Origin of the sequence: Nocardioides rubriscoriae (assembly GCF_008087085.1) — a bacterium.
Classification (GTDB): Bacteria; Actinomycetota; Actinomycetes; order Propionibacteriales; family Nocardioidaceae; genus Nocardioides; species Nocardioides rubriscoriae.
Map to the genome: position 1 here is coordinate 1 of NZ_VIYJ01000001.1, position 56827 is coordinate 56827.

Below are 56827 nucleotides of genomic sequence, written 5' to 3' on the forward strand. Positions count from 1 at the left end.
CACCTGCGCGCGCACCGGCGGCTGGTCGGCCCACATCCTGGAGCAAAAGCGCACCGGCCGCCTGATCCGCCCCTCCGCGGTCTACACCGGCCCCGCCTCCCGCAGCGCCGACGAGGTCGACGGCTGGAAGGCCGAGTGGGCCGGCTGACCCGCTGACCTGATCCACACGACCACGCCGGGTCGGCGCACCTGTGCGCCGACCCGGCGCCGTCGTGAGCGGTGCTCACCGCCGGCCCGAGGGCCGTTCGTACCAGGACGTGCGACCGCGGGCGGCCTTGCGGGTCAGCGAGACGTGCACGTGGTCGCGGTGCCGCAGGGTCGTGGAGCACCGCCGCCGGGTGCGGCACGACGAGCTGAGGTAGGGCTCGGGGCGGAACTCGCGCCAGGCGGCGTACATGTGGTCGTTCCAGATGACGTACATGACGCCCATCCGGCGGGCCTTGGCTGCCGGGTTGCCGTCGGCGTCGGAGGCGAACAGGGTGTCGAGGACGCGGCGCGCGGCCTTGCGTCCGCGGGGTGTCCGGGCGTCGGCGAACCAGTCGATGGCCCGGCCCTCCTGGTGCTCCGAGGTCACCGCGCTCCCCCGCCGGCAGCTGCGCGAGACGCTGGTGTGGCTGCCGAAGCGCTTGACCAGCCAGCGCGCCAGCTCGCGCGTGCCCGGCTTCGCGGCCGGCGCGCAGCGCGTGGCCGGCTGGTAGGCGGCGTACGGCTCGAGCGGCGGGGCCGCCGTCGCCGGCACGGCCAGCACCGCTGCCAGCAGCGACGTGAGCAGCGACGTCAGCAGGAGCTCGCACAGCAGGGTTCGAGGCATTCGGCGATGCTAGACGCCCTACGACGCTCGGTCCCGCCTTCGCCGTGTTCTCACACCGACGTCGTCGTGGCCAGACCCCCGCGTGGACCACGGCGCAGGTCCTTGCCGAAGCAGCGGCTGAGCGGCGCGTCCTTGTAGAAGCCGAATCCCGGCACCCGTCGGTAGCCGGAGGACTCGTAGAGCGCGATCGCCTCGGGCTGCTTGGTGCCGGTCTCCAGCACCAGCGCCTCGGCCCCCGCCTCGCGCGCGGTCGCCTCGAGGTGGGCCAGCACGACTCGGGCCAGACCGCGGCCGCGCGCCGCCGGGACGACGTACATGCGCTTGACCTCGGCGGTGCGCGACGTGCCGAACACCGTGACCTGCGAGCGCCGCCACGCCCCGGTCGCCACCGGGGCGCCGTCCTCGTCGTAGCCCACGTAGAAGCTGCCCGCCGGCGGCTCGAACATCAGCGGGTCGAGCGGGGTCTCATCGGGCCCGCCGTAGCGCTCGACGTACTCGGCCTGGACCTCGTCGACCAGGCGCAACGCGTCCGGGTCGCCGTAGGGGACGCGCTCCAAGCGCATCTGGACTCCTCGCTGGTCGGGGTGCGGGCCGCTGACACACTAGGACGCGTGACGATCGAGATCCCCGCCGACCTGCTGCCCCGCGACGGACGCTTCGGGGCCGGACCGTCGAAGATCGACCCGGCGCATCTCGACGCCCTGGCCGCCACCGGGCGCTCGTTGATGGGCACCTCCCACCGCCAGGCCCCGGTGCGCGACCTGGTCGGTCGCGTCCGCGCCGGTCTGGCCGACTTCTTCTCGATGCCCGACGGCTACGAGGTCGTGCTCGGCAACGGCGGCGCGACGGCGTTCTGGGACGTCGCCACCTACGGGCTGATCGATCGCCGCAGCCAGCACCTGACGTTCGGCGAGTTCACCGCCAAGTTCGCCCAGGCCGCGACGGCCGCTCCCTGGCTCGAGGACCCGTCGGTGATCGCCGCGGCCCCCGGCACGCTGCCGGCCCCGGTCGCCGAGGACGGCGTCGACACCTACGCGTGGGCCCACAACGAGACCTCGACCGCGGTGATGGCACCGGTGGTCCGGCCAGCGGGCACCACCGCCGACGACGCCCTGGTGCTCGTCGACGCCACCTCGGGCGCCGGCGGCCTGCCGGTCGACCTGGCCGAGACCGACGTCTACTACTTCGCACCGCAGAAGTCCTTCGCCTCCGACGGCGGGTTGTGGATCGCGATCATGTCGCCGGCCGCCCTCGAGCGCGCCGCGCGGATCGCGGCGAGCGGGCGCCACGTCCCGGCGTTCTTCGACCTCCCCACGGCGATCGACAACTCGCTGAAGAACCAGACCTACAACACCCCCGCCGTCGCCACGTTCTTCCTGATGGCCGAGCAGCTCGACTGGATGAACGCCCACGGGCGCCTGCCCGGCATGGTCGAGCGCACCACCGCCTCCTCCGACGCGCTCTACGGCTGGGCCGAGCGGTCGTCGTACGCCTATCCCTACGTGCCCGAGCCGGCCCACCGGTCGCTGGTCATCGGCACGATCAACTTCGACGAGTCCGTCGACGCCGCCGAGGTCGCCCGGGTGCTGCGCGCCCACGGCGTCGTCGACACCGAGCCCTACCGCAAGCTCGGTCAGAACCAGCTGCGGATCGCGATGTACCCCGCCATCGACCCGTCCGACGTCGAGGCCCTCACCCGCTGCATCGACTTCGTCGTCGAGCGTTTCTGAGCCTGCCGTCGGGATAGTCCCTGACGAAAATCAACGATCCGGTCGCGAAATCCTTGATTTTCGTCAGGGACTATCCCCTCAGCCGACCTGCTTGATCAGCCGGAGGGTCGCGCGCTCCAGGGCGGCCTGCCGCTCGTCGGGGTTGTCGAAGGTACGTCGGGTGGTGCGCTGGATGGTGATCCCGCGCTCGTAGGCCTCGATCACCCTCGGGTCGACGTACGACGACCGCGCCAGGGTCGGGGTGTTGCCCAAGAAGTCCGAGACCTCCTTCATCGCGCCCGAGACCGCCCGCTTGCGCGAGGCCTTGGTCTCGCCGTGCTCGGCGGTCTCGGCGAGCGCCGCCGCGGCGAGCACGGTCGCGTGCCAGGTGCGGAAGTCCTTGGCCGTGGCCTCGAGCCCGGTGGTCTGGCGGACGTAGCCGTTGACCAGGTCGGGGATGACCGAGCGCCACGAGCGACCCTCCTGGTAGGCCATCAGCCGCGGGTCGTCCCTGGCCCGTCGCCGGCGCATGATCTCGACGGCCTCGATGACCGTCGCGTCGTCGATCTCGATGCGGTGGTCGACGCCGGACTTGCCGGTGAACGTGAAGACCAGCCGGTCCTGGTGGCGCTTGACGTGGCGTCGCTCGATCGTGGTGAGCCCGAAGGAGCCGTTGGTGTCGGCGTAGACGTCGTTGCCGATGCGGAAGTAGCCCAGGTCGAGCAGGCGCACGGCGGCCGCGCACGCGCGCTCGAGCGGCATCCCCTCGCGCCCGAGGTCGGCCAGCACCAGCTCGCGCGCCTTGACCAGGCCCTTGCCGAACAGCAGCATCCGCTCGAACTTCTCCGCGTCGCGGCGCACCCGCCACTCGGGGTGGTAGAGGTACTGGCGGCGCCCGGCGTCGTCGGTGCCGACGGCCTGCAGGTGCCCGTTGGCGTACGGCGTCACCCACACGTCGCGCCAGGCCGGCGGGATCACCAGCGCCTTGACCCGGGCGGCGTCCTCGGGCGGCAGCCGGTCGCCGTCACCGTCGAGGTAGACGAACCCCGAGCCCGCCCGCCGCCGGGTCCAGCCCGGCTGGTCCGGCGACGTACGACGCAGTCTCACCACCCGACGACCCTAGGGACGGCCCCGGGCCGGTGACCTCACCCACGAGGACGGAGCGACCTCACCAGCAGCACCAGCATCACCAGGGCGAAGCCGGCGCCGATGACGTAGGACCGGCCCGAGCGCCCGCCGACCACGTCGGGGGCGTCCACGCCGTCGACCGGTCGGGCGGCGACCCCGCTGTCGGTCGAGGGAGAGGCCGTGACCGACGGCGGCGGGGCCACCGGGGCCACCGGCGCCACCGCGGCGGCGGCCCGGCGCGGCAGCCGCACCCGCAGCACGTCGGTGCGCACGCCCTCGGTGCTGATGAGCACGACGCCGTCCTCGTCGACGGTGATGCCCTCGCCCTGCGGCTGGTCGGGCAGGTCGAAGCGGGCGACCAGGCCGAGCGAGGGCCAGGCGTAGACGCTCGCGGAGGAGTAGCCGCGGACCACGAGGTGGCGGCCGTCGGGCCAGAACGCCCCGTCGGTGGCGATCGCGCGGGCGGTGCCCACGGCGCGCATCCGGTTGGGCCGGCCGGGATCCAGACGGGCGGGCGCGCGCAGCACCTCGGCACCGAAGACGCCCTTGGTGACGACCACGAGACGGCCGTCGGGGTCGACGAGCAGGGTCTCGGCGTCACGTGCCCCGCCGGGGTAGACCAGCTCGTAGGTCGTGACGTCGCCGCGCACGTCGTGGTCGCCGCGACCCACCGGGACCCGCGTGACCGACACCGAGTCGCGGGCCTCGGCGTTGTCGCCGATGTCGGCGACCCAGACGTGGCCGGCACCGGCCGGGGCGAGGGCCTCGACGTCCTCGGGGTCGTCGGACCAGGTCGTGACCCCGACGGTGTCGCCGGTGCGCCGGTCGACGGCGAAGACCCGACCGGTGTCGCCCGAGTCGTTGACCGTGACGACCAGGCCGTCACGCGCCACCAGCCCGCTGGACTCGACGATCGCGGGGTCGGTGAAGGTGAGCTCTACCCTGCCGGACGGCGCCGCGCCGGCCGAGGCGAGGTCGACCAGGCCGACGACGAACGGCACCGCGACGGCCAGGGCCACCGCCCGTGCTGCGGTCCTGGTGGTCCTCATGACCCGCTGACGCCGAGCAGCCCGGCCAGTGCCGGCCGCAGGTGCCACTCGCCGACCAGCGCGTCGTAGTCGTCGCGCACGCCGTCGGGCACCACCCCGGTGCGCACGGCGCGCAGCATCGTGTTGCGGGGCGTGTGCTTGCTCTCGACGAACTGCACGACGTCGACGCGATAGCCCTGCAGCCGCATCAGCGAGCTGCGCAGCCCGTCGGTGAGCGTGTCGGCGAGCCGCTCGCGCAGGATGCCGTGCCGGACCAGCTCGGCGTACGCCGCCGGCGTGGGCCCGCGGCGCAGCTGCGTGGCGACGTCGTGGTGGCAGCAGGGCGCGGCCAGCACGACCGGCGACCGCCACGCGACCGCGCGGGCCAGGGCGTCGTCGGTGGCGGTGTCGCACGCGTGCAGGGCCAGCACGACCTCGGGCGCGGGCTCGACGACGGCCTCGGCGATCGTGCCGGCCACGAAGCTCGCGTCGAGGCCGAGCCCCGCGGCGACGTCGGCGTTGCGCTGGCGCGACTGCTCGCGCACGTCGACGCCGGTCACCGTCACCGGCAGCCCACGGACCTCGACGAGGAAGCGCTGCGCCGCGATGGTGAGGTAGGCATTGCCGCAGCCCAGGTCGACGACGCGCAGCGGGTCGTCGACGGTCGGGTGGCGCAGGTGCCCGGCGGCCTGGGCCTCGGTGACCACCGTGTCGAGCAGTCGCAGGAACTCCTCGACCTGGCGGTACTTGGCCTGGCGGCTCGGCTTGACGCGCCCGTGGGCGTCGGCCAGGCCCAGCGCCTGCCACACGGGGTCGTCGTCGGCCAGGCGGCGGTCCTTGGTGCGGTCGTGGCGGTGCTCGACCTCGACGGGCTCGGCACGCGCCTTGCTGGAGACGAAGGCCTCGTCGCGCTTGGAGACCCGGACCTGGTGGGTGTGCGTCGCGGTCTCGACGTGCCAGCTGCCGAACGGCTCGGCGAGTAGCGCGTCGACCGCCCGGGCCGCCTCGGGCCCGATCGCGTGGTTGCCGGTGTGGGCCTGCGTGGCGTCGTACGACGTCAGCTGGAGGTGGCGGCCGGCCTTGAGGTCGACCCAGCGGGCCTCCACCCGCCGCCACGACGGGGCCGCAGCCCTGCGACGCCCCGAGGCGACGGCCCGGACGAGGCCGTCGGCGTCGAGCAGCGCGTCGCGCACCAGCGCGAGCGCCCGGTCGAGGGAGTCGCTCACTTCAGCGCCGCCGCGACGACCACGACGAGCAGCAGCCCCACGAGCGCCAGCGAGATCACGAGGCGGCGGTGGCGGGGGTTCACTCCCCCAGCCTAGGAGGCCACCGGGCACCGGCCACGGGGCGTCCTGCGTCAGCGCGGCCTGGCGTACGCCGCGACCCCGGTGTCGTAGAGCACGCACGCCTCGTCGCCGTCGACCCAGGCGTCGTGCCCCGGCTCGATCAGCACGACGTCGCCGGCGCAGATCTGCCTCTCGGTGCCGTCGTCCATGAGCACCGTCATCCGGCCCGCGACGCAGACCCCGGTGTGGCGGACCTGGCAGGTGTCGGTCCCGGCGATCGGCCTGACGTCGGTCGACCAGCGCCACCCGGGCTCGAAGGTGCCCATGCCGAGCGTGAAGTCGCCCAGGGTGACGACGTCCATGCGTCCGTGTGCCGCGAAGGGCCGGGTCTCGTGCGGGTCGGCGATGTTGCGCACGGCGATCGACGCCCCGAGCCGGCGGTCCTCGTCGGTGTCGTTGTCGGTGGCGTCGTCGGTGGCGTCGTCGATGCAGAGGATGTTGCCCTCGCTGTCCCTGAACCACGCGGCGTGCCCGGCGTCGCCCAGCCCCGCGACGTCGCCGTCCCAGGCCAGCCCGGGCAGGTCGTAGTGCTCGAACGTGACGCCCTGCGCCCGGAGGTCAGAGACGACGGGGCCCACGTCGGGCACCTTGAACTGGGCGATCGTGTGCTCGGACTTCCCGGCGTGCTCGGTCTCGTAGACGTGGAACGTCGTGCCCCGGGTCGTGTGGTAGAGCAGGCCGCCGGGGTCCTCCTCGGCGGGGCGCAGGCCGAGCTTGTCGGCGTAGAAGCGGCGGGCCCGCTCGATGTCGCGGGCCGGGATGTTGGCAGTGACCTGACTGTCTTGCAGCAGCATGACGATCGCCTCCTCAGGCGCTCTCGAAACGGGGGTGGTGCAGGTCGTGGGACTCGAGCGGACCGTCCATCAGCGCGTCGAGGCGCCGGGCCCGCTCGTCGAGCAGTGCGTGGGCCTCGTCCTGTCGTCTGCAGGGTCCCTGGATGAGTTGGACACACATGATCCCTCCCTGGTCGTCCGTGACGAGACCGGTCGAGGCAGGGAGGGCCGCGGCCGGACCCACCTTCACCGTACGCCGCTGGGCGGGCCCGGGAAGGGCCCGAACGATCCTCATGGCGGGACCAAGGACCCTGCCGCGCGGAGCTGGACTCGCTGGACTCCCGTCCCCGTGGGGGCGTGAGGCGGGTACGGCTACCCGGCGGGCTCGTCGGCCGGGGCCGGCTCGTCGTCGTCCCACCCGGCCGGCTCGGGAGCCAGCACGTCCTCGGGCGAGTGCCGGAACGACACGTCGTCGACGGTGAAGGTCACGTTGCCGGTCTCCGCCCACCGCCGCGCCGCCTCGGCGGCGTCCTCCTCGGACTCGCAGAGCTCACGGGCCAACAGCTCGCCCTCGCGGTAGACGCAGAGCTCGATGGTCGGAGAGCTGTCGCCCTCGTGCACGGACTGCGTCATGGTGCCCTCCCGGCTGCTCCTCGCGCCGCACCACCCGGCACGGCCGTCCCCAGCATGGGCGTGAGGCGGCCGCGAGCAGGAGGGCACAAGGTCACCACGCCGGACACTCCGGTGCTCGAGGTGCGAGGAGCGCCAGCGACGAGCCCTCCGAGGCTCGCTGCGCTGACACCTCAGCAACCACCGCGAAGCCCCCACAGCCGACGTCAGAAGCCGCCGTCGAACAACCACACCACCCACACCACCGAGAGCGCCCCGGCGAACGCCGCTGCCAGGTGGTAGGCGTCGCGACGGGCGGTGAAGCCGAGCGCTGCTGCCGCCAGGGTGAGGACGCCGGCCGCAGCCGCCAGCACGAACTGGGCCGCGTAGCGCCAGTCGCCCTCGTAGTTGTCGGGACAGCCGTCGTCGCACTGCAGGACCGAGAGGACGAACGCGAACAGCACCGCACACGCCACCACGGCGATGACGACCAGCGACACGGCCGCGCGGGCGGCGAGCCGCCACGGCGAGCGCCGTCCCGGGCCGGCGACGGCCTCGTTCACGATGAGGTCGCTCGAGTCGTCACCACAGCTCCATGGAGCTGCGGAAGACCCCCGCCAGGTCGTCGCCGGTGACGGTCTTGGGGGCGGTCGCGAGCAGCCGCTGCTGCTTCAGGGCCCCGTCGACCAGGGCGTCGACGTCGGCGTCGCCGTAGCCGACCTCGGCCAGCCCGTTGGGGATGCCGATGTCACGCATCAGGGTCGAGAGGACCCCCGGCAGCACGTCGGGGCCGTGGGCCGACGACGACAGCGTCGGGTCGAGCAGGCGCGCGGCGGCCAGGTGGCGCTCGGGCGAGGCGTCGTAGGTGAAACGGAAGGCCTCGGGGGCCGTCAGCGAGACGGCCATGCCGTGGGGCACGATCGCCTCGGCGGGCGGGTAGCCGTCGGGGCGGTAGTCGCGCACCCGGCCAGCGATCGGGTAGGCGTTGGCGTGCGGCACGTGCACGCCGGCGTTGCCGAACCCGAGGCCGGCGAAGGTCGCGGCGAGCGACATCTGCTCGCGCGCGGTCACGTCGGACCCGTCGGCGACCGCGGCGCGGAACGACCCGGCCAGCAGCGCCATCGCCTTCTCCGACCACAGGTCGGCGATCGGGTTGGCGCCGCAGTAGGGCACGCGCTGCTCGGGCTGCTTGGCCTCGAAGTCGCCGAACCACCGCGCGGTGTAGCTCTCCAGGGCGTGGCACAGGATGTCCATCCCGGCGGCCGCGGTGACCATCGCGGGCTGGGTGATCGTCAGCGACGGGTCGACGACCGCCATGGTGGGCCGCAGCTTGGGGTGGCTGATGCCGGTCTTGACGTGCAGCGACAGCACGTCGAGCACGCAGATGGTGGTGCTCTCGCTGCCGGTGCCGGTCGTGGTCGGTACGGCGACCAGCGGCAGCAGCGGCTGGGTGGGCGCCTGCGCCTTGCCGACGGGGGCGTTGAGGTAGTCCATCAGGTCGCCGGGGTTGGTGGTGAGCAGGTTGACCGCCTTGGCGGTGTCGATCGCCGACCCGCCGCCGACCGCGACGATCGCGTCGAAGGGACCGGCGTCGCGGGCGAACTCGATCGCGTGGCGCATCGACTCGTCGGTCGGCTCGACCCGCGCGGCGTCGTACGTCGTCACCTCGAGGCCGCGCGCCGCGACCTGCTCGGCGATGCGTGCCGGGTGCCCGGTCGCGGCCACGCCGGGGTCGGTCACGAGCAGCACCCGGCGTGCCCCGAGGGCCGCGAGGTCGTGCCCGATCTCCGAGGAGGCTCCCGCACCGAACTTGAGGGCCGGGGCTGCGTAGGTGAAGACGGTCTCGCTCACCCGTCCACCCTAGGACCCCTCCCGTGACTCCTGTCACGCCGCACGCGACTGTGACGTGAAGGCAACAAAACCTGTTACCGGACGCTGGTTGAACCGTGTGCCGTACCCATGGGTTACTTCACGGGAGTCAGGACCGAGGGCCGCCTTTCCCGGGCGGGCGACCTCGGTCCACCAGGGGGGATTTCACTCATGTCGGTCCACAGCACTTCGTCGCGTCAGGCGGGCACGTCCGTCGCGGCCGCGGTGACGGGTCTCGTGGTGACCCTCGTGGCCTTCGTCGTGGTGTTCTCGGCCTTCCTCCTGGCTCCGCTGGCGCTGTTCGGCGTCGCCCTGGCCTGCTACCTCGTGCTGCGCCCGCGCTCCGCGCGGTCCGCCGGCGCCACGACGTCCGACACCCCCTCCGGCACGGCAAGCGACGACGGCGCCGGCGCGCTCGGACACGGCTTCGGGTCGGGCGTCCGGTGAGCGCTGCGCCCACGCGCTCGCTGCCCCGGCTCACGGGTGGCGTCGAGCCCTGCCTCGAGCACGCTCTGCCCGAGGGCATCTGTCGCACGTTCCGCGTGATGCCCTACGGCCTGCACCAGGGCCGGGTCCTCGTGGCGGCCACCGACGCCGACGACACGATCACCGAGCACGTCGTCACCGAGCGTCTCGACCGACCGGTCACCCTGGTGCGCCACACGGCCGCCGAGATCATCGAGGCCGTCGACGAGGCCTATCCGCCGGTCGAGGCCGAGGTCGAGTCGCCCCAGGCGCGTCGTGCCCGCATGCAGATGACCCAGATGCTCACGCGCAGCGGCCTGGTCACCGCAGCCGAGCTGCAGCGCGCGATGCTCGAGTACGCCCGCACCGGTGACCCGCTGGGCGACATCCTGGTGTCCCACGGCTCCCTGTCCGAGGACGTCCTGGTCGCGGCGCTCTCCGAGATGCACCAGCTGCAGCGGGTCGGCCTCGCGGGCTTCGAGCCCGACTACGAGATCGCCCGGCGGTTGCCGGAGCGGGTCGCCCGCACCCTGCAGGCCCTGCCCGTGGCCGAGCACGAGGGCGAGGTCCTGATCGCCGTGGCCCGGCCGCTCTCGCCCGAGGACGCCCGCACGGTCGACGAGGCGCTCGAGCAGCCGTGGCGCCAGCTGCTCGCCAACCGCAGCGACCTCGACCAGCTCGTCCAGCGCATCCACAGCCACCACTACACCGAGGTCGCGACCGGGTTCCTGGCCCGCACCGCGCCCGCGAGCTCGGCCCACGTCGTCGCGACCCCCGCCCAGCGGTCCGTGCTGCTGGCCCTGGTCGTGGCCGCCGTGGTGTGCGCGGTCTTCCGGCCGGCCGGCACCGCGACCGCGGTGGTCGCCGTCGCCAGCGTCCTGTACCTCCTGGTGTCGGTGCACCGCATCCGGCTGAGCCTGCAGGCCCTCGGCAGCCGCCTCGAGACCGACGTCTCGGTCGCGGAGGTCGCCGCCCTCGACGAGCGCACCCTCCCGGTCTACACGATCCTCGTGCCGCTGTACCGCGAGGCCGACATCGTGCCCCGCCTGCTGCGCGACCTGGACGCGCTCGACTACCCGCGCTCGCGCCTCGACATCAAGCTGCTGTGCGAGGCCGACGACCTCGAGACCATCGACCAGGTGGTCGCGCTGGCGCTCCCGCCGCACATCCACCTGGTGGTGGTCCCCGACAGCCAGCCCAAGACCAAGCCCAAGGCCTGCAACTACGGTCTCCAGCTGGCCACCGGCACGTTCTGCGTCATCTACGACGCGGAGGACCGGCCCGACCCCGACCAGCTCAAGAAGGCGCTCATCGCCTTCGACCGCGCCACCGACGACGTGGTGTGCATCCAGGCCAAGCTCAACTACTACAACCAGGACCAGAACCTGCTGACGTCCTGGTTCGCCAACGAGTACTCCATGCAGTTCGACCTGGTCCTGCCCGCCCTGGGCGCGTCGGGGTCGCCGATCCCGTTGGGCGGCTCGTCCAACCACTTCAAGACCGCGGTCCTGCGCGAGCTCGGGGGCTGGGACCCCTTCAACGTCACCGAGGACGCCGACCTCGGCATCCGGCTGCACCGCGAGGGCTACCGCACCGCGATGGTCGACTCGACCACGCTCGAGGAGGCCAACTCCCACGTCGGCAACTGGGTCCGTCAGCGCTCGCGCTGGAGCAAGGGCCACCTGCAGACCTGGCTGGTGCACATGCGTCACCCGGCCCAGCTGCTGCGCCAGGTCGGGCCCCGGGGCTTCGTGTCCTTCAACCTGACCATGGCCACCACGCTCGTGCTGCTCATGAACCCGCTCTTCTGGACCCTCACCACCGCCTACCTGCTCACCCGGTGGTCGGTCATCCAGGACGCGTTCCCCACCCCGGTCCTGTGCATCGCGAGCGTGATGCTCGTCGTCGGCAACTTTACCTTCGTCTACCTCAACGTCGCCGGCAGCCTGCAGCGCGGTGACTTCGGGCTCACCCGGATCGCCCTGCTGTCACCGATCTACTGGGGCCTGATGAGCTACGCCGCCTGGCGCGGCCTCCTGCAGCTGTTCACCAACCCCTTCTACTGGGAGAAGACCGAGCACGGGCTCGACGAGCCCGAGGTCCGCCCCGCGCTCGACGGCCGCGGGTCGCACGAATCGGCCCCCGTCCACCAGACCTACGAGGCCCACGAGACGCTGGGCGCCTACGCCTCGCGGGTCTCGGCATGACGGCCACACCCCCCACGCGGGTCGTGGCCGACCTCGAGCCCGCCTCGGGCGTCGTCCAGGCGGTCGGCCGGCGTCCCGCCGACGTCTCGCGCCGCCGGGGCGAGAGCCTGACGATCTTCGTCGCCTTCGCGGTCCTCTACTCCGTGATCGGCCACTGGCTCGTGGTCGACCTCCACGTCGTCGCGACCGAGACCCTCGACCGCTTCAACCGTGCTCTCATGGTGACCGCCGACGACCCCTCGACCCTGGCCGCGGTGGGTGTCGACTACCCGCCGCTGGCGGTGCTGCTACTGGTGCCCTTCGCGGCGGTCCCGTCGCTCACGGCGTCGCTGGCGGTCGTCCCGGTGGTCTCGGCACTGTTCGCTGCGTTCACCCTGGTCACCGTCAACACGATGATGCGTCGCGCGCTGGTGGTGCTCCCGGTGCGGCTCGCCGTGCTCGCCGGGCTCGGGCTCAACCCCCTCGTCGTGATGTACGCCGCCCTCGGCAGCCGTGACTTCCTGTGGCTGGCGTTCGTCGTCGCGGCCCTGGGCGCCCTGCTCGCCTGGTACGTCACCGCCGACATCCGCTTCGTGATGGTCGCCGCGGTCGCCTTCGCCGTCGGTACCCTCGCCGGCTACGGCAGCCTCGTGTGGTTCGCCGTGGGCCTGGTGATGGTCGCCGCGGTGCTCGCCCGGCTCGGCGCCGACGGCACCGAGATAGAGGGCACCACGGTGGGTCTGGCCGCCCCGACCGTCTTCGCCGTCGCGGTCTGGTCGGCGTTCAACCTCGTCGTCCACGCCGAGCCGTGGCGCTGGGTGAGCGACAACCGCGACGTCGCGGCCACGGGCCTGGCCGACCAGTCGCCGGTCGACCTGGCCCGCGGCACCGCCGACCTGGTGGTCCACGGCGCCCCGATCGCCCTCGTGGTGCTGCCGGCGCTGCTCGTCGCCGGGCTGGCGCGCCGCAACGGCTTCGCCCTGTGGCTCGGGGTCATGCTGCTGGTCTCGATCCTGGTCCCGGCACTGGCCACGGCGACGGGTCTGACCGACTCGCCGATGCAGCTCGAGGGCGCACTGCCGATCCTGCTCGTCTCCGTCGTGGGCGGCGTCTGGTTGGCCCGCTCGGCGGTGCAGGACAACACCCTCGTCGCCACCGGTCTCGCCCTGGCCCTGTTCGCCAGCATCCCCTGGACGTTCTCGGCCATGCAGACCTTCCGCCACCAGGGCCTCGAGCGGGCGTTCCACGACGCGGTCACCTCCGGCGAGAGCCAGGAGGGCGCGCGGGCCGTCGACGGCTCCCTGGTCGGCTACGACGCCGAGCAGCAGATGGCCGACTACATCTCCGACCACGTCGACGCGACCGGGTCGATCCTCACCGACGACGCCTCGACGTACGCCGTGATCCTGCTGACCGGTGCCCCGGACCTGTTCCTCGACCGGGTCGACCGGTCCGACGAGGCGTGGACCGCGGCCGCGCAGGCACCCGCCGACCCCGTGCACTACCTCCTGCTCAGCACCGACACCGCCCGCGACGAGCTCAGCCGGCGCTACCCCGCCGCCGTCACCGGTGACGACCCCGACCTGCGTCCGGTCTTCACCAACCAGCGCTACGTCCTGGTCTCGGTGCCCGACGACGACCGCGCCGGCGAGCAGCCACCCAGTCCCCTCACGTCGCCGGGGCCACCCGCCGACACCACCGACGACCCGTCAGGAGCCACGCCGAGATGACGAAGAAGCTGTCCACGATCGCCAAGGCACCGTCGGTCGCCGACATCACCTCCTCGACCACCCGGGTGGGCAAGGTCGACTTCGGGACCAGCCTCAGCGGACGCTTCCGTGAGGACGGGCGCGACCGCGGGCCGCGCGAGGTCGACCCGACCCCGCCCCGCGCCGTACCCGACGCCGTCGCGCCCCCAGCACCCACCGCAGCAGCACCCACCGCAGCCCCCGCCGCAGCCCCCGCCGCAGCCGAGCCGCCCGCACCCACGCCGCCCACGCCCGACCGGGTCCCGGCGCTGCCCACCGTCGAGGCCCTCGACGAGGAGACGCTCAAGGCCGCGCAGAGCACCGGCGAGATGCTCGAGGTCCTGATGGAGCTGATGGTCAAGGACACCGGTGAGCACCCCACGGTCGTCCCCGCCGTCGACGCGATCGGCGAGGCCGGCGAGGTCGACGGGGTCGCGGCCCAGCCCTCCGCGGCCCTGTTCGACGACAGCGTCAGCCGGTCGGTCGCCGAGGTCGCCGCGTCGGTGATCGCCGCGATGCGCCGGGTCAACGAGGCGCACGAGCGCCACGTCGTGGCCCTCGAGCTCGAGACGGCGCGCCGCTGCGAGCTCCTCACGTCGCAGGCCGACCTCGACGCCGAGCTGATCCGGCTGCACGCCCGACGTGAGGCCCACGCCCTGGTGTTCGCCGCCCGCGCACGCACCGGTCAGGCCGGCCCCGACCTGCAGCAGCAGGGCGACGAGCTCCACGAGATCGGCGAGACCCTCTCCCGCTTCGCCGAGGCGGTCGAGACCGCCGACGCGTTCGACCTCGACGACACCCCCGACCTGCCGCACCGCGACATCCCCCGCCGGGTCTGAGCCCTACCGCGACGTCCTGGCCGACGTCCTAGCCGACGCCCAGCACCTCGCGGACCGACGCCACGACCGGCACCTGGCCCGACTCGATGTCGGCGACCCGCACCCACTCGACGGCGTCGGTGGTGCCGTCGGTCTCGACCGTGAAGGTCGCGTCGGGAGCCACCGTCGCGGCGTACACGAGGCCGATGGTCTGCACCTCCTCGTCGCGACCGCTGGGGGCTGTGCCGCGCACGGTCTCGGTGGTGGTGGTGACCAGGTCGCCGACGACGCAGACCGCCCCGGTCTCCTCGCGCACCTCGCGGGCCACTGCGCTCACGGGGTCCTCGCCGAAGTCGACGCCCCCTCCGGGCAGCGACCACAGCCCGGTGTGGAAGCCCCGCGGCGAGGTGCGCGTCAGCAGCACCGAGTCGTCGGGCTCGGCGCGCCGGACCAGCGCGTAGGCCGCGACCCGCTGCCAGCGGTGGGGGCGGTAGAGGCCGAGGGCCTCCTTGACCATCGCCACCGTCGGTACGGTGCCGTCGAGCACGGCGCTGACCGGCCGCCACGCGGCCTCGATGGTGGAGCCGTCGACCTCGACCACCCGGGGCTCGGGCGAGTCGAGCGGCACCCACCCGTCGTAGACGATGCGCAGCGAGTGCGCGTCGACGCGCCGACCGCGGCGCCACGTGTCGGGCAGGTGCAGGGAGTAGGTGCGGGCGCTCTCGCCGACCGTGACCGACAGCCCGGTCTCCTCGTGCACCTCGCGCACGACGGCGTCACGGGGGTCCTCGCCGTGGTCGAGACCGCCGCCCGGCAGCGTCCAGAGCTCGGCGCGCGAGACGCGCGGGGCGAGCCTGCTGAGCAGGATCTGACCGTCGCGCACGATCACGGCGTACGCCGCGACGCGCTGCACCCGGTTGCCTGACATCCCCCAACCCTATGCAGGTGCCGGCGACCACGTCGGGTGGACCGCCGAACGGGGCATGCCGTCCAGCGCGTACGACGCCTCGCGCTCGAGCGCGTGGCCGCCGAGGTGCGCGGGGTGCCAGGGCGCCCACTCCCCCGGGCGGGGCTGGTGCTCCGGCAACCGCTGGAGGTGGTCGAGGGTGGCCTGGAGCGTGGCGCCGAGGCGGCGGGTGGTCTCGACGAGGTCGGCGTGCGGCGGCACGTGCCACGGCTCGCCGATGCGCACGTCGACGGTGCGCCCGCGGGCGAGCTCGGGACGCGGGAAGGGCGCGTCGAGCGCACGCTTCTGCCCCCAGAGCCGCTGGCCGCCCCAGACCGTCACCGGCAGCAGCGGCGCGCCGGTCTCGCGCGCGAGGGCGACGGCGCCCGGCATCATCGCCCGCACGGCGTAGGCCGCCGAGATCCCGGCCTCGGGGAACACGCAGACCACCTCGCCCTCGCGCAGCAGTCGGCGGGCGCGCAGGTAGGCGGCGGCCGGCGCCTGCCGGTCGACGGGCACGTGCCGCATCGTCTCCATGAGTGGGCCGGCCGGGGTGTCCCAGATGTCGCCGCGGCACAGGAAGCGCACCAGTCGCCTGGTGCCGAGCAGCGCCTGACCGACGTAGACGAAGTCGGGGAACGAGACGTGGTTGCAGGCCAGGACCACCGGGCCGTCGGCGGGCAGGTGCCCGGCGCCCTCGGAGCGCACCCGCAGGTCCAGCCCGCGCAGCACGGCCTTGCCGGCCGCGATCACGCCGCGGTAGAGCCGATCTGCCATACCGGTGGTTCGGAGCCGACTACGAGAACGGTGGGCGGTGGTCCTGCGCCAGGGAGCGGCGACCGGCCCAGCGCCACACGCGGGCGGCGCGGTCGCGGTCCTCGTCGGTGACCAGGTTGCCCATCCAGCGCAGGGCCAGGGTCATCAGCCAGTCCGAGCGCATCCCGACCGGGCCGAAGGTCGGCAGCAGCCGCGGCACGGTCACCAGCCCGGCCAGGCGCCGGGCGATCGAGAACGACTCGCCGTAGTGGTCGCGCAGCAGCGCCGGCCAGGCCAGGTCGAGCTCGTCGCGCTCCTGCATCACCTCGACGAGCAGGCGCCCGGTCTCGAGGCCGTAGTCGATGCCCTCGCCGTTGAGCGGGTTGACGCAGCCGGCGGCGTCGCCGACGAGGGCCCAGTTGCGACCGGCGACGTTGCTCACCGCGCCGCCCATCGGCAGCAGGGCCGAGGTGCGGTCGCGCAGCGACCCCTCCAGGCCGAACTCCGCGCGGCGCTCCTCGGCGTAGAAGTCCATGAGCGGCTTGATGGCGATGTCGGCGGGTCGCTTGGCGGTCGCGAGCGTGCCGACGCCGAGGTTGACCTCCCCGTTGCCCAACGGGAAGATCCAGCCGTAGCCGGACAGGATCTTGCCGTCCTTGCCGCGCAGCTCGAGGTGGCTGCTGATCCACGGGTCGTCGGAGGCGGTGCTGGCGACGTAGGAGCGCCCGGCGACGCCGTAGACGGTGTCTCGGTGCCACTCACGGCCCAGCGCCTTGCCGAGCGGGGAGCGGACCCCGTCGGCCACGACGAGCCGGCGGCAGCCGATCTCGAAGGTCTGGTCGCCCTGCTTGAACACCACGGCGGACACGCGGGCCCCGTCGCGGCGTACGTCGACCGCGCGGGCGCCGTCGACCGCGGTCGCGCCGCTCTTGATCGCGGTGGTGCGCAGGTGGTCGTCGAGCTCGGTGCGCGGCACCGCGCTGCCCCAGTCGGGCAGGGTGCCTCCCGGCCACGGCAGCAGCAGCGTCTGCCCGAACCCGTGGGCGCGCAGACCGCGGTTGGTCGTGCGGGCGCGCAACCAGTCCTCGAGGCCGAGCCGGGACAGCTCGTCGACCGCGCGCGGCGTCAGGCCGTCACCACAGGTCTTGTCGCGGGGGAAGACGGCCATGTCGGTCAGGACCGTGTCGAGCCCGGCCCGGGCGGCCCACGCCGCCGCGGCCGACCCGGCGGGACCCGCACCGACCACCAGGACGTCGGTCTGCGTCGGCATCGTCGGCATCGTGCTCACTCCCCCAGTCTCTCAGGCCCCGCCACACCCCGCCGAGTCGGCGGTTCAGCGCGGGGCGCGGAAGGGGCCGTGGCTGATCAGGTGCACGCGGGAGCGCGCGCAACCGGTGGTCGGGTGGGCGACGTACTGCGAGACGCGCGAGTCGGGCACGTAGACGCGGAACCCGTCGACCGGGGTCGGACGGCACGCACGTCGCGGGTAGTTGCCCGCGACGACCTCGTCGACCCGGCTCACGACGCTCTGCCCCGGGTCGAGCACGACCGTGCGCACCCGACCGGGGTCGCGGTCGGCGGCCGCACCGACCTGGGTGCCGTCGCCATGCCCGACGTAGGACAGGCCGCCGTAGCCGCGCACGGTGCAGGTCGTGTCGGCGACGTTGGTCAGCCGGATCACGCCGTAGCGGTGACCGGCACCGGCGTCGCGTGCGTGGTACGACGCGTGCAGGTCGCTGTTGCCGCACTCGCCCGGCTGCGCGTGCGCGGCGCCCGAGGTGGCGACGACCGTGCCGCAGGCGAGCACGACGGCGGCGGCGGGGATGGCGAGCCTGGTGGCGATGTTCATCGGGGTTCCCTCCTGGTCGGCCCCGGGCGGGGCGTTCGAGGGTGAGACCAGCCGCGGACCTCCCGAGTTGTCGCCCACGCCTGAGAATCCGCCCAGAAAGCAGGTGGCCCGCCGCGCAGAGCGCGACGGGCCACCTGGTGACTCGGATCAGTTCTGGTAGGAACCGAAGTCGAAGTCGTCGAGCGCCACAGCCTGACCGGAGCCGGCGGTGCCGAACTCGTAGTCGTAGGAGTCGTAACCGGTCACGGAGTACGCCGCGGCGCGGGCCTCCTCGGTCGGCTCGACCCGGATGTTGCGGTAGCGCTCCAGACCGGTACCGGCCGGGATGAGCTTGCCGATGATCACGTTCTCCTTCAGGCCGCGCAGGCTGTCGGAACGACCGTGGATCGCGGCGTCGGTGAGCACCCGGGTGGTCTCCTGGAAGGAGGCCGCCGAGAGCCACGACTCCGTGGCGAGCGACGCCTTGGTGATGCCCATGAGGACCGGACGGCCCGAGGCCGGCTTGCCGCCCTCGGAGACCACGCGGCGGTTCTCCTCCTCGAACTTCACCCGGTCGGTGAGGTCGGAGGGCAGCAGGTTGGTCTCGCCCGACTCGATGACCGTCACGCGACGCAGCATCTGCCGCACGATGATCTCGATGTGCTTGTCGTGGATGGCCACACCCTGCGAGCGGTAGACCTTCTGGACCTCGTCGACCAGGTGCTCCTGGGCCTTGCGGACACCGAGGATGCGCAGGACGTCCTGCGGGTCCTCCGTGCCGACGATCAGGCGGCGGCCGACCTCGATGTGCTCGCCGTCGGCGACCAGCAGGCGCGAGCGCTTGCTGACGGGATACTCCTGCACCTCGGAGCCGTCGTCGGGCGTGACGAGGATCTTGCGCGCCTTGTCGGTCTCGTCGATCTCGACCCGGCCGGAGGCCTCGGAGATCGGCGCACGACCCTTGGGCGAGCGGGCCTCGAAGAGCTCGACCACGCGGGGCAGACCCTGCGTGATGTCGTCGGCCGAGGCCGAGCCACCGGTGTGGAAGGTACGCATGGTCAGCTGCGTGCCGGGCTCACCGATCGACTGGGCGGCGATGATGCCGACCGCCTCGCCGATGTCGACGAGCTTGCCGGTGGCCAGCGAGCGGCCGTAGCACTTGGCGCACGTGCCGGTCTTGGCGTCGCACGTCAGGACCGAGCGGACCTTGACGCTGGCGATGCCGGCAGCGATCAGCTCGCCGATCTTGACGTCGCCCAGGTCGCCGCCCGCCTCGACCAGCACCTCGCCGGTCTCGGGGTGGGTGACCTCGGTGGCCGCGGACCGGGCGTAGGCCGCGGTCTCGGCGTTCTCGTCCTTGCGGACCACACCGTCCTCGCCGACGACACCGATCACCTTGGGCAGACCGCGCTCGGTGCCGCAGTCGTCCTCACGGATGATGACGTCCTGCGAGACGTCGACCAGACGACGGGTCAGGTAGCCCGAGTCGGCCGTACGCAGCGCGGTGTCGGCCAGACCCTTGCGGGCACCGTGGGTGGCGATGAAGTACTCGAGGACGGTCAGGCCCTCACGGAAGTTGGACTTGATCGGCCGCGGGATGATCTCGCCCTTGGGGTTGGCCACGAGGCCACGCATGGCCGCGACCTGGCGGATCTGGTTCATGTTGCCCGAGGCACCGGAGTTGACCATCACGAAGATCGGGTTGGTCCGGTTGTGGTCCTCGAAGTTGGTCTCCATGGCCTTGCCGACCATGTTGGAGGCCTCGGTCCAGATCTCGATGAGCTCCTGACGACGCTCCTCGTCGGTGACCAGACCGCGCTCGAACTGCTTCTGGATCTTGGCGGCCTTCTCCTCGAACTCGGCCAGGATCTCGACCTTGTTGTCGGGGGTGACCACGTCGTCGATCGACACCGTGACGCCGGAGTGGGTGGCCCAGTAGAAGCCGGCCTCCTTCAGGGCGTCGAGCGAGGCCGCGACCTCGACCTTGGTGTAGCGCTCGGCGAGGTCGTTGACGATCGCGCCGAGGGCCTTCTTGCCCACCTCGTAGTTCACGAAGGGGTAGTCGGCCGGCAGGGTCTCGTTGAAGAGGGCCCGGCCCAGCGTGGTCTCCAGCGTCAGCGTCTTGAGCGTGCCGTCGAACTCCGGGTGCTCCATCGGCGGGACGATGTCGGTCATCCGGATCTTGACCACGCTCTGCAGCGTGATCTCGTGCCGGTCGAAGGCCATGATCGCCTCGGCGACCGACGAGAACCCACGACCCTCGCCGCCGCCACCGGGGCGGTCGGAGGTCATGAAGAACAGCCCGATGATCATGTCCTGGGTCGGCATGGTGACCGGGCGGCCGTCGGACGGCTTGAGGATGTTGTTGGTCGACAGCATCAGGATCCGGGCCTCGGCCTGGGCCTCGGCCGACAGCGGCAGGTGCACGGCCATCTGGTCACCGTCGAAGTCGGCGTTGAACGCCGTGCAGACGAGCGGGTGGATCTGGATGGCCTTGCCCTCGATCAGCTGGGGCTCGAAGGCCTGGATGCCGAGGCGGTGCAGCGTGGGTGCCCGGTTGAGCAGCACCGGGTGCTCGGTGATGACCTCCTCGAGCACGTCCCAGACCTCGGGGCGCACCGCACGCTCGACCATCCGCTTGGCGGACTTGATGTTCTGCGCGTGGGACAGGTCGACCAGCCGCTTCATGACGAACGGCTTGAACAGCTCGATGGCCATGTTCTTGGGCAGGCCGCACTGGTGCAGCTTGAGCTGCGGGCCCGAGACGATGACCGAGCGGCCGGAGTAGTCGACGCGCTTGCCGAGCAGGTTCTGGCGGAAGCGCCCCTGCTTGCCCTTGAGCATGTCGGACAGCGACTTCAGCGGCCGGTTGCCCGGGCCGGTGACGGGACGACCACGGCGGCCGTTGTCGAACAGCGAGTCGACGGCCTCCTGGAGCATCCGCTTCTCGTTGTTGACGATGATCTCGGGCGCACCGAGGTCGAGCAGCCGCTTGAGGCGGTTGTTGCGGTTGATGACGCGCCGGTAGAGGTCGTTGAGGTCGGAGGTGGCGAAGCGGCCACCGTCGAGCTGGACCATCGGGCGCAGGTCCGGCGGGATGACCGGGACGGCGTCGAGGACCATGCCCCGCGGCTCGTTGCCGGTCTTGCGGAACGCGTCGACGACCTTGAGGCGCTTGAGGGCGCGGACCTTCTTCTGGCCCTTGCCGTTGGCGATCGTGTCGCGCAGCGACTCGACCTCGGCCTCGGTGTCGAAGTTCTCGAGGCGCTTTTGGATCGCCGTGGCGCCCATGTGGCCCTCGAAGTACTTGCCGAACCAGTTCTTCATCTCGCGGTAGAGCAGCTCGTCGCCCATGAGGTCCTGGATCTTGAGCGTCTTGAACGTGCTCCAGACCTCCTCGAGACGGTCGAGCTCGCGCTGCGCACGGTCACGCAGCTGCTTCATCTCGCGCTCGGCGCCGTCGCGCACCTTGCGGCGCTGGTCGGCCTTGGCACCCTCGGCCTCGAGGGCGGCCAGGTCGTCCTCGAGCTTCTTGGTGCGGTCCTCCAGCGAGCTGTCGCGGCGCTTCTCGAGCATCTCGCGCTGCTGCTGCACCTTGGCCTCGAGCGAGGTCAGGTCGCGGTGACGCGCCTCCTCGTCGACGGCGGTGATCATGTAGGCCGCGAAGTAGATGACCTTCTCGAGGTCCTTGGGGGCCAGGTCGAGCAGGTAGCCCAGCCGCGACGGGACGCCCTTGAAGTACCAGATGTGGGTCACCGGGGCGGCGAGCTCGATGTGGCCCATCCGCTCGCGGCGGACCTTGGAACGGGTCACCTCGACGCCGCAGCGCTCGCAGATGATGCCCTTGAAGCGCACGCGCTTGTACTTGCCGCAGTAGCACTCCCAGTCCCGGGTGGGACCGAAGATCTTCTCGCAGAAAAGACCGTCACGCTCCGGCTTGAGCGTGCGGTAGTTGATCGTCTCCGGCTTCTTGACCTCGCCGTGGCTCCACGTCCGGATGTCGTCCGCGGTGGCCAGGCCGATCTTGAGCTGGTCGAAGAAGTTCACGTCGAGCACGATGGCTGCAACCCTTCGTAGTACTTAAGAGAAATTGAAGTAGAGGGGGGCGGAAGGGGTCTCGAGCCTCGACCACTTTCTGGTCGAGGAGGTCGCGCTAGCGACCGTCTCGAGACCACACCTCACACCTCTTCGACCGAGCTGGGCTCGCGGCGCGACAGGTCGATGCCGAGCTCCTCGGCGGCACGGAAGACGTCTTCCTCCGCGTCGCGCAGCTCGATCTGCGAACCGTCCTGGCTGAGCACCTCGACGTTGAGACACAGCGACTGCATCTCCTTGACGAGCACCTTGAACGACTCGGGGATGCCGGAGTCGGGGATGTTCTCGCCCTTGACGATCGCCTCGTAGACCTTGACGCGACCGGGCACGTCGTCGGACTTGATCGTCAGCAGCTCCTGCAGGGCGTAGGCGGCGCCGTAGGCCTCCATCGCCCAGACCTCCATCTCGCCGAACCGCTGGCCGCCGAACTGGGCCTTACCGCCCAGGGGCTGCTGCGTGATCATCGAGTAGGGGCCCGTCGAGCGAGCGTGGATCTTGTCGTCGACGAGGTGGTGGAGCTTGAGGATGTACATGTAGCCCACCGACACCGGGTCGTTGAACGGCTCGCCGGAGCGACCGTCGAAGAGCCGGGCCTTGCCGGTGCCGTCGATCATCCGCACGCCGTCGCGGTTGGGGATCGTCGAGCCGAGCAGCCCGGTGATCTCGTCCTCGCGGGCACCGTCGAAGACCGGGGTCGCGACCTTGGTGCCGGGCGCGGCCTTGTCGGCGTGGATGTCGATCAGGCGCTGCTTCCAGTCGGCTTGGCCGGGCTGGTCGCTCAGGTCGAGGTCCCAGCCCTGCTTGGCCAGCCAGCCGAGGTGGAGCTCGAGGATCTGGCCGATGTTCATGCGTCGCGGCACACCGAGCGGGTTGAGCACGACGTCGACCGGGGTGCCGTCCTCCATGAAGGGCATGTCCTCGATCGGGAGGATCTTGGCGATGACACCCTTGTTGCCGTGGCGGCCGGCAAGCTTGTCACCCACCGAGATCTTGCGCTTCTGGGCGACGTAGACGCGGACGAGCTGGTTGACGCCGGGCGGCAGCTCGTCGCCGTCCTCGCGGTCGAAGACCCGGACGCCGATGACGGTGCCGGACTCGCCGTGCGGGACCTTCATCGAGGTGTCGCGCACCTCGCGGGCCTTCTCGCCGAAGATCGCGCGGAGCAGGCGCTCCTCGGGGGTCAACTCGGTCTCGCCCTTGGGCGTGACCTTGCCGACCAGGATGTCACCGGTCGTGACCTCGGCGCCGATGCGGATGATGCCGCGCTCGTCGAGGTCGGCGAGCATCTCCTCGGACACGTTGGGGATGTCGCGGGTGATCTCCTCGGGGCCGAGCTTGGTGTCGCGCGCGTCGACCTCGTGCTCCTCGATGTGGATCGAGGTCAGGACGTCCTCCTGGACCAGGCGCTGGCTGAGGATGATCGCGTCCTCGTAGTTGTGGCCCTGCCACGGCATGAACGCGACCAGCAGGTTGGTGCCCAACGCCATCTCGGCCTTGTCGGTGCACGGCCCGTCGGCGATCGGCGAGCCGACCTCGACCCGGTCGCCCTCGGCGACCAGGGGGCGCTGGTTGATGCAGGTGCCCTGGTTGGAGCGACGGAACTTGGCCAGCTTGTAGGTGGTGTAGGTGCCGTCGTCGTTCATCGTCTCGACGAGGTCGGCCGACACCTCCTTGATGACACCGGCGTGCTCGGCGACGACGACGTCACCGGCGTCGACCGCGGCGCGGTACTCGATGCCGGTGCCGACCAGGGGGCTGTCGCTGGTGATCAGCGGGACGGCCTGACGCTGCATGTTGGCGCCCATGAGCGCGCGGTTGGCGTCGTCGTGCTCGAGGAACGGGATCAGGGCGGTCGCGACCGACACCATCTGGCGCGGCGAGACGTCCATGTAGTCGACCTCGGCGGCGAGGATCTCGGAGACCTCACCGTCGCGCTGGCGCACCAGCACCCGCTCCTCGACGAACTTGCCGTCGGCGTCGAGCACCTGGTTGGCCTGCGCGATGACCTGCTTGTCCTCGTCGTCGGCGGTGAGGTAGTCGATCTGGTCGGTGACCCGGCCGTTCTCGACCTTGCGGTAGGGCGTCTCGACGAAGCCGAAGGGGTTGATGCGGCCGTAGGAGGCCAGCGAGCCGATCAGACCGATGTTGGGACCCTCAGGGGTCTCGATCGGGCACATGCGGCCGTAGTGCGACGGGTGGACGTCACGGACCTCCATGCCGGCGCGGTCGCGCGACAGACCACCGGGGCCGAGCGCCGAGAGGCGACGCTTGTGCGTCAGGCCGGCGATCGGGTTGGTCTGGTCCATGAACTGCGACAGCTGGGAGGTCCCGAAGAACTCCTTGAGCGCCGCGACGACCGGACGGATGTTGATCAGCGACTGCGGCGTGATGGCCTCGACGTCCTGGGTCGTCATCCGCTCGCGGACCACGCGCTCCATGCGGGCCAGGCCCGTGCGCAGCTGGTTCTGGATGAGCTCGCCGACCGTGCGCATGCGACGGTTGCCGAAGTGGTCGATGTCGTCGGGGCCGACGTCGATCGTGCCGGCGGGAGCCTCGACCTGCTCCTTGCCGTCGTGCAGCGCGACGATGTACTTGATCGCGTTGACGACGTCGGAGATGGTCAGCGTCTGCTGGTCGAAGGCCTCGACCAGGCCGAGCTTCTTGTTGATCTTGTAACGACCGACCTTGGCCAGGTCGTAGCGCTTGGGGTTGAAGTAGTAGTTCTTCAGCAGCGTCAGCGCGGCCTCGCGGGTGGGCGGCTCGCCCGGGCGCAGCTTGCGATAGATGTCGAGCAGCGCGTCGTCGGGACCCTGGGTGTGGTCCTTCTCCTCGGTGAGCTGGATCGACTCGTACTGGCGCAGCTCCTCCATCACGGCCTCGTAGTCGTAGGCCTCGCCGGTGTCCTCTGCGACGGCCTGCAGGGCCTTGAGCAGCACCGTGATGTTCTGCTTGCGCTTGCGGTCCAGACGCACGCCGACCAGGTCGCGCTTGTCGATCTCGAACTCGAGCCAGGCGCCGCGCGAGGGGATCAGGCGCGCGGTGTAGATGTCCTTGTCGGACGTCTTGTCGGCAGTGCGCTCGAAGTAGACGCCGGGGCTGCGGACCAGCTGGGAGACCACGACGCGCTCGGTGCCGTTGATGACGAAGGTGCCCTTGGGGGTCATCAGGGGGAAGTCGCCCATGAAGACGGTCTGGCCCTTGATCTCACCGGTGTCGTTGTTGGTGAACTCGGCCGAGACGTAGAGCGGCGCGGAGTAGGTGAAGTCCTTCTCCTTGCACTCGTCGACGGAGTACTTGGGGTCGTAGAAGACCGGGTTCTCGAACGAGAGCGACATCGTCTCGGAGAAGTCCTCGATCGGCGAGATCTCCTCGAAGATCTCGGTGAGGCCGGACTTGCGGGAGGTGTCCTCCCCGGCCGCCAGGCGCCGCTCGACCACGGCGTCCCAGTTGGCGTTGCCGACGAGCCAGTCGAAGGCGTCGGTCTGGAGCGAGAGAAGCTTCGGAATCTCGAGCGGTTCGTCGATCTTCGCGAAAGAGATGCGGCGGTAGTTGCCGGTGTTGTTGCTGGTGGAGCTGGAAGCAGAGGAGCTGCGCGCGGCCAAGAGAGATCCTTCGACGTCAGTCGCGATGAGGAGCGTCAGACCACCACAACATCGCCACCGGGCAGGCAGATGCGTATCTGAGGGCAGACGCAAAGCGCCACGATACACAGATCACGGGCGCGCGACAAGTAGAGCATGCGCCTGGGAGACGAGCGTGCCACGATGATGACCCCCACGGGCCCCTCGGTCAAGCACCCCGCCGCCACCGGGTGGGGTCAGCAGGTGCCGCCGGGCGAGGTGATGAGGCAGTCGACGAGCCACGAGCCGTCGACGTCGAGCATCCGCACGGTGACCTGGTCGCGCGAGACCTTGTCGCCCGAGGCGTTGCGCGTGGGGCGGTTGACGAAGACGAGGACGTCGACGCGGTCCTTGCCCGTGCGCACGATCCCGGACTTCACGACCTGCGCCGTGACGATCGTCTTCGTGGTCGGGGCGTTGTCCTGGATGAACCCGGCGAAGTTCTGCTCGTAGACCTCGGCGTAGCGCGGGGTCATGAACGACGTCGCCGCCTCCCGGCTCTTGTCGAGGTTGCGGTAGTCGAAGGACAGCACCGGACCGATGGCGGTCTCGGCGGCCTTGCGCGCGGCCTGGATCTCGCGGGAGTCGGGCAGGCCGGCCGAGCCGGCGGAGCCCGCCGTGGTCGAGCCGCCCCCGGCGACCAGCGACACCACGGTGGCCACGGCCAGGACCAGGGCCAGCACGGCCAGACCCACGGTGACCAGGAGCTGGGGACGCGATCCGGACGTCGTGTCGGACGCCGGCCGGACGGGGCGCGCGGTGGACTTGTCGAGGCTGACGGCAGCAGCGGCGCTCGTCGCGGCAACGTCCTCGCCGTCCGTGTCGTCGTCCGCGTCGTCGATGGCGTCCTGTGCCGCCAGGTCGGCGTCGTGGGCGGCGCGGCGCTCGGGGTCGAGCAGCACCTCCGCGGCCCGGTTGCGCTGCTTGAAGCGGCGGTCGGTGGGGTCGAGCCCCGCGACCGACTCCTGCCACGCCGCGCGGATCTCGTCGGTCGTGGCGTCGTCGTCGACGCCCAGGACGTCGTACCAGCTGGGGATCACGAGATCGACTCCCATCCGCTGAGACCGGTGACCAGGTTGTCGACCGCGGACACGAGCGCCTTGCGCTGGGCAGCGCACCGTGAGGTGGTGCCGCTGACGCACGACGGGTCGAGGATCGCCGAGGCGGCGAGCACCGAGTCGGCGGCGTCCTGCGTGGCGCGGACCAGGTCGCTGATGGCGGCGGGCGGGGTGCCGACGAAGACCCGGGAGTCGGGGTTGGCCGCACCGGCGAGGCTGTTGTTCAGGGTGCGTACGGCGGAGGCGAGCGCGTCGGGGGCCCCCGCGCACGTGGCGTCACCGGCGTCGGCGGCCGCCGGGAAGCCGCAGGTGTCGAGCGTGGTGACGGCGTCACTGATGCTGACCGCACGCTTGGCCACGATCTGGCCGTAGCGCTGGACGACGTCCGACCCAGCGCCCGACTGGGCACCCGAGGACGGGTCGACGGTCGCCGGGTCGGTCGGGACGTCGCTCGGCACCGCGTCGGTGGGTTCTCCGGCGACCTCGCCCTTGACCGGGGAGAAGTCGTCGACGAGCCAGGTGCCGTCGGTCTTGACCAGCCGGACCTCATAGCGGAACACGAGCGGTTCGTACTCGATGCGGCCGTCCTTGACGGGGTCGGGGTAGGACTGGCTGATCGCGCCGGTGACCAGGACCGTCGCGATGTCGGTGTCGAGGGACTCCAGGCCGCTGGCGTAGAGCTGGATGGAGCGAGCCAGGCCGGCCTGGGCGACGCTCTGCTCGGCCAGGGTGACCTGCTTCTCGAAGTCGACGTCGAGCTTGGGGGTGATGACCTCGCGGACACGCTGCACGTAGCCGGGCATCTTGTCCTGCTTGTCGAGGTCGGAGGGCCCGTAGGTGTTGATGCGGATCATGAACTGGTTGGCCTGGCTCAGCACCAGCTCACGGGTCCGCGGGTCGTCCTGGGTCGAACCGCCCTGCGCGCCGGAGTCGCCGCCGAGGACCTCACCGACCCGGTCCCCGAAGGAGCCGGAGGCGTCGGCGTAGCGCATCCCGAGGACGAGCAGGCAGGCCACGATCACCACGGCGAACACCGCCGAGAGGACCGGGAGGAGTGCGGAGCCGGAGCGGGAGGTGCGACCTACTGACCCGTCATGGGTTCGAGGTACAGCCACTTCCACGACTCCTTTCCGAGCGATCGTGGGGCAACCGTACCGGCGGCGTCCCAGGGCGCGGCCGGGTCGGGGTCGGAAGCGTCCGGGTAGGTGATCGTGCCGGTGTCGGGGTCGTAAAACGCGTCGGGCCGAGCGAAGGAGGTGCCGACGCGCGGCGGGACGTTCTGTGAGCCGCGCGGGTTGGACTTCGAGGCCGGGTCGGCGCAGCGGGCGTTGACGTTCATGCCCGGGTCGGTGAACCGCTCCTGCGGGGTACGACGGTGGGTCGACTGATAGCCGTTGGTGCACGGCACCGTGTCGGTGATGATGGCGCCGAAGTGGGCGTCGAACTTGCCCGTGCCCGGACTCTTCGACACCACGGTGAACCCGCCCTCGACCACGTAGGGGTAGACCACCAGGACCTGCTGGATGCCGTCGAGGTGCTTGACGACCGTCTCGCCGTTGGTCCGCAGGTTGTTGAGCAACGAACCGAGGTCGATGCGGTTGTCCTCGATGAACGTCCTGAGCTGGTTGGCCGCGAACGAGCCGTCGTCGATCAGCTTGCGCAGGTCGGGGTCGGCGTCGGCCAGGGTGCCGCTGAACAGGGACAGCTGGTCGGCGAACGTGCGCAGGTCGGACTGGGAGTCGATCTGGGTGTTGAGGACGGTGTTGCTGTCCTCGATGAGCTTGGTGGTGATGTCGAAGTTGTCGTCGGCGGTCTGGATGAAGGAGCTGCCGGTGTCGATGATCTGCTGCAGGTCCTGGCCGGTGCCGTCGAAGGCCTTGCCGAGCTCGCCGACGGTCGTGCGCAGGGCGTCCTGGTCAACCGAGCTCACCGTGTCGGAGAGGTCGGCCAGGATCGTCTCGGTCGCGATCGGCGTGCGGGTGTCGACCACCGGGATCTCGGAGCCCTGCTCGAGGACCGGACCGTCGTCGACCTTGGGCTGCAGCTCGACGAACTGCTCACCGACGGCCGACCGGTTGCCGACCGAGGCGATCGACTGCGACGGGATGTCGTCCCACTTGTCGTCGATCTTGAGGACGACGTCGACACCGTCCTGGGTCAGCTCGAGGCGGTCGACGATGCCGATGCCGACACCGCGGTAGGTCACCTCGGCGCCGGCGAAGATGCCGCCGGCCTCAGCGAAGTGAGCCGTCACCTCGAAGGTGGTGTCGCGCACCTTCTCGTCGAGTCGCGCGTACCGCGCCCCGACGAACGAGACACCGAGCAGCGTGATGATCACGAAGACCAGCAGCTGCACCTTGGTCCGACGGGTGATCATCGCAGCACCATTCCGGGGGTCAGGAGGCTCACCAGAGCCGGGTCGTAGACGGCCATGAGCTGGCCCAGCGTGGGCCCGCGGTCAGCACCTGTGGTGGCACCCACCGCCGGGCGGTTGAGCAGACCTCCGAGGCCGCCGACGCCACCGAGTCCGGGCAGCCCCGGCAGACCGCCCGTGCCGCCGCTGCCACCGTTGCCACCGGTCAGGCCACCGGTGACACCACCGAGAACCCCGCCCAGCACGTCGCAGATCGGGTTGTTGGGCGTGGCGTCGCAGACCGACTGCACCAGCCCCTGCAGGCAGCTGCGGGTGAAGTCGTCGGCGCAGGCAGCCAGGGCGTCCTGTGCGCCGGCGCAGAGGTCCTGGAAGTCGGGCAGCGGGCCGGTGTCCGGGATCGCGCTCAACGGGGTGCAGTCCACCCCCGGGATGTCTGGCAGGTCTCCGAGGTCGAGGTCGAGGCGGACGTCGAGGTTGGTGTAGTCGCCCATGTGCAGGTTGCGGGCCACCTGCGGATCACGACCGACGACCTCGTCGACGAACGGGTAGGTCAGGAACACGCTGAACGCATTGACGAGGTCGTCGCCAGCGTTGGCGAGCTGGGTGAGGGTCGGCTGGAGCTGGCGGATCGAGGTGATCGTGTCAGCCTTGGACCGGCGGATGACCCGCACCCCGACGTCGCCGAGACGGTCGAGCGCACCGAGCATGCGCACCAGGTCGTCGCGCTGGCGGTTGAGCGACAGCAGCGCGCTCGGCAGCTCCTCGAGCGCCAGGTCGATCTTGGGCTGCTGGGCCTTGACCTGCTTGGCCAGGCCGTTGAGCGACTCGATCGCGTCGACGATGTCGGTCTTGTTGGCGTCGAGCTGACCCATGAACGACGAGACCTGGGTCAGCAGCGAGCGCACGGAGTCCTCGCGGCCCTCGAGCGTGGCGTTGACCTCGCGCGCGATGGTGCGCAGCTTGTCGATGCCGCCGCCGTTGAGCAGCAGGCTGAGTGCGCCCAGCACCTCCTCGACCTCGGGGTTCTTGCCGGTGCTGGTGATCGGGATCGTGTCGCCGTCGGACAGCAGCGTGGTGGCGGCCCCGGTCGCGGGCGCGGCCAGCGAGACGAACTTCTCGCCGAGCAGGCTGGTCTGGCGCAGCGTCGCCGTGGCGTTGGCGGGCAGCTCGGTGTCACCCCGGATCTCGAGCTGGACGTCGGCGACGTAGGCCAGGCGCCCCGAGGAGTCCTTGGTGGACTTGACGTCGACCGACGTGACCTTGCCGATGGTGACGTCGTTGAGCTTGACGCTCGACTGCGGCACGAGGTCCAAGACGTTGCCGAACTCGACGGTGATGGTCATCGGGTCGTTCCCGACGTCGGCGCCGCCCGGCAGGGGCAGCTCGTAGACGTCGAAGTCGCAGCCCGAGAGCACCACGCTGCCGAGGACGATCGCGACGAGGGCGCGCACCAGGCGGTTCACTGGGAGCCTCCGGTCGTGGTGGTGGCGGGCACCAGGCCGCCGAGGGTGTTGTCGGACGACGCGGCGTAGAGCGACCCGGTTCCGGGTCCGAACGTCGCGGCGCGGGGCAGCGGCAGCGACTGGATGAGGTCGCAGATCGATCCGTCGGGGTCGTTGGCACTGACCAGTGCGCACAGCACGGCGCTGGGATTGCTCTGGATCTCGGTGAAGAGGTTGCCCACGTTGGCGTTGGTGTCGAGGGTGCCGGCATCGGGGTTGTAGGTGAGCTGGAGGTTGTTGAGCGCCAACGGGGCGATGCGAAGGGTCTCGTCGAGGGCGGCGCGCTGCTTGACCAGGACCTTGGCGACGCGGTCGATGCCCTTGATGTCGGTGCGCAGCACGTCGCGGTTGTCCTGGACGAACCGGCCGACCTCGTCGAGGGCCACCGCGAGGTACTTGATCGAGCCGGCCAGCTCTTGGCGCTCGTCGGCCAGCAGGGTGGACACCCGGCTCAACGAGTCGTTGAAGTCGCGCACCGTGGAGTCGTTGTCGGCCAGGGTGGTGATGAACTTCTGCAGCTCGGCCGCGGCGCCGAACAGCTCTTCCTTGTTGTTGTCGAGGGTGGTGCTCAGGCGACCGAAGTTCTTGATGGTCTGGTTGAACTGGTTGCCCTGGCCGCCGAAGTTGGCGGCGGTGACCTCGAGCAGGTCGCTGAGCGCTCCGTCGGCGTTGGCGCCGTTGGGGCCCAGGGCGACGGTGAGGCGGTCGAGGTTGGCGTAGATCTCGTCGAGCTCGAGCGGCACCGTGCTGTTGGCTTCGAGCACCGCGTTGGCCGACAGCTCCTTGCCACCGGTGTAGGCGGGGGTGACCTGGACGTAGCGGTCGCCGACGATGGCAGGCGAGATGAGCATGGCCTTGGCGTCGGCGGGCAGCTTGACCGAGGCGTCGTAGGTCATCTCCACCCGCACCCGGGTGCCGTCGGGGACGATCTTGTCGACCTTGCCGACCGAAACCCCCAGCACGCGGACGTCGCTGCCCTCGTAGAGGGAGACGGTGCGGGGGAAGTAGGCGACGAGCTTCTTGGGGTCGTCTCCCCCGCCGAACAGCGTGAAGCCGGCGATGGCCACGAGCGTGAGGATGATCAGGGGCGCCAGGGCGCGTTTGAGAACGTTCATCAGCCACGCGCTCCCAGGGTCGCATCGGGCACCGGCGGCAGGTTCTGGATGTAGGTGTCGAACCAGGGGCCGGTCCCGAGGGTGTTGGCGAACACCCGGTAGAACGGCGCCATCAGCCGCAGGCTGTTGTCGAGGTTGTCCTCGTTCTTGTTGATGACGTCGAGGACGGAGTCGAGCTGCGTGAGTGCCGGCTTGAGGTCGGCGCGCGAGTCGCGGATGAGCCTGGTCAGCTCGGTGGACAGCGTCTGCGTCGAGACCAGCAGCTGGTGCAGCTGGTCGCGGCGCTGCAGCAGCGCCTCGAAGAGGGTGTCGGAGTCCTTCATCAGCGCGATGATGTCGTCGTCGCGCGCGTCGAGCACCGTCGAGACCCGCTTGAGGTTGCCGAGCAGCGAGTTGATCTCGCCGTCGCGGTCGGCGAGGTTGGCCGAGAGCCGGGAGAGGCCGCTGAGGGCACCGCGGAACTCCTCGGGGGTGTTGCGGGTGAGGTCGGCCAGCACGGTGAGCGAGTTGCCGAGCTGGGTGGTGTCGATGTCGGTGGTCGAGCTGCCGTCACCGATGGTGTCGGCGAGGCCGCTGAAGGCGTCGATGACGTCGAACGGCTCGGCGGTGCGGTCGGCCGGGATCGTCGACCCCGCCTTCAGCTGGTCGTCACCGGCCGGCTCGAGCGCCAGGTACATGGAGCCCAGCAGCGTCTTGACCTTGATGGCGGCGCCGGTGTCCTTGCCGAATTGCTCGTCGGACGTGATCTTGAAGGTCACCTTGACCTGGGCGCCGTCGAGCTCGACGGACTTCACCACTCCGACGCGCACGCCGGCCATCCGGACCTCGTCCTGGGCTTGCAGGCCGCCGGTGTCCTCGAACATGGCGTAGTAGGTGTCGCCACCGCCGATCAGCGGGAGGTCCTGGGCCCGGAACGCGGCGAGCAGGAGCATGGCGATGACCGCCAGGCTCAGCGCGCCGATGATCACGGGGTTGCGCTCGCGAAAGGGCTTCATCCGAGGTCACACCTTTCGCCACCGAAGTTGGACGGGGCACTGACGGGCACGACGCCCAGACCGGGCACGGTCACGTCTCCCTCGAAGTTGCACAGGTAGAAGTTGAACCACGAGCCGTAGGCGGCGGTCCGGCCGATCTTGTCGAGCTTGATCGGCAGCACCTGCAGCGCGCGGTCGAGCTCGCGCTTGTTGCGGTCGATGGTGGCGGTCAGGCGCCGCAGCTGCTTGATGTCCTCGACGAACGGCGGACGTACGCCCTTGACCAGGTCGGCGGTCTGGACCGAGAGCTGGGTGATCTGGTCGAAGGAGTCGAGGATGGCCCGCCGGTCGTCCTTGAGGCCGGACACGAGGGTCCGGAAGTTCTGGATCAGCGCGGTGAGCTGCGTGTCGCGGTCGGCGACGTGGTCCAGGACGTAGTCGAGGTTGTCGATGAGCTGACCGATGACTGCGTCGCGGTCGGCCAGGGTGTCGGTGACCGAGGCGGTGCTCGACAGCAGCCCCTCGAGGGTGCCGCCCTCACCCTGGAAGACCTGGATCACCTCGTAGGACAGCTTGTTGACGTCGTCGGGCGACAGCGCGCGGAACAGCGGCTTGAAGCCGTTGAAAAGCTGGGTGAGGTCGAGGGCCTCCTCGGTGCGCGAGGCCGGGATGGTCTCGCCCGGCTCGAGGATGCCGGGCTCGCCGGCACCCTGGCTCAGCGACACGTAGCGCTGGCCCACGAGGTTGCGGTAGCGCAGCGCTGCGTAGGTCGACTGCGTCAGCTCGGTGCCCTTCTCGACGGTGAAGGAGACCTCGGCCATCTTGACCGGCCCGGCAGCGTCGTCGCCGTCGATGACGCGGATGTCCTTGACCGTGCCGACCTTGACGCCGGCGATGCGCACGTCGTCGCCCTTGACGACGCCGGTGGCGTCGGTGAACACGGCCTTGTAGTCGCGGCTGCCCTGGAAGCTGATGTTGCCGATGACGATCACGAGCAGGCCGGTGGCCAGGATCGTGACCAGCATGAAGACGACGAGCTTGCTGGCGTCGCCTGAGGTCTTCTTGTCGAGGAGCTTCATCGCGTGCTCACCTCGGATCCTCGGGCCATGGGGCTCATCAGCAGGGGGCCGAGGTCGGGGACCTGGGCCGGGGGGACGCCGAGCCCGGGAGACATGAGCCGGCGGTAGAGGTCGTACTCGCCGGTGCTGCCCTGGGAGCTCTGGCCGTCGCGCAGCAGGTAGCCGGTGGCGACCCGGTCGGTGCCCTTGCCGGTGGGCTCGTCGACACCGTCGTTGAAATTGGGGACGCGACGCACCGGGTTGGCCTGCGACCACGGCGGGTTGGGCAGGTTGAGGCAGGTCGGCCCACGGTTCTCGGCGATACGAGGGACGTCGTTGACGTTGTAGGGGCGGGGCTGGCGCGGGAGCGTCTCGAGGACGATGTGGAGGCGGAAGTTGCGGAACGCCTCGGCCTGCAGGCGGCCGGCCCGCACGATGCCCCCGGTGAGGCAGGGGAACTCGGTGGAGTAGCGCGCCAGCACCTGCAGGGTCGGGGCGCTGACCTCGCCGAGGCGAACGATGTTGTCCTCGTTGTCGGCCAGGAAGGTGCGCGCGGTGTCGGAGAAGCCCGCGACGTCGTTGAAGAGCGCGTTGAGCTTGGCCTCGCGGTCCTCGAGGGTGCCGGTCGTGGTGACGGTGTTCTCGAGCACCTCGCCGACCTCGGGAAGGATCTCGTTGTAGATGTCGGCGGTGTCGGAGGTCAGCCGCAGGTCCTCGACGAGCTCGGGGATGCGCGGGTTGAGGCGCTTGAGGTAGGCGTCGAGCGTCTGCAGGCTGTCACCGAGCTGCTCCCCCCGGCCCTCGAGGGCGGTGGCCAGCGCGGTCAGCGTCATGTTGATCTCGGTGGGCTGGACCGTCTGCAGCAGCGGGTAGAGGTCGGAGAGGACCTTCTCGACCTCGGTCGGGACCTTGGTCTTCTCGATGACGTCGCCGGTGGCCAGGGTGCCCGAGCGGTCGTCGGGGATGACCAGGGAGACGTACTTCTCGCCGAAGAGCGTCTTGGGCACGATCGAGCCGGTCACGTTGGCCGGGATCTCGTCGATCTTGTCGGGGTAGATGCCGAGGGTGACCTTGGCGCCGGACGACGTCGCGCTGTAGCGCAGGACCTCGCCGACCTGGACGCCGCGCACCTTGATGTCGGCCCGCACCGGCAGCTGCAGGCCGATGGAGGAGGTCTCGAGGGTGACCTCGTCGTAGTCGCTGAACTTCTTGGTGAAGATCGCGTAGGTGAGGTAGACGCCACCGACGAGCATCGCCAGGAAGACGATGCCCAGGAGTCGGGCGTTGAGGAGCACGCGCTTCACCCGGTCACCCTGCCAATCTGACGGTCGTGGTGGTGCCCCAGATGGCCATCGACAAGAACAGGTCGATGACGTTGACCGCGACGATGCTCGACCGTACGGCACGACCCACCGCGACACCTACGCCGGCGGGGCCACCCGAGGCGTTGTAGCCGTAGTAGCAGTGGATCAGGATGACGACCACCGAGAAGACCAGCACCTTGCCGAAGGACCACAAGACGTCGCCCGGTGGCAGGAACACGTTGAAGTAGTGGTCGTAGGCACCGGCGCTCTGCCCGTAGAACTGGGTCACGACGAGCCGGCTCGCGACGTAGGACGACAGCAGCCCCACGACGTAGAGGGGGACGATCGCGATCAGGCCGCCGACGATCCGGGTGGTGACGAGGAACTGCATCGACGGGATGGCCATCACCTCGAGGGCGTCGACCTCCTCGGAGATGCGCATGGCGCCCAGCTGGGCGGTGAAGCCGCAGCCCACCGTCGCCGCGAGCGCGATGCCGGAGACCAGCGGCGCGATCTCACGGGTGTTGAAGTAGGCCGACACGAAGCCGGCGTAGACGGAGGTGCCGAGCTGGTCGAGGGCGGCGTAGCCCGAGAGACCGACCTGGGCGCCGGTGAAGAAGGTCATGCCGAGGATGACGCCGACGGTGCCGCCGATGACGGCCAGCGACCCCGAGCCGAGGGTGACCTCGGCCAGGATCCGCATGATCTCCTTGGGGTAGCGCACGATCGACTTGGGGGTCGCGGCGAGCGCACGCAGGTAGAACGCGAGCTGACCGCCGAGGTCGTCGATGGAGGTGAGCGGCCTCTGGTAGACCGCCTTGAGGTTGGCCATGGCTAACCGCCCTTCGGTGGCACGAGCTGGAGGTAGATCGTGCTGAGGACGAAGTTGACGACGAACAGCAGCAGGAACGTGATGACCACGGACTCGTTGACCGCGTCGCCGACGCCCTTGGGGCCGCCGCCGGCGTTCATGCCCTTGTAGGCAGCCACCACAGCAGCGATCAGGCCGAAGATCAGGGACTTGATCAGGCCGATGTAGAGGTCGGGCAGCTGCGCCAGCGCGGTGAAGCTCGCGATGTAGGCGCCGGGGGTGCCGTCCTGCAGGATCACGTTGAAGACGTAACCACCGGCCACGCCGACCACGCTGACCAGGCCGTTGAGGAAGAACGCCACCAGCATGCAGGCGAGCACGCGGGGCACGACCAGGCGCTGGATCGGGTCGATGCCGAGCACCATCATCGCGTCGAGCTCTTCGCGGATCTTGCGGGCTCCGAGGTCGGCGGCGATGGCCGAGCCGCCCGCGCCCGCGATCAGCAGGGCTGTGGCGATCGGACCCGCCTGCTGGATGACGGCGAGCACGGAGGCGGAGCCGGTGAAGGACTGGGCACCGAACTGCTTGATGAGGCCACCGACCTGCAGCGCGATGACGGCGCCGAACGGGATGGCGACCAGGGCCGTGGGCACGATCGTGACCGAGGCGATGAACCAGGCCTGCTGCAGGAACTCGCGCAGCTGGAAGGGGCGGCGGAACAGGCCGCGCACGACGTCGAGGGCGAAGGCGAAGAGCTTGCCCGCGGTGCCGACGGGGCGCAGGACGCGCGCCGACGTGAGAGATGCCATCTGGTGCTCAGACCCCCGGGGCCAGGCCGGCGTTGGCGCTCTGGAACGAGCCGGGAGGCGGCGTGACGCCGTTCTCGCGGCACCACGAGCCGGGCTCGCGCTGGCTGCGACGCGGGATGCCGTTGGACGGCTCGAGCTGCATCGGGATCGGCGGCAGCGGCGGCAGCTCCTGGCCGGACTCGGCGGCCAGCTCGTCGGCGTCCTTCTCCTCCGACATGCCGATCGGTCCCACCCGCTGGGCGTTGAGGAACTGCCGCACCACGGGCTCCTCCGAGCTCAGCAGCATCTCGCGCGGCCCGAACATCGCCAGGTGGCGGTGGTAGAGCAGCCCGATGTTGTCGGGCACCGTGCGCGCGGTGTTGATGTCGTGGGTCACGATCAGGAACGTCGCGTCGATCTGGGCGTTGAGGTCGACGATCAGCTGGTTGAGGAACGCCGTGCGCACCGGGTCCAGGCCCGAGTCGGGCTCGTCGAACAGCACGATCTCGGGGTCGAGCACCAGCGCCCGGGCCAGGCCCGCGCGCTTGCGCATGCCGCCAGAGATCTCACCGGGCAGCTTGTCCTCGGCACCGAGCAGACCGACCAGGTCCATCTTCTCCATGACGACCTCGCGGACCTCGGACTCCGACTTCTTGGTGTGCTCGCGCAGCGGGAAGGCGACGTTGTCGTAGAGGTTCATCGACCCGAACATCGCGCCGTCCTGGAACAGCACGCCGAACAGCTTGCGGATCTCGTAGAGCTCCTTCTCGGGGCACGAGGCGATGTCGGTGCCCTCGATGATCACCGAGCCCCGGTCGGGCTTCAGCAGCCCGATCAGGGTCTTCAGGAGCACCGACTTGCCGGTGCCCGACGGACCCAGCATCACGCAGATCTCGCCGGCCGGGACGGTCAGGCTGACGTCTCCCCAGATGAGCTGTTTGCCGAACGACTTGGTGAGATTCTCGATCTTGATCTCAACACCCATGGAAGTCCTTCTCTCGACCTGGTTCGGCGCACACGCCTGGGAGCAGTCGGAGGCCATCGGCTGCTGTGGTGCGGGGGGGTGCGGCTGCCACCGCAGCACCCACGAGTAACAACGGCCTCGTCGCCGCGAGGTTACGCGGGTTTGTGCGTGACGTCACGTTTACGCCAGATGCCGATACGGACCCGTGACACGGGCTCCCACCTGCGACAACAGGCTCCGAACGCAACGAGGCGACCACCCCCGATGGGGATGGTCGCCTCGGTGTCTCGACGTGTTGGGGCTAGGACGAGGTCCTAGTCCGTCACGCGCAGCAGGTCACTTGAGGGTGACGGTCGCTCCGGCGCCCTCGAGGGTCTCCTTGGCCTTGTCGGCCGTGGCCTTGTCGACCTTCTCCAGGACGGCCTTGGGGGCGGCCTCGACCAGCTCCTTGGCCTCCTTGAGACCGAGCGAGGTGAGGGCACGCACCTCCTTGATGACGTTGATCTTCTTGTCACCGGCAGCCTCGAGGACGACGTCGAACTCGTCCTGCGCGGCGGCCTCGTCGGCACCACCGGCGGCGCCGCCGGCGGCCGGGGCGGCGGCCACGGCGACGGGGGCGGCGGCGGTGACGCCGAAGGTCTCCTCGAACTGCTTCACGAACTCGGAGAGCTCGATCAGGGTCATCTCCTTGAAAGCCTCAAGGAGCTCGTCGGTGCTGAGCTTCGCCATGGTGGCGTTCCTTCCAATCGGTGGTACGCCGCCGCGGGTGCGGCGTACCGGGTTTCAGGTGGTGTGGTCAGCCTGGGATCAGGCGTCGGTGGTCTCGGCCTCGTCGGCTGCGACCTCGGTCGCCTCCGCGGCGGGAGCGTCCTGCGACGCCTCCTCCGCGGGGGTCTCCTCGGCTGCGGCCTCCGCGACCGGGGCCTCCTCGGCGGCGGCGGGCGTACCCGCACCACCTGCGAGGATCGAGGGGTCCTCCTCGGCCTTGGCCTGCAGCGCACCCGCGAGACGGGCGGCCTGGGCCAGAGGCGCGTTGAGGAGGTAGACGGCCTGGGAGAGCGACGCGAGCATGGCGCCCGCGAGCTTGCCCAGGAGCACCTCGCGCGACTCGAGATCGGCCAGCTTGGCGATCTCCTTCGCGTCGAGGATGTTGCCGTCGAGGACTCCACCCTTGATGACAAGGGCGGGGTGAGCCTTGGCAAAGTCACGCAGACCCTTGGCCGCCTCGACCACGTCACCGCTGATGAAGGCGATGGCGGTCGGGCCGGTGAGCAGGTCGTCGAAGCCGCTGATGCCCACCTGGTTGGCGGCGATCTTGGCCAGCGTGTTCTTGACCACGGCGTAGCTGGCGTTCTCACCCAGGGAGCGGCGCAGGTCCTGCAGCTCCTTGACGGTGAGACCGCGGTACTCGGTCAGCACGGCACCGGCGGCATCGTTGAAGGACTCAACGATCTCCGCGACGGCGGCGTTCCTGTCTGCCCGCGCCATGGGTCTCCTTCCGGACGGTGAGACCGCCCCCGGCGACCGCGGAGAACGACGAACGCCCTGAGCGCGGGGCTCAGGGCGTGAGGGTCCGAGACGGACCTGGGGCTCTGAATCCTGCGCGGGCCGTCCACATCTCTGCGGCACCTTCGGTCGGACTGCATGCACAGCCTGACAACCGGCGGTCTCTGGTTTCTGGACCGAACACTACGGGTGGTCCCTGCCAGCCCCAAATCGACGACGGCCCGCCCGGCTCGAGGGAGCGGGGCGGGCCGACGTGGGAGGGTCGGGGGAGGCTCAGGCCTCGCCCTCCTCCTCGGAGGCGATGTTGCGCGTGCGGTTGGGGTCGACCTGGATGCCGGGGCCCATCGTCGTGGAGACGGTGACCTTGCGGACGTAGCGGCCCTTGGAGCTGGCCGGCTTGAGCCGCAGCACCTCCTCGAGGGCGGCGGCGTAGTTCTCGGCCAGCGCGGCCTCGGAGAACGACGCCTTGCCGATGATGAAGTGGAGGTTGGCGTGGCGGTCGACGCGGAACTCGATCTTGCCGCCCTTGATGTCGGTCACGGCCTTGGCCGGGTCGGGGGTGACGGTGCCGGTCTTGGGGTTGGGCATGAGGCCACGGGGACCGAGCACGCGGCCCAGGCGACCGACCTTGCCCATCATGTCGGGGGTCGCGACGACGGCGTCGAAGTCGAGCCAGCCGCCGGCGACCTTGTCGATGAGCTCGTCGCCACCGACGATGTCGGCGCCGGCAGCGGTGGCGGCCTCGGCCTTGTCACCGTTGGCGAACACCAGGACGCGGGCGGTCTTGCCGGTGCCGTGGGGCAGGTTGACGGTGCCGCGCACCATCTGGTCGGCCTTGCGGGGGTCGACGCCCAGGCGCATGACGACGTCGAGGGTCTCGTCGAACTTCTTCTTCGACGCGGCCTTGGCGAGCTTGATGGCGGTGAGCGGGGCATAGAGCTCGTCCTTGTCGAACGTCTCGGCCGCCGCGCGGTAGGTCTTGCTGCGCTGCATGTCTGTCTCTTCTCTACGAGGATGTGGTCGTTGTGAGCCAGCGCGGCTCTGCCACGGGTGCTGGGTGGGGCAGGGTCACTCGGTGGTGACGCCCATCGATCGGGCGGTGCCCTCGACGATCTTCATCGCGGCGTCGATGTCGTTGGCGTTGAGGTCGGGGAGCTTGGTGGTCGCGATCTCGCGCACCTGGTCCTTGGTCAGCTTGCCGACCTTGTCCTTGTGCGGGACGCCCGAGCCCTTCGACAGACCGGCGGCCTTCTTGATCAGCTCAGCAGCCGGCGGGGTCTTGGTGATGAACGTGAACGAGCGGTCCTCGTAGATGGTGATCTCGACGGGGATGACGTTGCCACGCATGGACTCGGTCTGGGCGTTGTAGGCCTTGCAGAAGTCCATGATGTTGACACCGTGCGGACCGAGGGCGGTACCGACCGGCGGAGCCGGCGTCGCGGCGCCGGCCTGGAGCTGCACCTTGACGAGGGCAGCGATCTTCTTCTTCGGGGGCATGCTTCTCTTCTTTCTCTGTGGTCATGACGAGGACGTCGGTCCTCTGCCACCGGGGTGTTTCGACTAACAAGTATGAGGAGACCTCGCGGCCGGGACTAATCCGCAGGCTCCGTCCGTTCAGACGCGCTGGATCTGGTTGAAGCTCAGCTCGACCGGGGTCTCGCGCCCGAAGATCTCGACCAGGGCCTTGACCCGCTGGGCCTCGGCGTTGATCTCGGTGATCGTCGCGTGCAGCGTGGCGAAGGGGCCGTCGACCACCATCACCGAGTCGGAGATCGAGAAGTCGGCGACCTCGATGGGCTTCTTGGCCGTGGTGGCCGACCCACCGGGGCTCGAGGTGCCGGCCGCGGCGGCGGCGACCTCGGCCGCGGCTTGAACGGCGGGGGCGAGCATGTTCTCGACCTCGTCCATGAGCAGCGGGACGGGCTGGTGGCTGTTGCCGACGAAGCCGGTCACCGACGGCGTGTGACGCACCGTGGACCAGGACTCGTCGGTGAGGTCCATGCGGACCAGGACGTAGCCGGGGTGCGAGGGGCGCTTGCGGGTGCGGCGCTGGCCGTTCTTGATCTCGACGATGTCGGCCATCGGGACCACGATCTCGTGGATGTAGTCCTCCATGTTGAGCGACACGATGCGGTTCTCGAGGTTGGACTTCACCCGGTTCTCCATACCGGAGTAGGTGTGAACCACGAACCAGTCACCGGGCTTGGCCCACAGCTCGCGTCGGAACGCCTCGAGAGGGTCCTCGTCGACGACCTCCGCGCTCTCGTCGTCGACCTCGCCGGCCTCGAGCGTGTCGACGGTCTCGTCGACGGCGTCGGCGGCGACCTCGTCGGCCACCTCGCCCTCGGCCTCGACCAGGTCGGCGACGGGCTCGTCACCCTCGAGCCCGAGGACGTCGTCGTCGGTGTCGACCTCGGCCGGGGCGGTGCCCTCGGCCGCGCCCTCGGTGGGGAGGATCTCGTCGGACCCGAGGGTCTCGTCGGTGGTCTGGATCTCGGACTCGCCGAGGTCGGCGACCGGCTCGTCGTACTGCTCGGACACGGGGTGCTCCATCAGTTGCTGTCGGGTGTGGCGTGGCACGGGCTCAGCCGCGCCGGGGCGGTCAGACGCCGCCGCTGCCGTCGAAGATCGCGAAGGCCAGCTTGCCGAACCCGACGTCGAGGGCCGAGACGATGGCCATCATGACGAGGACGAACACCATCACCACGATGAAGTAGGTGACGAGCTGCTCCTGCGTCGGGTAGACGACCTTGCGGAGCTCGGCGACGACCTGCCGGTAGAACGTCGGGATGCTGGTGCGCTTGCGCGCGTCACCGGACCTGTCGTCCCGGGAACCGCGGACCGCGCTGCTGTCCGACACGCCACTCACCTCTCGCCGTACCTCGTCGATCGAGCCCGACCAGGGTGGTCGAGTGCTGCTGGGTCCTGCTGGGTCCTGCTGGGGTCTTGCAGGGCACGAGGGACTTGAACCCCCAACCTTCGGTTTTGGAGACCGATGCTCTGCCAGTTGAGCTAGTGCCCTCCGACGACCTCCGTCAGCTCCGGCGTCCCGGTGACGGGCACGGCAAAGCATCGTGGAGATCCACCAGTCGTGGAGTCTACGTCGTGGCGGTGAGCCGCGTCCAAATGTGTCCTGCGCCGGGGGTGTCCCGAACGTGTCTCTACGATGGTCGACATGACCTCGAGCCCCCGCGACAGACGAGTCTCCGCACGCATCGGCGCGATCGCCGAGTCGGCCACGTTGAAGGTCGACGCCAAGGCGAAGGCGCTGAAGGCGGAGGGCCGGCCGGTCATCGGCTTCGGTGCCGGGGAGCCCGACTTCCCCACGCCCGACTACATCGTCGAGGCCGCGGTCGCCGCGTGCCGTGACCCCAAGAACCACCGCTACACCCCCGCCGGGGGGCTCCCCGAGCTCAAGCAGGCGATCGCCGACAAGACCCGGCGCGACAGCGGGCTCGACGTCGAGCCCTCGCAGGTGCTGGTCACCAACGGCGGCAAGCAGGCGATCTACGCGGCGTTCGCGGCGATGATCGACCCCGGCGACGAGGTGATCGTGCCGGCGCCGTACTGGACGACCTACCCCGAGGCCATCCAGCTGGCAGGCGGTGTCGCCGTCGAGGTGCTGGCCGACGAGACCCAGGACTACAAGGTCACCGTCGAGCAGCTCGAGGCCGCGCGCACCGACCGGACCAAGGTGCTGCTGTTCGTCTCCCCGTCCAACCCGACCGGCGCGGTCTACACCGCCGACGAGATCCGCGCCATCGGCCAGTGGGTCGAGGACCACGACCTGTGGGTGCTGTGCGACGAGATCTACGAGCACCTCGTCTACGACGCCGTCGACGGGCAGAGTGACACCGGGTCGATGCCGGTCCTGTGCCCGTTCCTGCAGGACAACTGCGTCGTGGTCAACGGCGTCGCCAAGACCTACGCGATGACCGGCTGGCGCGTCGGTTGGATGATCGGTCCGAAGGACCTGGTCAAGGCCGCGACCAACCTGCAGAGCCACGCGACCTCCAACGTCGCCAACGTCTCGCAGCGCGCCGCGCTCGCCGCGGTCGAGGGCGACCTGGCCGCGGTCGACGAGATGAAGGTGGCCTTCGACCGCAGGCGCCGGACGATCGTGCGGATGCTCAACGAGATCGACGGGGTCGTCTGCCCGATGCCGGGCGGGGCCTTCTACGCCTACCCCTCGGTCAAGGGCCTGCTCGGCCAGGACTACGCCGGCCGGCGCATCGACACCTCCGCCGAGCTGGCCGAGTACATCCTCGAGACCGCCGAGGTCGCGGTGGTCCCCGGCGAGGCGTTCGGCTCCCCCGGCTACCTGCGGCTGTCCTACGCACTGGGCGACGACGACATCGTCGAAGGCATCACTCGCCTGCAGAAGCTCTTCAGCTAAGGAATGCACCGCGACCTCCACACGCTGCCCAAGGCGCACCTGCACCTGCACTTCACGGGCTCGATGCGTCACCAGACGCTGCTCGAGCTGGCCGAGCGTGACGGGCTCGCGCTGCCCGACTCGCTGGTCTCGCAGTGGCCGCCGCAGCTGAGCGTCGCCGACGAGAAGGGCTGGTTCCGTTTTCAGCGGCTCTACGACGTCGCCCGGTCGGTGCTGCGCACCGAGGACGACGTACGACGCCTGGTCCGGGAGGCGGCCGAGGACGACGTGCGCGACGGTGGTCGGTGGCTCGAGATCCAGGTCGACCCCAGCGGGTACGCCGCGCGGTTCGGCGGCATCACCGCGTTCACCGACCTCGTGCTCGACTGCGTGCGCGACGCGGCCGAGAGCACCGGCCTCGGCATCGGGGTCGTGATCGCGGCCAACCGCACCCGCCACCCGCTCGACGCCCGCACGCTGGCCCGGCTGGCCGCCCAGTACGCCGGGCGCGGCGTCGTCGGCTTCGGGCTCTCCAACGACGAGCGGCGCGGCCGCACCGCCGACTTCGCCGCGGCGTTCACGATCGCCGAGCGGGCCGGGCTCGCACTGGTGCCCCACGGCGGCGAGCTGCGCGGGCCCGACCACGTGAAGACCTGCCTCGACGCCCTGCGCGCCGACCGGCTCGGCCACGGCGTCCGCTCGGCCGAGGACCCCGCCCTGCTGTCGCGCATCGTCGACGCCGACGTGGCCCTCGAGGTCTGCCCGGTCTCCAACGTGGCCCTCGGCGTCTACAGCGACCTCACCTCGGTGCCGCTGCCGACCTTGCTCGAGGCCGGCGCCACGATCGCGCTCGGGGCCGACGACCCGCTGCTGTTCGGGTCGCAGCTCGCCGCGCAGTACGCCACGATGCGCGCCGCCCACGACCTCGACGACGCGACCCTGGCCGAGCTGGCCCGGATGTCGCTGCGCGCCTCGCGTGCCCCCGACGAGCTGCGGGCGGCCGCTCTCGCCGACGTCGACGCCTGGGCGACGTCCGGTCCGACGCACGACCTCGCCGCGCCGGTGACATGATCCGGCCATGACGCAGCCGCCCGACGAGAGCCCCGACTTCCTCGAGGGGCCGGTGTCACCCTCCGGCGAGCAGCCGTCCTACGGCGGAGAGCCGACCGGCCCCACTCACCCCTACGCCTCGCCGCCCGCGCCCGGCTACGCGCCGTACGCCCCGGCCCCGGGCATGGCGGGCTACCCGTTCGCCCAGGCCCACGGCGGCGCCAACGTCGCGATGGGCCTCGGCATCGCCAGCGTGGTCTGCGCGGTGCTCACCCCGTTCGTGTGCGTCACGATGCCCGGCATCCTCACCGGCCCGTTCGCGATCGCGCTGGCCGTGCGCGCACGCAAGGAGATGAGCCAGCAGCCCGGGCTCTACCACAACGCCGGCGCCGCCACCGCCGGGCTGGTGACCGGCATCATCGGCACCGTCCTGGGCCTGCTGATGATCGCGTTGGTCGTCTTCGTCGTCGGAGTCCTCTTCTCGTTCGGTCCCTGACCCGCCTCAGAGGTCGCAGCCGACGAGGACCGGCTCGTTGACCAGCGTGATCCCGTACGCCGAGCGGACGCCGTCACGCACCGCGCGGGCCAGCGCCAGCAGCTCGTCGGTGCTCGCCCCACCGCGGTTGGTGAGGGCCAGCGTGTGCTTGCCCGAGACCGCGGCCCGGGCGCCGTCAGCCACGGCGTAGCCCTTGGTGAAGCCCGCGTGCTCGATGAGCCAGGCGGCGCTGGTCTTGACCAGCCCGTCGTCGGCCGGCCAGGAGGGGGCACCGTCGGGCACCTGGGCGGCCGGCAGCAACGGGTTGGTGAAGAACGAGCCGGCGCTCCACGTGTCGTGGTCGGAGGGGTCGAGGACCATCCCCTTGCCGCGGCGCAGCCCGAGCACCCCCGACCGCACCTCGCCGAGCGGCGCCCGCTGCCCGGGCTCGACCCCGAGGGTGCGGGCGAGCTCGGCGTAGGCGACCGGGGCGCCGAGGGCTGCGGGACCGGCGGCCGGGCCGCCGACGGAGAGCTGGAAGGTGACGTCGAGGACGACGTAGCGGCCGGGGTCGGCCTTGAAGCGCGAGTGGCGGTAGCCGAAGCCGCAGTCGGGACCGGCGAAGCTGCGCACGCCGCGCATGCGGCGGTCCCAGGCCCGCACCCGGGCGACGGTCTGGGCGACCTCCTGGCCGTAGGCGCCGACGTTCTGGACCGGGGTCGCGCCGACCGACCCGGGGATGCCCGAGAGCGCCTCGACGCCGACCCAGCCGCGCTCGACGGCGTGGGCGACGAAGGCGTCCCAGTCCTCGCCCGCGGCCACGGTGACGAGCACTCCCCCGCAGGTGGGGTCGCTGCCCTCGTGGTCGGCGGTGACGCCGCGCGTGGCGACCTCGACGACGGTGCCGTCGAAGCCGGCGTCGGCGACGACCAGGTTGCTCCCGCCGCCCAGCACGAGCACGGGCTCGCCGGCCACGTCGGCGCGGCCGACCGCCTCGACCAGCTCGGACTCGGTGGTGGCCGTGACCCAGCGGCGGGCGGGACCGCCGAGGCGCAGCGTGGTGTGGTCGCGCAGGAGCTCAGTCACGCAGCGTCACCTGGCAACGACCCAGGACGGTGACACCCTCGCAGGTGACCGTGACCGCGAGGGTGCGGTCGTCCTTGCGCACGCCGCTGACCTCGACGTCGACGCCCTCCACGGGCACGACGACGGGCTTGGTGAACTTCGCCCCGATGGTCGCGATCCGCCCCCGCTCGCCGACCTGCTCGTCGACGTAGCGGGCGGCCAGGGCCAGGGTGTACATCCCGTGGGCGATGACGCCCGGAAGCCCGACCGCGCGGGCGACCTGCTCGTCCTGGTGGATCGGGTTGTGGTCACCACTCGCCGCGGCGTAGGCGACCAGCGCCTCGCGGGTGACCCGGTAGGTCACGGCGGCCAGCGCGTCGCTCACGAGCCCTCCTCGGGGCCCCGGTGGACCAGGGTGGCGGTGCCGGTGCACACCAGCGCCCCGTCGGCGTCGGTGACCTCGCTGCTGGTGGCGATGATGTCGTTGCCGCCGATCGAGCGCACGCTCGCGACGCTCAGGGCGACGGTGAGCACGTCACCGGGCACCACGGGCCGCTCGTGGCGGAACTCCTGGGCACCGTGGACGATGCGCGACAGGTCGAGGGCCTCGGCCTCGAGGAACCCCATCATCGCCGTGAAGGCCGGCACGATCGGGTAGGTCGCCGGCGCCGGACCTGCGTCGTACGACGCCCCGGTGGCCTCCACGAACGTGCGGACGGAGTCGGTGGTGACCTCGTGGGGCGGGGCCGGCGGATAGCTGCGGCCGACGATCTCGGGGTCCAGAGGCATGAGTCGAACCTAGCGGTTCGCGCAGGCCCCGCCGAACGCGAAAGACCCGCCGTCCCGGTGCGGGAGGCGGGTCGTCCGACGACGGCGGTGCGGTGTCAGCGGGTCTCGCGGTGCGCGGTGTGCTTGCGGCAGCGCGGGCAGAACTTGTTGAGCTCGAGCCGGTCGGGGTCGTTGCGCCGGTTCTTCTTGGAGATGTAGTTGCGCTCCTTGCACTCGGTGCAGGCGAGCGTGATCTTGGGGCGGACGTCTGAGGACTTGCTGGCCACGATGGTTCCTCTGCCGGACTGGATGTGATGGATGCTTCGGGAAGTGCTGGTAGCGGGAGCGGGACTCGAACCCGCGACACCACGATTATGAGTCGTGTGCTCTAACCACCTGAGCTACCCCGCCGTGGTGCGAGTGGTGAGAGCCCCTTTACGGAATCGAACCGTAGACCTTCTCCTTACCATGGAGACGCTCTGCCGACTGAGCTAAAGGGGCAACGACGAAGAACGATACACATGGGTCCGACCAACCGTGAAATCGGTCCCGGATCCCTGTCGCTGAGCGGGTCCGCGGCGCCCGTGGCGAACGCGGTCGCGGTGCGGCAGGAGCGTGGTCTCAGGGCTGCAGTACGGCGAACGGGCGCGCCTCCTCGAGCTCGTAGGCGAGCTCGAGCAGCACCGACTCGTGGCCGGCCCCGGCGCCGAGCATCATCCCGACCGGGAGCCCCTCGGCCGAGGTCGCCAGCGGCAGCGAGATGGCCGGGTCGCCGGTCGCGTTCTGCCACGGCGTGAACGCGACCCACTCGCGCAGCCGCTCGATGACGGTCTCGTAGGGCTGGGTGGGGTCGAGGTGGCCCAGGCGGGGCGTGACCGCGCCCAGGGTGGGCGTCAGCGTGACGTCGTAGGACGTGTGGAAGGCGGCCGCGAGTGAGGTCGACCGCTTCAGCCGCCGCACCGCCCCGGGCAGCCGGTGCAGCTGGCGGGTGGCGTGGCGCGCGAGGCCGTGGGTGAGGTTGTCGAGCCGGGTGGGGTCCCAGGTGCGCCCGTGGTGGCGGCGCCCGGTGCGCACCAGGAACAGCGCCAGCGTGGCCCAGTAGAGCAGGAAGTCGTCGGCGAAGTCGTCGGGCGCCGGCGCCCGGACCTCGTCGACGCGGTGGCCGAGCTCCTCGAGCAGCGCGGCCGTCCTGCGGGTGAGGTCGGCGACCTCCGGGGAGGCCCCGGCACCCGCGCCGGTCGTGTCGAGCGCCACCCGCAGGCGCTTGCGCCCGGGGCGGGTGATGTCGCCGACCGGCGGCAGCGACAGGTTGCGGTAGACGTGCTCGGCCTCGCGGAAGAAGGCGGCGGTGTCGCGCACGCTGCGGGTGAGCACACCGTCGGCGACGATGCGCACCGGCATCTCGCGCAGCGTCTTGTCCTGCGCCAGCCGGCCCCGGGTGGGCTTGAGCCCGACGAGCCCGTTGACCGCGGCGGGGATGCGGATGGAGCCGCCACCGTCGTTGGCGTGGGCGAGCGGGAGCGCCCCCGAGGCCACCAGGGCGGCCGCGCCGGCCGACGAGGCGCCGGCCGGGTGGTCCAGCGACCACGGCGAGCGGACCGGCCCGAGGCGGGGGTGCTCGGCGACGGCCGAGAAGCCGTACTCGGACAGCTGGCTCTTGCCCAGCGCGACCAGGCCGGTCGCGAGGTACATCCGGGCGAAGTCACCGTCGGACCGCGCCGGTCGACCGACCCAGGCGTCGGCACCCTCGCGCGTCGGCATGCCCGCGACGTCGCAGTTGTCCTTGACCACGGTCGGGACGCCGGCGAAGAACCCGCCGCGCGGGTCGCGCGCCTCGACGCGGGCCCGGTCGAAGGCGGTGAAGGCCATGGCGCCGAGGTGCTCGTCGACGGCCTGCACGCGGGCGACGGCCGCCTCGACCACCTCGACGACCCCGACCTCGCCGCCCTGGATCGCGGCCACCAGGCCGATCGTGTCGAGCGCGCCCAGGGCGTCGTCGGTGACCGCGCTGACGCGGCGTGCGGGCTCCATGGGCCAGGACGCTAGCGGGCCGACGCTGCCCTGCGGAAGCAGTCGTCGAGGTGCGGGTCGAACAGGCCGACGGCCTCCATCAGCGCATACATCGTGGTGGGTCCGACGAAGACGAACCCGGCCTTCTTCAGCGCCTTCGACAACGCCGCGGACTCGGTCGACGTGGTGGGCATCGCGTCGGTGTCGGCGTAGGTCGGCGGCTGCGCCGGTGCGTAGGACAGCACGAACGCCTCGAGCCCGACACCCTCGCGCAGCCCGAGCGTCGCCCGGGCGTTGGTGACCGCCGCCGAAATCTTGAGGCGGTTGCGCACGATCCGTGCGTCCTGCATGAGGCGGGCCTGGTCGGCGTCGTCGAAGGCCGCGACGAGCTCCGCGTCGAAGCCGCGGAAGACCTCGCGGAACGCCTCGCGCTTGGCGAGGATGGTCGACCAGGACAGCCCGGACTGGAAGGCCTCGAGGGTCAGTCGTTCGAGGTAGGCCGACTCGCCGTGGACGCGGGCGCCCCACTCGGTGTCGTGGTAGTCGCGCATCGGCCCGGGTGCGGCACCGGCCCAGGGGCAGCGTGCGACGCCGTCGTCACCGACCAGTGGTCCCATGCCCCGATCCTGCCCGATCGGGCCCTCTATGCTGCGCCGGTGCCCCTGCGTCGCCCGGTCGTCGTCCTGCTGGCGCTCGTGACGTCGGTCGCGCTGGCCGGGTGCTCGGGCGACGACGGCCAGGACCCGGGCGACGGCGCCGCTGGTCCGGGCGCGACCGCCACACCCACGGCGGTCGGCCAGCCACCGCTGGTGGAGGTGCTCGACGCGGGCTCGGGCGACCGCCGGGTGCTGGCCCTCGGCCCGACCTACGGCGCGACCTCCGACGCCTCGCTCGCGATCACGCAACAGGTCGTGCGTGACGAGGCGGCCACCGCGGTGCCGCCGGTCACGGTGCCGTTCGTCGTCGCCGTCACCGGGGTCGACGGGTCCGAGATCACCACCAGCCAGACCTACGCCAAGCCCTCCGTGGACGCCACGGGGCTCAGGCCCGCCGACGTGCGGGGGGTCGAGCAGGCGCTCGCACCACTGGCGGGCACGACGTCGACGCTGGTCGTCCGTCGCGACGGCACCACCGTCGAGGCCACCAGCGGCACCGACGCCGCCGGGCAGGTCGACGCCCAGCTGCGCGACCTGGTGCCCGTCCTGCCGACCCGGCAGGTCGGCGTCGGGGCCAGCTGGACGGCGAGCTCGGTCGGCGAGGTCGACGGCGCCGTGGTCGACCAGGTGGCGACGTACACCCTGGAGTCGCTCGAGGACGACCGCTACGTCATCAACGTGACGATCGACCGGACCTACCGCGCCGGAGAGGTCGAGGGGGTCGAGGTGCGCTCGGGCCGTAGCACCGTGACCGCCCGCCTCAGAGGGTCGCTGGACCGGGTACTGCCCGACACCGCCACCGGCAACGTCTCGACCCAGGTCTCCTACGTCGTGCAGCGCCAGGTCACCGAGGTGCAGACGACGGTGGCCCTCGCGCTCACGGGGTCCTGAGCGGCAGCACGAACGCGAAGGTGCTCCCGTGCCCCGGGCGGCTGGACACCACGAGCTCGCCGCCCATGAGGGTCACCAGCCGGCGGGAGATGGCCAGGCCGAGCCCGGTCCCGCCGTACTCGCGGGTCACCGAGGAGTCGGCCTGCTCGAACATCTCGAAGACCACCTCCTGCAGGTCGGGGCTGAGCCCGATGCCGGTGTCGATGACCTCGAAGCGGACCCCGACGACGCCGTCGCCGACGGGCTCGCCGCTGACGCGGACCTCGATCCGCCCGGCGTGGGTGAACTTGTAGGCGTTGTCGACGAGGTTGGTGAGCACCTGGGCGATGCGCTCGGCGTCGCCCACGAACTGACGCGGCAGGCCGGGGTCGACGGCGCACCCGAAGGCCAGCCCCTTGTCCTCGACCGAGCTGCGGACGATGAGCACGGTCTCGAGGACGAGGTCGGACAGGACGAAGGGCACCGCGACGATCTCGGCCCGGCCCGACCCCAACCGCGAGAAGTCGAGGATCTCGTTGACCAGCCGGAGCAGCCGCTCGCCCGCCCGCTCCATCATGGTGACGAGCTGCTGCTGCTGCGTGCTCAGCCCGGAGTCGGCGAGCATCTCCGCCGCCGCGAGCACACTGGTGAGCGGGGTCCGGATCTCGTGGCTCATCGTCGCCAGGAAGGCGGTCTTGGCCTCGTTGGCGCTCTCGGCCTCCCGGCGGGCGGCGGCGAGCGTCTGCTGGAACTGCTTGCGCCCGGTGATGTCCTCGGCGATGCCGTAGATCTCGACGACCTCGTCGTCGACCACGATCGGCAACCCGATGATCTCGAGCTCGCCCTCACCGCCGTCGGGGTGACGGAAGCGGACCTCGAAGGTGCTGGGCCGTCGCTGCAGCAGACCGGCGAAGTGCTCCATCGCCCGCGGGACGTCGTCGTCGATGAGCAGCTCGGTGAACGAGCGACCCAGGACGTCGTCGGCCGCGTAGCCCCCGGCGAGCTTGAGCGCCTCGTCGTTGACCGCGGTGAACCGGCCCTCGAGGTCGAGCGAGAACACCCCGTCGGGGTGGTACTCCGACAGCGAGTCGAGCCGGGCCTCGATCAACCGGGAGGACCAGTCGCCGCCCGCCCGTGCGCGGCGGTCCGGAGCGGAGGTCAACGGCGCTCCCTCAACCGCACCCGGGGCAGCTCCGGCGCCGGGATCGGGGCGCGGTCGTCACCGACCGGGACGCCGAACCGCCCGTCGACGTAGGTCGCCTGGTCGGCGCCGCCGTGGATCTGGGCCTGCCACGCGTCGCGGAAGCCGACGACCTCGTCGTGGGTGCGGCCGACGAAGTTCCACCACATCACGATCGACTCGCCGAACGGGGGGCCGCCGAGGAGGAGCACCCGGGCCGGCTCGTCGCCGGCCTCGAGGTCGAGCCGGGTGGTGCCGGGCGGCACGTAGACGAGGTCGTGGGCGGCGGCCTCGTGGCCGGTGACCCGGAGCGCGCCCGCGTCGACGAGGACGCCGTGCTCGAAGTCGGGGTCGACCTCGAGGGGCACGCGCGCCCCGGCCTGCAGGGTCAGCTCGGCGCCGAGCAGCGGGGTCGCCGTCGGCACCGGGGACGTGACGCCGAGCAGGGAGCCGAGGAACACGCGGGCGTCGTAGGCCTCGCCCCGCACGGGAGGTGGCACGTGGTGGGTGAAGCCGGGCGCGCCGTCGCGTGCGGCCTCGGGGAGCGCGACCCAGAGCTGGACGCCGTGCAGGGTGGTGGTCGCAGCGGTCGAGACCTCGGAGTGGCTGATGCCGCGGCCTGCGCTCATCAGGTTGACCTCGCCGGGCCGGACCAGGGCGTGGTGGCCGGCGCTGTCGCGGTGCTCGATCTCGCCGGCGAACAGCCAGCTGACGGTCTGCAGCCCCGTGTGGGGGTGCGGCGGGACCACCATCGCGACCTCGTCGGGACCGTAGTGGTCCACGAAGCACCAGGCCCCGATGAGGCTGCGCTGACGTGAGGGCAGGGTGCGTCGTACGGTCATCGCGCGCGGCCCCCCGAGGGGCACCGCGCGGGGTCGGATGACCTCGACGCCGGCCGTCGGGCCGGCGGCGCAGGTGACCTCGTGGGGATCTCGGTCGAGCGCACTCACGGGGCTAGTGTGACACCTCTTGCCACCGTCAGCTCTGGTGGACGGGGTCGGTGGCCCGCTTGTGGCCGTGCTCGACCGCGGCGTCGGCCGGCCTGGTGACACCGGCGTGTCCCGCACCCGCGGGCTTCTCGAGCCGCACGACGACCGACTTGGACGTCGGCGTGTTGCTGCCCTCGGCCTTGGAGTCGAGCGGGATCAGCGGGTTGGTCTCGGGGTAGTAGGCCGCCGCGCAGCCCAGGGGCTGGTCGTAGGCGACGATCCTGAAGTCAGGGGCCGTGCGCTCGGAGCCGTCCTCCCACTCGCTGACCAGGTCGACCAGGTCGCCGTCGGTCCACCCGAGGTGGCGGATGTCGTCGGGGTGGACGAACACCACGCGCCGGCCGTTCTTGACGCCCCGGTAGCGGTCGTCGAGCCCGTAGATCGTGGTGTTGAACTGGTCGTGGCTGCGCAGCGTCTGCAGCAGCAGGCGCCCCTCGGGCACCTCGAGCACCTCGAGCGGGACTGCGGAGAAGATCGCCTTGCCGGCCCCCTCCCCCGTCGTGGGGAAGTCGCGTGAGTCGCGCGGCGGGTGCGGCAGCACGAAGCCGCCGGGCTGGTCGACCAACTCGTCGTAGGCCGCACAGCCGGGGACGACGTTGGCGATGCGCCGGCGGATGGCGGTGTAGTCGTCGCGGAACTCCGACCAGGGGATGTCGCCGACGTCGTCGCGACCGGTGAGGGTGGCCTCGGCCAGCGAGCACACGATGTCGACCTCGGAGCGCAGCAGCGGGCCGGCCGGGGCCAGGGGGCCCTTGGACGCGTGCACCGCCGACATCGAGTCCTCGACGGTCACGCGCTGCTCGCGACCCCCCGTACGGTCGCGCTCGGAGCGGCCCAGCACGGGCAGGATCAACGCCTCGCGCCCGGTCACGACGTGGGAGCGGTTGAGCTTGGTGGAGACGTGCACGGTGAGGTCGGCGCGACGCAGCGCGTCCTCGGTGACCTCGGTGTCGGAGACCGCCGAGGCGAAGTTGCCGCCCATGGCGAAGAAGAACCTGGCCCGGCCGTCGGCCAGGGCCTTGACCGAGTCGACGGTGTCGAGGCCGTGCTCGCGCGGCGGATCGAAGCCGAACTCGGCCTGCAGCGCGTCGAGGAACTCCGGCAGCGGGCGCTCCCAGATGCCCATGGTCCGGTCGCCCTGCACGTTGGAGTGGCCGCGGACGGGGCACAGGCCCGCGCCCGGCTTGCCGATGTTGCCCTGGGCGAGGGCGACGTTGACGATCTCCTTGATGGTGGCGACCGAGTTGCGGTGCTGGGTGATGCCCATGGCCCAGCAGAAGACGGTGGCCTGCGACTCGACGAGCATGGCCCCCATCTCCTCGACCTGGGCGCGGGTGAGCCCGCTGGCGCGCTCGACCTCGGCCCAGTCGAGCTGCGCGATGTGCTCGACCCACGCGTCGTAGCCGTGGGTGTGGTTGCGCACGAAGTCGTGGTCGATGGCGTCGTGCTCGAGCAGGTACGCCGCCAGGCCCTGCCACAGCGCCAGGTCGCCGTTGACCCGCACCGGCAGGTGCAGGTCGGCCAGGGCGGTGCCGGTCGTCAGGCCCTTGGGGGTCTGGGGGTTCTTGAAGCGGACGAGCCCCGCCTCGCGCAGGGGGTTGACCGCGACGATCTTGGCGCCGTTGTTCTTGGCCTTCTCGAGCGCGGAGAGCATGCGGGGGTGGTTGGTGCCGGGGTTCTGCCCGGCTACGACGATCAGCTCGGCGGTCTCGACGTCGTGCAGCGACACCGAGCCCTTGCCGATGCCGATGGTCTCGGCCAGGGCCACCGAGGTGGATTCGTGGCACATGTTGGAGCAGTCGGGCAGGTTGTTGGTGCCGAACGCGCGCACGAAGAGCTGGTAGACGAACGCCGCCTCGTTGGAGGTCTTGCCGGAGGTGTAGAACACCGCCTCGTCGGGGTTGGCGAGGCCCCGCAGGTGCTCGGCCATCAGCGCGAAGGCGTCGTCCCAGGCGATGGGCTCGTAGTGCGTGGCACCGGCCCGCTTGACCATGGGTTCGACGATGCGGCCCTGCTGGCCCAGCCAGTAGTCGGTCTTGTCCTCGAGGTCGGCGAGCGAGTGCTCGACGAAGAACTCGGGCGTCACCCGGCGCTTGGTGGCCTCCTCGGTGACCGCCTTGGCGCCGTTCTCGCAGAACTCCGCGGTGTGGCGGTGCGACGGGTCGGGGTCGGGCCACGCGCAGCCCTGGCAGTCGAACCCGCCCACCTGGTTGAGGCGCAGCAGGGTGCGGGCGGTGGTGACCGGACCCATCTGCTCCATCGCCCGCTTCATCGCCACGGCGACCGCCGTGGCCCCGGCGGCGGCGTGGGCCTCGCCGCCCACCTCGAGGTCGGACTCGTCGATGTCGTCGTGGGGTGCCTTGCGCAGAGGTCGGAGCATGGCTCCATCCTCACCCGCGCGCGAGCCCCCGGCGCTCACCCTGGGGAGGGTTGGCCTGGACGCTGCGGCCCCTCAGGTCCTCACGCAATAGCCCGGTATGACCTGTCCCCGCGACGTCCTGACGCGCTAGGTTGCAGCGCCGACCGCGACGCCGCGGTCCTGTGAACCCACGTTCGTCGAGCACGAGGAGTCCCCATGTCCATGCCGCCCCCGCCCCCGCCGCCGCCCGGCGGCTACGGCTCGCACCCGCCGCCGCCCGGCGGTTACGGCTACGGCGGCCAGCCCGCCGGAACCCCGCAGTACAACGTCGGCAACGCCGTGAGCTACGGCTGGGCGAAGTTCCAGGCCAACGCGGGCCAGATCATCATCGCCGGCCTGATCGCCTTCGTGGGGATCGCGCTGTTCCAGGTGATCTCCCTCGTGATCCGCGGGATCCTGGTCCAGGGTCCCGAGTGCACGACCACCAGCAACTTCGAGGTCACCTGCACCGACGGCACCGGCTTCTTCGTGTCGATCTTCGCCAGCGCGATCGGGAGCTTCCTGTTCTTCTTCGTCTACCAGGTCATCGGCGCCGGCATCATCCGCGGCTCGCTGGCCATCACCGAGGGTCGCCCCTTCGAGTACACCGAGCTGTTCAAGACCGACAAGATCGGCCCGGTCATCATCACGAGCCTGATCACCGGCGCGATCGTCTTCATCGGCACGCTGCTGTGCTTCCTGCCCGGCATCATCGCCTCGTTCCTGCTGTCCTACTCGCTGTACTTCGTGATCGACAAGGACCTGTCGCCGGTCGACGCCATCAAGGCCAGCGTCGACCTCGTGACCAAGAACCTCGGGACGGCGCTGGTCTGGGCGATCGTCGCGTTCGCCATCACCCTGGTCGGCGCGATCCTGTGCGGCGTGGGCCTGATCGTCGCGATCCCGGTCTCCATCATCGGTACCGCCTACACCTACAAGCTGCTCACCGGCCAGCAGGTCGCTGCCTGACCCGACCCGTCGTGCGGCGCCGGTCCCCTCGTGGGACCGGCGCCGTCGTCGTCGGGGGGCCACTACCCTGCGGCCATGGGTCTGCTCACTCCGCTCGCCGTGCGCATCGGTGCCGTCCCCTGGATGCCCCGGCTGCTGCCGCAGATCGTCTGGGTCGACACCCGGCTGCAGCGGGCGACCAAGGGCAGGGTGACCCTGCTCGACATCGCCGGGCTGCCCAACCTGGCGCTCACCGTCGCCGGCCGCAAGAGCGGGATCCCCCGCACCGCGCCGCTGCTCTGCGTGCCGCACGAGGGCGGCTGGCTGGTCGCCGGGTCCTACTTCGGCGGCCCCGACATGCCCCTGTGGGTCGGCAACCTGCGCGCCGCCACGACGGCCCGGGCGCGCTTCGACGGCGAGGAGCACGAGGTCACCAGCCGCGAGGTCGAGGGCGAGGAGCGGGCCGCGCTGTGGCAGGTCATGCTGCGCACCTGGCCCAACTTCGCGAAGTACGAGGAGCGCACGACCCGGGTGATCCCGGTGTTCTACCTGCAACCGGTCTGAGCAGCGCCGCGATCCCCCGGCGGCCCACCGACCCGGTCACTAGCCTGGGGGCCATGCCCGCCGTCGTCCAGCTCGGCCAGTACCCCCCACCCCGCCACGCCGTCGCCCACCTCAGCGACCCGCACCTGCTCGCGGGCGGAGCCCGGCAGTACGGCGTCGTCGACCCCGACGCGGGTCTGGTCCGCGCGCTCGAGCGGCTGGCGCACGTCGACCCGCCGCCGCAGGTGCTGGTGTTCACCGGCGACCTGGCCGACCGGGCCGAGCCGGCGGCGTACGCACGGCTGCGTGAG

General features: G+C 70.9%; 54 protein-coding genes and 3 tRNA genes (1 of these 57 cut by a window edge). 12 read left to right on the forward strand and 45 right to left on the reverse strand.

Going from position 1 to position 56827, the window contains the following annotated elements; genetic code table 11:
* Positions 1-223: 223 nt before the first annotated feature.
* Together FZC61_RS00010 and FZC61_RS00015 are read right to left on the reverse strand one after the other, a co-directional pair.
* Positions 224-811, reverse strand: coding sequence for a VldE C-terminal domain-containing protein (locus tag FZC61_RS00010; protein WP_148611245.1), 588 nt, complete (start codon positions 809-811; stop codon positions 224-226).
* A gap of 50 nt (positions 812-861) precedes the next feature.
* On the reverse strand, positions 862-1374 hold the full coding sequence (locus FZC61_RS00015; RefSeq protein WP_148611246.1) for a GNAT family N-acetyltransferase: 513 nt from the start codon (positions 1372-1374) through the stop codon (positions 862-864).
* A 48-nt stretch (positions 1375-1422) separates the two neighbouring features.
* On the opposite strand from FZC61_RS00015, the gene serC reads away from it, so the two are divergent.
* Entirely contained in the window at positions 1423-2541 is a 1119-nt protein-coding gene (serC, locus tag FZC61_RS00020) for a phosphoserine transaminase (RefSeq protein WP_148611248.1), read from the forward strand.
* Positions 2542-2619: 78 nt separating this feature from the next.
* On the opposite strand, the gene FZC61_RS00025 is transcribed toward serC, so the two are convergent.
* The 8 genes from FZC61_RS00025 to FZC61_RS00060 all read right to left on the reverse strand — a co-directional run bounded on the left by FZC61_RS00025 (position 2620) and on the right by FZC61_RS00060 (position 9255).
* Positions 2620-3630, reverse strand: coding sequence for a DNA topoisomerase IB (locus FZC61_RS00025; RefSeq protein ID WP_148611249.1), 1011 nt, complete (start codon positions 3628-3630; stop codon positions 2620-2622).
* A 35-nt stretch (positions 3631-3665) separates the two neighbouring features.
* Positions 3666-4697, reverse strand: a complete 1032-nt coding sequence (locus tag FZC61_RS00030; protein ID WP_148611250.1) for a hypothetical protein — start codon at positions 4695-4697, stop codon at positions 3666-3668.
* Positions 4694-5902, reverse strand: a complete 1209-nt coding sequence (locus FZC61_RS00035; protein ID WP_148611252.1) for a class I SAM-dependent methyltransferase — start codon at positions 5900-5902, stop codon at positions 4694-4696. The genes FZC61_RS00030 and FZC61_RS00035 overlap by 4 nt, the downstream gene beginning before the upstream one ends.
* A gap of 131 nt (positions 5903-6033) precedes the next feature.
* On the reverse strand, positions 6034-6816 hold the full coding sequence (locus tag FZC61_RS23530) for a VOC family protein (RefSeq protein WP_246142445.1): 783 nt from the start codon (positions 6814-6816) through the stop codon (positions 6034-6036).
* Positions 6817-6829: 13 nt separating this feature from the next.
* The gene (locus tag FZC61_RS22820; protein ID WP_170285909.1) at positions 6830-6976 is read right to left on the reverse strand and encodes a hypothetical protein; all 147 of its coding nucleotides are present in this window, start codon (positions 6974-6976) and stop codon (positions 6830-6832) included.
* Between the two features lie 191 nt (positions 6977-7167).
* Positions 7168-7428: a hypothetical protein gene (locus tag FZC61_RS00050; protein WP_148611254.1), complete on the reverse strand. Its 261-nt coding sequence runs from the start codon at positions 7426-7428 to the stop codon at positions 7168-7170.
* A gap of 203 nt (positions 7429-7631) precedes the next feature.
* Entirely contained in the window at positions 7632-7967 is a 336-nt protein-coding gene (locus tag FZC61_RS00055) for a hypothetical protein (protein ID WP_148611256.1), read from the reverse strand.
* 19 nt (positions 7968-7986) lie between these two features.
* Positions 7987-9255: a hydroxyacid-oxoacid transhydrogenase gene (locus FZC61_RS00060; RefSeq protein ID WP_148611258.1), complete on the reverse strand. Its 1269-nt coding sequence runs from the start codon at positions 9253-9255 to the stop codon at positions 7987-7989.
* Between the two features lie 189 nt (positions 9256-9444).
* On the opposite strand from FZC61_RS00060, the gene FZC61_RS00065 reads away from it, so the two are divergent.
* The 4 genes from FZC61_RS00065 to FZC61_RS22825 are packed head-to-tail and all read left to right on the forward strand — an operon-like array spanning position 9445 to position 14511.
* Complete coding sequence (locus tag FZC61_RS00065) at positions 9445-9720, forward strand: hypothetical protein (protein WP_148611260.1); 276 nt, start codon at positions 9445-9447, stop codon at positions 9718-9720.
* Complete coding sequence (locus tag FZC61_RS00070; protein WP_148611262.1) at positions 9717-11945, forward strand: glycosyltransferase; 2229 nt, start codon at positions 9717-9719, stop codon at positions 11943-11945. Before FZC61_RS00065 ends, FZC61_RS00070 begins: the two co-directional genes overlap by 4 nt.
* A complete protein-coding gene (locus FZC61_RS00075) occupies positions 11942-13654 on the forward strand; it encodes a hypothetical protein (protein ID WP_148611264.1) in 1713 nt (570 codons plus the stop codon). Before FZC61_RS00070 ends, FZC61_RS00075 begins: the two co-directional genes overlap by 4 nt.
* Complete coding sequence (locus FZC61_RS22825; protein WP_170285905.1) at positions 13651-14511, forward strand: hypothetical protein; 861 nt, start codon at positions 13651-13653, stop codon at positions 14509-14511. Before FZC61_RS00075 ends, FZC61_RS22825 begins: the two co-directional genes overlap by 4 nt.
* Before the next feature lie 28 nt (positions 14512-14539).
* On the opposite strand, the gene FZC61_RS00090 is transcribed toward FZC61_RS22825, so the two are convergent.
* From FZC61_RS00090 to FZC61_RS00205, 24 genes are all read right to left on the reverse strand, one after another.
* A complete protein-coding gene (locus FZC61_RS00090) occupies positions 14540-15418 on the reverse strand; it encodes an NUDIX domain-containing protein (protein WP_148611266.1) in 879 nt (292 codons plus the stop codon).
* A 9-nt stretch (positions 15419-15427) separates the two neighbouring features.
* The gene (locus FZC61_RS00095) at positions 15428-16213 is read right to left on the reverse strand and encodes a lysophospholipid acyltransferase family protein (RefSeq protein ID WP_148611268.1); all 786 of its coding nucleotides are present in this window, start codon (positions 16211-16213) and stop codon (positions 15428-15430) included.
* A 19-nt stretch (positions 16214-16232) separates the two neighbouring features.
* A complete protein-coding gene (locus FZC61_RS00100; protein WP_148612456.1) occupies positions 16233-17471 on the reverse strand; it encodes a geranylgeranyl reductase family protein in 1239 nt (412 codons plus the stop codon).
* Positions 17472-17525: 54 nt separating this feature from the next.
* A complete protein-coding gene (locus FZC61_RS00105; protein WP_148611270.1) occupies positions 17526-18041 on the reverse strand; it encodes a DUF4232 domain-containing protein in 516 nt (171 codons plus the stop codon).
* Between the two features lie 147 nt (positions 18042-18188).
* Positions 18189-22076: a DNA-directed RNA polymerase subunit beta' gene (locus FZC61_RS00110; RefSeq protein WP_148611272.1), complete on the reverse strand. Its 3888-nt coding sequence runs from the start codon at positions 22074-22076 to the stop codon at positions 18189-18191.
* 122 nt (positions 22077-22198) lie between these two features.
* Positions 22199-25717 carry a DNA-directed RNA polymerase subunit beta gene (gene rpoB / locus FZC61_RS00115; RefSeq protein ID WP_148611274.1) on the reverse strand — a complete coding sequence of 1173 codons (3519 nt, stop codon included), beginning with the start codon at positions 25715-25717 and terminating at the stop codon, positions 22199-22201.
* Positions 25718-25932: 215 nt separating this feature from the next.
* Positions 25933-26790, reverse strand: a complete 858-nt coding sequence (locus FZC61_RS00120) for a J domain-containing protein (protein ID WP_148611276.1) — start codon at positions 26788-26790, stop codon at positions 25933-25935.
* Positions 26772-27827 carry a hypothetical protein gene (locus FZC61_RS00125; protein ID WP_211357020.1) on the reverse strand — a complete coding sequence of 352 codons (1056 nt, stop codon included), beginning with the start codon at positions 27825-27827 and terminating at the stop codon, positions 26772-26774. The genes FZC61_RS00120 and FZC61_RS00125 overlap by 19 nt, the downstream gene beginning before the upstream one ends.
* Positions 27828-27874: 47 nt before the next feature.
* Positions 27875-29170, reverse strand: a complete 1296-nt coding sequence (locus FZC61_RS00130; protein WP_148611280.1) for an MCE family protein — start codon at positions 29168-29170, stop codon at positions 27875-27877.
* The gene (locus FZC61_RS00135; RefSeq protein ID WP_148611282.1) at positions 29167-30630 is read right to left on the reverse strand and encodes an MCE family protein; all 1464 of its coding nucleotides are present in this window, start codon (positions 30628-30630) and stop codon (positions 29167-29169) included. The genes FZC61_RS00130 and FZC61_RS00135 overlap by 4 nt, the downstream gene beginning before the upstream one ends.
* Positions 30627-31784, reverse strand: coding sequence for an MCE family protein (locus FZC61_RS00140; protein WP_170285910.1), 1158 nt, complete (start codon positions 31782-31784; stop codon positions 30627-30629). The genes FZC61_RS00135 and FZC61_RS00140 overlap by 4 nt, the downstream gene beginning before the upstream one ends.
* Complete coding sequence (locus tag FZC61_RS00145) at positions 31784-32779, reverse strand: MCE family protein (RefSeq protein ID WP_148611286.1); 996 nt, start codon at positions 32777-32779, stop codon at positions 31784-31786. Before FZC61_RS00145 ends, FZC61_RS00140 begins: the two co-directional genes overlap by 1 nt.
* A complete protein-coding gene (locus tag FZC61_RS00150) occupies positions 32776-33837 on the reverse strand; it encodes an MCE family protein (protein WP_148611288.1) in 1062 nt (353 codons plus the stop codon). Before FZC61_RS00150 ends, FZC61_RS00145 begins: the two co-directional genes overlap by 4 nt.
* Positions 33834-35120, reverse strand: coding sequence for an MCE family protein (locus tag FZC61_RS00155; RefSeq protein WP_246142447.1), 1287 nt, complete (start codon positions 35118-35120; stop codon positions 33834-33836). The genes FZC61_RS00150 and FZC61_RS00155 overlap by 4 nt, the downstream gene beginning before the upstream one ends.
* Before the next feature lie 4 nt (positions 35121-35124).
* On the reverse strand, positions 35125-35952 hold the full coding sequence (locus FZC61_RS00160; RefSeq protein ID WP_148611290.1) for an MlaE family ABC transporter permease: 828 nt from the start codon (positions 35950-35952) through the stop codon (positions 35125-35127).
* Positions 35953-35954: 2 nt separating this feature from the next.
* Complete coding sequence (locus FZC61_RS00165) at positions 35955-36740, reverse strand: MlaE family ABC transporter permease (protein WP_148611292.1); 786 nt, start codon at positions 36738-36740, stop codon at positions 35955-35957.
* 7 nt (positions 36741-36747) lie between these two features.
* A complete protein-coding gene (locus tag FZC61_RS00170; RefSeq protein WP_148611294.1) occupies positions 36748-37704 on the reverse strand; it encodes an ABC transporter ATP-binding protein in 957 nt (318 codons plus the stop codon).
* 315 nt (positions 37705-38019) lie between these two features.
* A complete protein-coding gene (gene rplL, locus FZC61_RS00175; protein WP_148611297.1) occupies positions 38020-38412 on the reverse strand; it encodes a 50S ribosomal protein L7/L12 in 393 nt (130 codons plus the stop codon).
* Between the two features lie 78 nt (positions 38413-38490).
* On the reverse strand, positions 38491-39171 hold the full coding sequence (rplJ, locus tag FZC61_RS00180) for a 50S ribosomal protein L10 (protein WP_148611301.1): 681 nt from the start codon (positions 39169-39171) through the stop codon (positions 38491-38493).
* Positions 39172-39462: 291 nt separating this feature from the next.
* Positions 39463-40182 carry a 50S ribosomal protein L1 gene (gene rplA, locus FZC61_RS00185; RefSeq protein WP_148611305.1) on the reverse strand — a complete coding sequence of 240 codons (720 nt, stop codon included), beginning with the start codon at positions 40180-40182 and terminating at the stop codon, positions 39463-39465.
* A 75-nt stretch (positions 40183-40257) separates the two neighbouring features.
* Entirely contained in the window at positions 40258-40686 is a 429-nt protein-coding gene (gene rplK, locus FZC61_RS00190; protein ID WP_148611308.1) for a 50S ribosomal protein L11, read from the reverse strand.
* Between the two features lie 117 nt (positions 40687-40803).
* Complete coding sequence (nusG, locus tag FZC61_RS00195; RefSeq protein WP_425465802.1) at positions 40804-41742, reverse strand: transcription termination/antitermination protein NusG; 939 nt, start codon at positions 41740-41742, stop codon at positions 40804-40806.
* 49 nt (positions 41743-41791) lie between these two features.
* Positions 41792-42049 carry a preprotein translocase subunit SecE gene (gene secE, locus FZC61_RS00200; RefSeq protein WP_170285911.1) on the reverse strand — a complete coding sequence of 86 codons (258 nt, stop codon included), beginning with the start codon at positions 42047-42049 and terminating at the stop codon, positions 41792-41794.
* An 89-nt stretch (positions 42050-42138) separates the two neighbouring features.
* A tRNA-Trp gene (locus tag FZC61_RS00205) sits at positions 42139-42211 on the reverse strand.
* A 153-nt stretch (positions 42212-42364) separates the two neighbouring features.
* On the opposite strand from FZC61_RS00205, the gene FZC61_RS00210 reads away from it, so the two are divergent.
* Genes FZC61_RS00210 through FZC61_RS00220 form a run of 3 tightly spaced genes read left to right on the forward strand, consistent with a single transcriptional unit; the run spans position 42365 to position 45110 of the window.
* The gene (locus tag FZC61_RS00210; RefSeq protein WP_211357021.1) at positions 42365-43585 is read left to right on the forward strand and encodes a pyridoxal phosphate-dependent aminotransferase; all 1221 of its coding nucleotides are present in this window, start codon (positions 42365-42367) and stop codon (positions 43583-43585) included.
* A 3-nt stretch (positions 43586-43588) separates the two neighbouring features.
* The gene (locus FZC61_RS00215) at positions 43589-44635 is read left to right on the forward strand and encodes an adenosine deaminase (protein ID WP_148611314.1); all 1047 of its coding nucleotides are present in this window, start codon (positions 43589-43591) and stop codon (positions 44633-44635) included.
* Positions 44636-44642: 7 nt separating this feature from the next.
* Positions 44643-45110, forward strand: coding sequence for a DUF4190 domain-containing protein (locus tag FZC61_RS00220; protein WP_148611317.1), 468 nt, complete (start codon positions 44643-44645; stop codon positions 45108-45110).
* Between the two features lie 6 nt (positions 45111-45116).
* On the opposite strand, the gene FZC61_RS00225 is transcribed toward FZC61_RS00220, so the two are convergent.
* The 8 genes from FZC61_RS00225 to FZC61_RS00260 form a co-directional block, all read right to left on the reverse strand.
* A complete protein-coding gene (locus tag FZC61_RS00225; RefSeq protein WP_148611320.1) occupies positions 45117-46175 on the reverse strand; it encodes a UDP-N-acetylmuramate dehydrogenase in 1059 nt (352 codons plus the stop codon).
* On the reverse strand, positions 46168-46539 hold the full coding sequence (locus FZC61_RS00230; RefSeq protein ID WP_148611323.1) for a MaoC/PaaZ C-terminal domain-containing protein: 372 nt from the start codon (positions 46537-46539) through the stop codon (positions 46168-46170). The genes FZC61_RS00225 and FZC61_RS00230 overlap by 8 nt, the downstream gene beginning before the upstream one ends.
* Positions 46536-46943, reverse strand: a complete 408-nt coding sequence (locus FZC61_RS00235) for an FAS1-like dehydratase domain-containing protein (RefSeq protein WP_148611325.1) — start codon at positions 46941-46943, stop codon at positions 46536-46538. Before FZC61_RS00235 ends, FZC61_RS00230 begins: the two co-directional genes overlap by 4 nt.
* 95 nt (positions 46944-47038) lie before the next feature.
* The gene (gene rpmG, locus FZC61_RS00240; protein ID WP_170285913.1) at positions 47039-47209 is read right to left on the reverse strand and encodes a 50S ribosomal protein L33; all 171 of its coding nucleotides are present in this window, start codon (positions 47207-47209) and stop codon (positions 47039-47041) included.
* Positions 47210-47256: 47 nt separating this feature from the next.
* Positions 47257-47333, reverse strand: a tRNA-Met gene (locus tag FZC61_RS00245).
* Positions 47334-47350: 17 nt separating this feature from the next.
* A tRNA-Thr gene (locus tag FZC61_RS00250) sits at positions 47351-47423 on the reverse strand.
* A gap of 120 nt (positions 47424-47543) precedes the next feature.
* Entirely contained in the window at positions 47544-48953 is a 1410-nt protein-coding gene (locus tag FZC61_RS00255; RefSeq protein WP_148611329.1) for an amidase, read from the reverse strand.
* Between the two features lie 11 nt (positions 48954-48964).
* Positions 48965-49549 (reverse strand): DNA-3-methyladenine glycosylase I, encoded by a 585-nt coding sequence (locus tag FZC61_RS00260; protein ID WP_148611331.1) that lies wholly within the window; start codon positions 49547-49549, stop codon positions 48965-48967.
* A gap of 39 nt (positions 49550-49588) precedes the next feature.
* Here FZC61_RS00260 and FZC61_RS00265 point away from each other — a divergent pair, with 39 nt between their 5' ends.
* Complete coding sequence (locus FZC61_RS00265; protein WP_148611333.1) at positions 49589-50479, forward strand: hypothetical protein; 891 nt, start codon at positions 49589-49591, stop codon at positions 50477-50479.
* On the opposite strand, the gene FZC61_RS00270 is transcribed toward FZC61_RS00265, so the two are convergent.
* Genes FZC61_RS00270 through FZC61_RS00280 form a run of 3 tightly spaced genes read right to left on the reverse strand, consistent with a single transcriptional unit; the run spans position 50466 to position 55007 of the window.
* Positions 50466-51620: a PAS domain-containing sensor histidine kinase gene (locus FZC61_RS00270; protein WP_148611335.1), complete on the reverse strand. Its 1155-nt coding sequence runs from the start codon at positions 51618-51620 to the stop codon at positions 50466-50468. The genes FZC61_RS00265 and FZC61_RS00270 overlap by 14 nt on opposite strands.
* A complete protein-coding gene (locus tag FZC61_RS00275; protein WP_148611337.1) occupies positions 51617-52588 on the reverse strand; it encodes a pirin family protein in 972 nt (323 codons plus the stop codon). Before FZC61_RS00275 ends, FZC61_RS00270 begins: the two co-directional genes overlap by 4 nt.
* A gap of 28 nt (positions 52589-52616) precedes the next feature.
* A complete protein-coding gene (locus FZC61_RS00280; protein WP_148611339.1) occupies positions 52617-55007 on the reverse strand; it encodes an FdhF/YdeP family oxidoreductase in 2391 nt (796 codons plus the stop codon).
* 195 nt (positions 55008-55202) lie between these two features.
* Here FZC61_RS00280 and FZC61_RS00285 point away from each other — a divergent pair, with 195 nt between their 5' ends.
* The 3 genes from FZC61_RS00285 to FZC61_RS00295 all read left to right on the forward strand — a co-directional run.
* On the forward strand, positions 55203-55994 hold the full coding sequence (locus FZC61_RS00285; RefSeq protein ID WP_148611341.1) for a DUF2189 domain-containing protein: 792 nt from the start codon (positions 55203-55205) through the stop codon (positions 55992-55994).
* 75 nt (positions 55995-56069) lie between these two features.
* Positions 56070-56537 carry a nitroreductase family deazaflavin-dependent oxidoreductase gene (locus FZC61_RS00290; protein ID WP_148611343.1) on the forward strand — a complete coding sequence of 156 codons (468 nt, stop codon included), beginning with the start codon at positions 56070-56072 and terminating at the stop codon, positions 56535-56537.
* Between the two features lie 53 nt (positions 56538-56590).
* On the forward strand, positions 56591-56827 hold the 5' portion of the coding sequence (locus tag FZC61_RS00295) for a metallophosphoesterase (RefSeq protein WP_148611345.1). 708 nt of this gene lie beyond the right edge of the window; 237 of the gene's 945 nt are visible here — the first part of the coding sequence; its start codon is at positions 56591-56593; the stop codon falls past the right edge of the window.

What these genes read in the sequence shown, in the direction of transcription:
- FZC61_RS00010 (WP_148611245.1), bottom strand. Translation starts at nt 811, where the DNA reads ATGCCTCGAACCCTGCTGTGCGAGCTCCTGCTGACGTCGCTGCTCACG.
- FZC61_RS00015 (WP_148611246.1), bottom strand. Translation starts at nt 1,374, where the DNA reads ATGCGCTTGGAGCGCGTCCCCTACGGCGACCCGGACGCGTTGCGCCTG.
- FZC61_RS00030 (WP_148611250.1), bottom strand. Translation starts at nt 4,697, where the DNA reads ATGAGGACCACCAGGACCGCAGCACGGGCGGTGGCCCTGGCCGTCGCG.
- FZC61_RS23530 (WP_246142445.1), bottom strand. Translation starts at nt 6,816, where the DNA reads ATGCTGCTGCAAGACAGTCAGGTCACTGCCAACATCCCGGCCCGCGAC.
- FZC61_RS22820 (WP_170285909.1), bottom strand. Translation starts at nt 6,976, where the DNA reads ATGTGTGTCCAACTCATCCAGGGACCCTGCAGACGACAGGACGAGGCC.
- FZC61_RS00050 (WP_148611254.1), bottom strand. Translation starts at nt 7,428, where the DNA reads ATGACGCAGTCCGTGCACGAGGGCGACAGCTCTCCGACCATCGAGCTC.
- FZC61_RS00065 (WP_148611260.1), top strand. Translation starts at nt 9,445, where the DNA reads ATGTCGGTCCACAGCACTTCGTCGCGTCAGGCGGGCACGTCCGTCGCG.
- FZC61_RS00075 (WP_148611264.1), top strand. Translation starts at nt 11,942, where the DNA reads ATGACGGCCACACCCCCCACGCGGGTCGTGGCCGACCTCGAGCCCGCC.
- FZC61_RS22825 (WP_170285905.1), top strand. Translation starts at nt 13,651, where the DNA reads ATGACGAAGAAGCTGTCCACGATCGCCAAGGCACCGTCGGTCGCCGAC.
- FZC61_RS00090 (WP_148611266.1), bottom strand. Translation starts at nt 15,418, where the DNA reads ATGTCAGGCAACCGGGTGCAGCGCGTCGCGGCGTACGCCGTGATCGTG.
- FZC61_RS00095 (WP_148611268.1), bottom strand. Translation starts at nt 16,213, where the DNA reads ATGGCAGATCGGCTCTACCGCGGCGTGATCGCGGCCGGCAAGGCCGTG.
- FZC61_RS00100 (WP_148612456.1), bottom strand. Translation starts at nt 17,471, where the DNA reads ATGCCGACGATGCCGACGCAGACCGACGTCCTGGTGGTCGGTGCGGGT.
- FZC61_RS00105 (WP_148611270.1), bottom strand. Translation starts at nt 18,041, where the DNA reads ATGAACATCGCCACCAGGCTCGCCATCCCCGCCGCCGCCGTCGTGCTC.
- FZC61_RS00120 (WP_148611276.1), bottom strand. Translation starts at nt 26,790, where the DNA reads ATGGGAGTCGATCTCGTGATCCCCAGCTGGTACGACGTCCTGGGCGTC.
- FZC61_RS00130 (WP_148611280.1), bottom strand. Translation starts at nt 29,170, where the DNA reads ATGATCACCCGTCGGACCAAGGTGCAGCTGCTGGTCTTCGTGATCATC.
- FZC61_RS00140 (WP_170285910.1), bottom strand. Translation starts at nt 31,784, where the DNA reads ATGAACGTTCTCAAACGCGCCCTGGCGCCCCTGATCATCCTCACGCTC.
- FZC61_RS00145 (WP_148611286.1), bottom strand. Translation starts at nt 32,779, where the DNA reads ATGAAGCCCTTTCGCGAGCGCAACCCCGTGATCATCGGCGCGCTGAGC.
- FZC61_RS00150 (WP_148611288.1), bottom strand. Translation starts at nt 33,837, where the DNA reads ATGAAGCTCCTCGACAAGAAGACCTCAGGCGACGCCAGCAAGCTCGTC.
- FZC61_RS00160 (WP_148611290.1), bottom strand. Translation starts at nt 35,952, where the DNA reads ATGGCCAACCTCAAGGCGGTCTACCAGAGGCCGCTCACCTCCATCGAC.
- FZC61_RS00165 (WP_148611292.1), bottom strand. Translation starts at nt 36,740, where the DNA reads ATGGCATCTCTCACGTCGGCGCGCGTCCTGCGCCCCGTCGGCACCGCG.
- FZC61_RS00170 (WP_148611294.1), bottom strand. Translation starts at nt 37,704, where the DNA reads ATGGGTGTTGAGATCAAGATCGAGAATCTCACCAAGTCGTTCGGCAAA.
- rplL (WP_148611297.1), bottom strand. Translation starts at nt 38,412, where the DNA reads ATGGCGAAGCTCAGCACCGACGAGCTCCTTGAGGCTTTCAAGGAGATG.
- rplJ (WP_148611301.1), bottom strand. Translation starts at nt 39,171, where the DNA reads ATGGCGCGGGCAGACAGGAACGCCGCCGTCGCGGAGATCGTTGAGTCC.
- rplA (WP_148611305.1), bottom strand. Translation starts at nt 40,182, where the DNA reads ATGCAGCGCAGCAAGACCTACCGCGCGGCGGCCGAGACGTTCGACAAG.
- rplK (WP_148611308.1), bottom strand. Translation starts at nt 40,686, where the DNA reads ATGCCCCCGAAGAAGAAGATCGCTGCCCTCGTCAAGGTGCAGCTCCAG.
- nusG (WP_425465802.1), bottom strand. Translation starts at nt 41,742, where the DNA reads ATGGAGCACCCCGTGTCCGAGCAGTACGACGAGCCGGTCGCCGACCTC.
- FZC61_RS00210 (WP_211357021.1), top strand. Translation starts at nt 42,365, where the DNA reads ATGACCTCGAGCCCCCGCGACAGACGAGTCTCCGCACGCATCGGCGCG.
- FZC61_RS00215 (WP_148611314.1), top strand. Translation starts at nt 43,589, where the DNA reads ATGCACCGCGACCTCCACACGCTGCCCAAGGCGCACCTGCACCTGCAC.
- FZC61_RS00220 (WP_148611317.1), top strand. Translation starts at nt 44,643, where the DNA reads ATGACGCAGCCGCCCGACGAGAGCCCCGACTTCCTCGAGGGGCCGGTG.
- FZC61_RS00235 (WP_148611325.1), bottom strand. Translation starts at nt 46,943, where the DNA reads ATGCCTCTGGACCCCGAGATCGTCGGCCGCAGCTATCCGCCGGCCCCG.
- FZC61_RS00255 (WP_148611329.1), bottom strand. Translation starts at nt 48,953, where the DNA reads ATGGAGCCCGCACGCCGCGTCAGCGCGGTCACCGACGACGCCCTGGGC.
- FZC61_RS00260 (WP_148611331.1), bottom strand. Translation starts at nt 49,549, where the DNA reads ATGGGACCACTGGTCGGTGACGACGGCGTCGCACGCTGCCCCTGGGCC.
- FZC61_RS00280 (WP_148611339.1), bottom strand. Translation starts at nt 55,007, where the DNA reads ATGCTCCGACCTCTGCGCAAGGCACCCCACGACGACATCGACGAGTCC.
- FZC61_RS00285 (WP_148611341.1), top strand. Translation starts at nt 55,203, where the DNA reads ATGTCCATGCCGCCCCCGCCCCCGCCGCCGCCCGGCGGCTACGGCTCG.
- FZC61_RS00290 (WP_148611343.1), top strand. Translation starts at nt 56,070, where the DNA reads ATGGGTCTGCTCACTCCGCTCGCCGTGCGCATCGGTGCCGTCCCCTGG.